45 protein-coding genes and 1 pseudogene (2 of these 46 only partly in view) are annotated in these 57,671 nt (G+C 67.8%); 32 read left to right on the top strand and 14 right to left on the bottom strand.

Going from position 1 to position 57,671, the window contains the following annotated elements:
• From AC5P5R_RS05350 to AC5P5R_RS05330, 5 genes are all read left to right on the top strand, one after another.
• A protein-coding gene (locus AC5P5R_RS05350; protein ID WP_005407993.1) for a hypothetical protein crosses the window boundary here: on the top strand, positions 1-128 show its final stretch. It extends 472 nt beyond the left edge of the window; the window shows 128 of its 600 coding nt (coding positions 473-600); its start codon lies beyond the left edge, outside the window; it ends in the stop codon at positions 126-128.
• 51 nt (positions 129-179) lie between these two features.
• The gene (locus AC5P5R_RS05345; protein ID WP_088430849.1) at positions 180-605 is read left to right on the top strand and encodes a hypothetical protein; all 426 of its coding nucleotides are present in this window, start codon (positions 180-182) and stop codon (positions 603-605) included.
• On the top strand, positions 580-1,785 hold the full coding sequence (locus AC5P5R_RS05340) for a hypothetical protein (protein WP_088430847.1): 1,206 nt from the start codon (positions 580-582) through the stop codon (positions 1,783-1,785). Before AC5P5R_RS05345 ends, AC5P5R_RS05340 begins: the two co-directional genes overlap by 26 nt.
• A gap of 96 nt (positions 1,786-1,881) precedes the next feature.
• Positions 1,882-2,613 (top strand): CoA transferase subunit A, encoded by a 732-nt coding sequence (locus AC5P5R_RS05335; protein WP_005407996.1) that lies wholly within the window; start codon positions 1,882-1,884, stop codon positions 2,611-2,613.
• A 1-nt stretch (position 2,614) separates the two neighbouring features.
• The gene (locus AC5P5R_RS05330; RefSeq protein ID WP_100438857.1) at positions 2,615-3,247 is read left to right on the top strand and encodes a CoA transferase subunit B; all 633 of its coding nucleotides are present in this window, start codon (positions 2,615-2,617) and stop codon (positions 3,245-3,247) included.
• A gap of 22 nt (positions 3,248-3,269) precedes the next feature.
• Here AC5P5R_RS05330 and AC5P5R_RS05325 read toward each other — a convergent pair whose 3' ends face one another.
• Entirely contained in the window at positions 3,270-4,568 is a 1,299-nt protein-coding gene (locus AC5P5R_RS05325; protein ID WP_157803283.1) for a glycosyltransferase, read from the bottom strand.
• Between the two features lie 83 nt (positions 4,569-4,651).
• On the opposite strand from AC5P5R_RS05325, the gene AC5P5R_RS05320 reads away from it, so the two are divergent.
• The gene (locus tag AC5P5R_RS05320) at positions 4,652-5,233 is read left to right on the top strand and encodes an alpha-ketoglutarate-dependent dioxygenase AlkB family protein (protein WP_100438859.1); all 582 of its coding nucleotides are present in this window, start codon (positions 4,652-4,654) and stop codon (positions 5,231-5,233) included.
• A gap of 4 nt (positions 5,234-5,237) precedes the next feature.
• On the opposite strand, the gene AC5P5R_RS05315 is transcribed toward AC5P5R_RS05320, so the two are convergent.
• From AC5P5R_RS05315 to AC5P5R_RS05300, 4 genes are read right to left on the bottom strand one after another with little or no spacing between them, the layout of a single operon-like run.
• The gene (locus tag AC5P5R_RS05315; protein ID WP_100438860.1) at positions 5,238-5,879 is read right to left on the bottom strand and encodes an ABC-type transport auxiliary lipoprotein family protein; all 642 of its coding nucleotides are present in this window, start codon (positions 5,877-5,879) and stop codon (positions 5,238-5,240) included.
• Positions 5,876-6,802: an MlaD family protein gene (locus AC5P5R_RS05310; RefSeq protein WP_005408000.1), complete on the bottom strand. Its 927-nt coding sequence runs from the start codon at positions 6,800-6,802 to the stop codon at positions 5,876-5,878. The genes AC5P5R_RS05315 and AC5P5R_RS05310 overlap by 4 nt, the downstream gene beginning before the upstream one ends.
• A gap of 3 nt (positions 6,803-6,805) precedes the next feature.
• Positions 6,806-7,633: an ABC transporter ATP-binding protein gene (locus AC5P5R_RS05305; RefSeq protein ID WP_100438861.1), complete on the bottom strand. Its 828-nt coding sequence runs from the start codon at positions 7,631-7,633 to the stop codon at positions 6,806-6,808.
• A gap of 1 nt (position 7,634) precedes the next feature.
• Positions 7,635-8,756 carry an ABC transporter permease gene (locus tag AC5P5R_RS05300; RefSeq protein WP_005408002.1) on the bottom strand — a complete coding sequence of 374 codons (1,122 nt, stop codon included), beginning with the start codon at positions 8,754-8,756 and terminating at the stop codon, positions 7,635-7,637.
• Positions 8,757-8,849: 93 nt separating this feature from the next.
• On the opposite strand from AC5P5R_RS05300, the gene AC5P5R_RS05295 reads away from it, so the two are divergent.
• Positions 8,850-10,109: a threonine/serine exporter family protein gene (locus tag AC5P5R_RS05295; RefSeq protein WP_005408003.1), complete on the top strand. Its 1,260-nt coding sequence runs from the start codon at positions 8,850-8,852 to the stop codon at positions 10,107-10,109.
• Between the two features lie 83 nt (positions 10,110-10,192).
• On the opposite strand, the pseudogene AC5P5R_RS05290 reads toward AC5P5R_RS05295, so the two are convergent.
• The 3 genes and pseudogenes from AC5P5R_RS05290 to AC5P5R_RS05280 form a co-directional block, all read right to left on the bottom strand.
• Positions 10,193-10,573 (bottom strand): annotated as a pseudogene (locus tag AC5P5R_RS05290) (H-NS histone family protein); the annotation flags it as partial.
• 224 nt (positions 10,574-10,797) lie between these two features.
• The gene (locus AC5P5R_RS05285) at positions 10,798-12,501 is read right to left on the bottom strand and encodes a proline--tRNA ligase (RefSeq protein WP_099561836.1); all 1,704 of its coding nucleotides are present in this window, start codon (positions 12,499-12,501) and stop codon (positions 10,798-10,800) included.
• Positions 12,502-13,180: 679 nt separating this feature from the next.
• Entirely contained in the window at positions 13,181-13,555 is a 375-nt protein-coding gene (locus AC5P5R_RS05280) for a DUF4124 domain-containing protein (RefSeq protein ID WP_060379973.1), read from the bottom strand.
• An 80-nt stretch (positions 13,556-13,635) separates the two neighbouring features.
• Between AC5P5R_RS05280 and pssA the strand changes: the two genes are divergently transcribed.
• The 3 genes from pssA to rimI are packed head-to-tail and all read left to right on the top strand — an operon-like array spanning position 13,636 to position 15,412.
• A complete protein-coding gene (gene pssA, locus AC5P5R_RS05275) occupies positions 13,636-14,412 on the top strand; it encodes a CDP-diacylglycerol--serine O-phosphatidyltransferase (protein WP_012479098.1) in 777 nt (258 codons plus the stop codon).
• Complete coding sequence (locus AC5P5R_RS05270; protein ID WP_099527094.1) at positions 14,409-14,918, top strand: hypothetical protein; 510 nt, start codon at positions 14,409-14,411, stop codon at positions 14,916-14,918. The genes pssA and AC5P5R_RS05270 overlap by 4 nt, the downstream gene beginning before the upstream one ends.
• Positions 14,915-15,412, top strand: coding sequence for a ribosomal protein S18-alanine N-acetyltransferase (gene rimI, locus AC5P5R_RS05265; RefSeq protein WP_032964690.1), 498 nt, complete (start codon positions 14,915-14,917; stop codon positions 15,410-15,412). The genes AC5P5R_RS05270 and rimI overlap by 4 nt, the downstream gene beginning before the upstream one ends.
• Before the next feature lie 104 nt (positions 15,413-15,516).
• Here rimI and AC5P5R_RS05260 read toward each other — a convergent pair whose 3' ends face one another.
• The 4 genes from AC5P5R_RS05260 to AC5P5R_RS05245 all read right to left on the bottom strand — a co-directional run bounded on the left by AC5P5R_RS05260 (position 15,517) and on the right by AC5P5R_RS05245 (position 21,376).
• Complete coding sequence (locus tag AC5P5R_RS05260; RefSeq protein ID WP_012479101.1) at positions 15,517-16,338, bottom strand: EamA family transporter; 822 nt, start codon at positions 16,336-16,338, stop codon at positions 15,517-15,519.
• Positions 16,339-16,488: 150 nt separating this feature from the next.
• Positions 16,489-19,317, bottom strand: coding sequence for a valine--tRNA ligase (locus tag AC5P5R_RS05255; protein ID WP_100438862.1), 2,829 nt, complete (start codon positions 19,315-19,317; stop codon positions 16,489-16,491).
• Between the two features lie 72 nt (positions 19,318-19,389).
• Positions 19,390-19,815 (bottom strand): DNA polymerase III subunit chi, encoded by a 426-nt coding sequence (locus tag AC5P5R_RS05250; RefSeq protein WP_005408012.1) that lies wholly within the window; start codon positions 19,813-19,815, stop codon positions 19,390-19,392.
• 82 nt (positions 19,816-19,897) lie between these two features.
• Positions 19,898-21,376 carry a leucyl aminopeptidase gene (locus AC5P5R_RS05245; RefSeq protein WP_005412193.1) on the bottom strand — a complete coding sequence of 493 codons (1,479 nt, stop codon included), beginning with the start codon at positions 21,374-21,376 and terminating at the stop codon, positions 19,898-19,900.
• A 104-nt stretch (positions 21,377-21,480) separates the two neighbouring features.
• On the opposite strand from AC5P5R_RS05245, the gene lptF reads away from it, so the two are divergent.
• From lptF to AC5P5R_RS05230, 3 genes are read left to right on the top strand one after another with little or no spacing between them, the layout of a single operon-like run.
• Positions 21,481-22,563, top strand: coding sequence for an LPS export ABC transporter permease LptF (lptF, locus tag AC5P5R_RS05240; RefSeq protein WP_005408014.1), 1,083 nt, complete (start codon positions 21,481-21,483; stop codon positions 22,561-22,563).
• Positions 22,560-23,666, top strand: a complete 1,107-nt coding sequence (gene lptG, locus AC5P5R_RS05235; RefSeq protein WP_005408015.1) for an LPS export ABC transporter permease LptG — start codon at positions 22,560-22,562, stop codon at positions 23,664-23,666. Before lptF ends, lptG begins: the two co-directional genes overlap by 4 nt.
• A 54-nt stretch (positions 23,667-23,720) precedes the next feature.
• A complete protein-coding gene (locus AC5P5R_RS05230; RefSeq protein WP_100438863.1) occupies positions 23,721-24,593 on the top strand; it encodes a hypothetical protein in 873 nt (290 codons plus the stop codon).
• 92 nt (positions 24,594-24,685) lie between these two features.
• Here AC5P5R_RS05230 and AC5P5R_RS05225 read toward each other — a convergent pair whose 3' ends face one another.
• A complete protein-coding gene (locus tag AC5P5R_RS05225; RefSeq protein ID WP_032966420.1) occupies positions 24,686-25,177 on the bottom strand; it encodes an RDD family protein in 492 nt (163 codons plus the stop codon).
• A 56-nt stretch (positions 25,178-25,233) separates the two neighbouring features.
• On the opposite strand from AC5P5R_RS05225, the gene xerD reads away from it, so the two are divergent.
• The gene (gene xerD / locus AC5P5R_RS05220) at positions 25,234-26,211 is read left to right on the top strand and encodes a site-specific tyrosine recombinase XerD (RefSeq protein ID WP_100438864.1); all 978 of its coding nucleotides are present in this window, start codon (positions 25,234-25,236) and stop codon (positions 26,209-26,211) included.
• A 100-nt stretch (positions 26,212-26,311) separates the two neighbouring features.
• Positions 26,312-27,094 carry a DsbC family protein gene (locus tag AC5P5R_RS05215; RefSeq protein WP_024958538.1) on the top strand — a complete coding sequence of 261 codons (783 nt, stop codon included), beginning with the start codon at positions 26,312-26,314 and terminating at the stop codon, positions 27,092-27,094.
• 60 nt (positions 27,095-27,154) lie between these two features.
• On the opposite strand, the gene AC5P5R_RS05210 is transcribed toward AC5P5R_RS05215, so the two are convergent.
• Positions 27,155-29,254 carry a glycosyl hydrolase family 18 protein gene (locus AC5P5R_RS05210; RefSeq protein ID WP_049418527.1) on the bottom strand — a complete coding sequence of 700 codons (2,100 nt, stop codon included), beginning with the start codon at positions 29,252-29,254 and terminating at the stop codon, positions 27,155-27,157.
• Between the two features lie 813 nt (positions 29,255-30,067).
• Here AC5P5R_RS05210 and purL point away from each other — a divergent pair.
• The 17 genes from purL to pncB form a co-directional block, all read left to right on the top strand.
• Positions 30,068-33,952 carry a phosphoribosylformylglycinamidine synthase gene (gene purL / locus AC5P5R_RS05205; protein WP_172476226.1) on the top strand — a complete coding sequence of 1,295 codons (3,885 nt, stop codon included), beginning with the start codon at positions 30,068-30,070 and terminating at the stop codon, positions 33,950-33,952.
• A gap of 439 nt (positions 33,953-34,391) precedes the next feature.
• Entirely contained in the window at positions 34,392-41,573 is a 7,182-nt protein-coding gene (locus AC5P5R_RS05200; protein WP_100438867.1) for an ESPR-type extended signal peptide-containing protein, read from the top strand.
• Between the two features lie 157 nt (positions 41,574-41,730).
• A complete protein-coding gene (locus tag AC5P5R_RS05195) occupies positions 41,731-43,623 on the top strand; it encodes a S8 family serine peptidase (protein ID WP_005408023.1) in 1,893 nt (630 codons plus the stop codon).
• Positions 43,624-43,760: 137 nt separating this feature from the next.
• On the top strand, positions 43,761-45,482 hold the full coding sequence (gene gspE / locus AC5P5R_RS05190) for a type II secretion system ATPase GspE (protein ID WP_005408024.1): 1,722 nt from the start codon (positions 43,761-43,763) through the stop codon (positions 45,480-45,482).
• Positions 45,483-45,506: 24 nt separating this feature from the next.
• Positions 45,507-46,727: a type II secretion system protein XpsF gene (xpsF, locus tag AC5P5R_RS05185; protein ID WP_005408025.1), complete on the top strand. Its 1,221-nt coding sequence runs from the start codon at positions 45,507-45,509 to the stop codon at positions 46,725-46,727.
• Between the two features lie 49 nt (positions 46,728-46,776).
• On the top strand, positions 46,777-47,220 hold the full coding sequence (gene gspG, locus AC5P5R_RS05180; RefSeq protein WP_012479112.1) for a type II secretion system major pseudopilin GspG: 444 nt from the start codon (positions 46,777-46,779) through the stop codon (positions 47,218-47,220).
• A gap of 6 nt (positions 47,221-47,226) precedes the next feature.
• Positions 47,227-47,721, top strand: a complete 495-nt coding sequence (xpsH, locus tag AC5P5R_RS05175; RefSeq protein ID WP_024958716.1) for a type II secretion system protein XpsH — start codon at positions 47,227-47,229, stop codon at positions 47,719-47,721.
• Positions 47,718-48,143 (top strand): type II secretion system protein XpsI, encoded by a 426-nt coding sequence (gene xpsI / locus AC5P5R_RS05170; protein ID WP_005412203.1) that lies wholly within the window; start codon positions 47,718-47,720, stop codon positions 48,141-48,143. Before xpsH ends, xpsI begins: the two co-directional genes overlap by 4 nt.
• Positions 48,140-48,772: a type II secretion system protein J gene (locus AC5P5R_RS05165; RefSeq protein WP_012479114.1), complete on the top strand. Its 633-nt coding sequence runs from the start codon at positions 48,140-48,142 to the stop codon at positions 48,770-48,772. Before xpsI ends, AC5P5R_RS05165 begins: the two co-directional genes overlap by 4 nt.
• Positions 48,769-49,632: a type II secretion system minor pseudopilin gene (locus tag AC5P5R_RS05160; protein ID WP_005408029.1), complete on the top strand. Its 864-nt coding sequence runs from the start codon at positions 48,769-48,771 to the stop codon at positions 49,630-49,632. Before AC5P5R_RS05165 ends, AC5P5R_RS05160 begins: the two co-directional genes overlap by 4 nt.
• The gene (locus AC5P5R_RS05155; protein ID WP_164281576.1) at positions 49,629-50,774 is read left to right on the top strand and encodes a PilN domain-containing protein; all 1,146 of its coding nucleotides are present in this window, start codon (positions 49,629-49,631) and stop codon (positions 50,772-50,774) included. The genes AC5P5R_RS05160 and AC5P5R_RS05155 overlap by 4 nt, the downstream gene beginning before the upstream one ends.
• Positions 50,749-51,462, top strand: a complete 714-nt coding sequence (gene gspM / locus AC5P5R_RS05150; RefSeq protein ID WP_164281577.1) for a type II secretion system protein GspM — start codon at positions 50,749-50,751, stop codon at positions 51,460-51,462. Before AC5P5R_RS05155 ends, gspM begins: the two co-directional genes overlap by 26 nt.
• Positions 51,452-52,246, top strand: a complete 795-nt coding sequence (locus AC5P5R_RS05145; RefSeq protein WP_100438868.1) for a type II secretion system protein, XpsN-like — start codon at positions 51,452-51,454, stop codon at positions 52,244-52,246. Before gspM ends, AC5P5R_RS05145 begins: the two co-directional genes overlap by 11 nt.
• Positions 52,247-52,255: 9 nt before the next feature.
• A complete protein-coding gene (gspD, locus tag AC5P5R_RS05140; protein WP_100438869.1) occupies positions 52,256-54,457 on the top strand; it encodes a type II secretion system secretin GspD in 2,202 nt (733 codons plus the stop codon).
• A gap of 350 nt (positions 54,458-54,807) precedes the next feature.
• On the top strand, positions 54,808-55,659 hold the full coding sequence (locus tag AC5P5R_RS05135; RefSeq protein ID WP_005412209.1) for a glycosyltransferase family 2 protein: 852 nt from the start codon (positions 54,808-54,810) through the stop codon (positions 55,657-55,659).
• A complete protein-coding gene (locus AC5P5R_RS05130) occupies positions 55,656-56,495 on the top strand; it encodes a glycosyltransferase family 2 protein (protein ID WP_100438871.1) in 840 nt (279 codons plus the stop codon). The genes AC5P5R_RS05135 and AC5P5R_RS05130 overlap by 4 nt, the downstream gene beginning before the upstream one ends.
• A gap of 101 nt (positions 56,496-56,596) precedes the next feature.
• Positions 56,597-57,671, top strand: the 5' portion of a protein-coding gene (pncB, locus tag AC5P5R_RS05125; RefSeq protein WP_005412211.1) for a nicotinate phosphoribosyltransferase. The gene runs 104 nt beyond the window's last position; 1,075 of the gene's 1,179 nt are visible here — the first part of the coding sequence; its start codon is at positions 56,597-56,599; its stop codon lies off the right edge, out of view.

Here is a 57,671-nt window from a genome sequence, read left to right as displayed (position 1 = left end):
CATCGTTCGGCCGCTTCTACCGGCAGAACCTGCTGCCGACCCACCGCCTGCTGATGGGGCAGTACACCGATGCGCTCACTGATCCTTTCCGCGACAGCCGGATGCCGTCCGACTACCGTTGCCAATAGCCTGGGTGCTGCTGGCGCATTGGTTTTTCCGTTGGTTCCTTGAAACGTTTCATGGATGACATGACCCCCACCTCTTCCCCCCTGCGCACTACGCGCCGGGATCTGGCGATTGCCGGGATCCTGGTGCTGCTGTTGGGCGCTTCCCTCGTATCGGTCGCCAAGCGATCGGACTATCAGACGTCGCTGCTGCGCCAGGCCTTCGCTGAGGACGCGGGATTCGACGCATCCGTACCACGTGAGGTGGTGGATGCACGTGATCTGGTGCGCGCGCAGCCGATCGCGCCTTCGCTGCTTTCGCTCGGGCAGGGGCTGAAGGACGATCCCTTGATCCAGCAACGCATGTGGGAGGCGCTGTATCCGGTCCGGTTCAGCGATACCGATACCCCACAGCGCCTGCTGAGGGCCGGTGATCCGCTGGTTGACCAGTGCCACGTCCAGGGGAGGAGCGGAGATGTCGTTCTTGCCGACTGCCGCTGAACCAGGGCGCCGTGCGGCGCTGGCCATGCTGGTCTCCATTCTTGTCTGCTATGGCCTGGCCGCCGTAGGCCTGGCGGGCTGGCCGGCGCAGGTGGCATTCGGCACGGTCGTGCTCAGCGCGCTGCTCGCCCTGCCAGCCGTGCGTGACCTGCGTACCGCGCCTCTGGTCCTGGCCGTTCTGGTGCTGGTGTTGATCGCGCTGGGAAGCCCCACCGATGGCTGGGACCCGCGTTCGATCTGGCTCTTCCATGCCAAGCGGATCTACCTGGAGGGCACGTTGTACGCCCAGCTGGATGATTACGCGCCGTGGAGCCACAACGACTATCCCGCACTGGCTCCGTTGTTGATGGCCAGTGCAGCAGGTTTGGCCGGGCACTGGAACGAACTGCTGCCCAAGGCGGTGGCACCGCTGCTGCTGCTGCCGGCACTGCTGCTGATTGCCCCGAGTTTCCGATGGCGCTGGTGCGGGGTGCTGTTCGCAGTGCTGCTGCTGCGCCTGGGGCGTGACATGCTGATCAACGGCTACATGGATCCGCTGGTGGCGGTCTATGCCGTCGCTGCCGTGGCGACAGCGGTGCGTCACCGCATGTCCGGGAAGCATGGTGGTGGTCGAGAGCTGGTCGCATTCACCCTGCTGGTGGCCGTGCTGTCGATGTTGAAGAACGAGGGTGCGGTGCTTGCGGCTCTGTTGACGGCCGTGGTGCTGGGCGAAGGCGTGCTGCGTGAGCGTCGCCTGGGCTGGCGCATCCTCCTGGCCGCGGTTGTGGCCCTGCTGCCACTGCTGGCATGGAAGCTGGCCGTCGGGCAGGCAGGGGTTGCCAATGACCTGGCGGGAAGCGACATGAAGGCGCAGCTGTTGGCGCGGCTTGGCAGCGAGGGCGGTGCCAAGCCGATCGTCGGGCGCCTGCTGCTGGATGTGTGGGTGCTGGTGCCGCTGCTGGTGCTGGCGGTGCTCTGGCGTCCGGTGCTGCGGGTTCCGGCGGCATCGGCCGCCGTGCTGGCGGCGCTGGCGTACGCAGCGGTGCTGTTCCTGGTCTACCTGGGGACGCCGCATGACCTGGACTGGCACCTGCGCACCAGTGTCGACCGTGTCCGCATGCCGGTGACACTGCTGCTGGGGTTTGCGGTGTTGCTGGCGCTGGAACATCGCGCCACCGCGAAGATCCCGGGCACGCGCTGAGGCGCAACGCGCCGTGGCGTCATGCTGCGGCGCATCCCAGCCGTATGCGGTCGTAGCGCTAGAATGCGCTCATTCTTCCCGTGTGGGGCTGTAGAAATGGAACACGTGACTTCCACCGGCAAGCGCAGCAAGCGCTTCGCCAGTGCGGCGGAGGCCCTGCAAGGGGTGGTCGCCGATGGCCAGACGCTGGCCGTGGGCGGCTTCGGCCTGTGTGGCATTCCCGAGGCATTGATCGCCGCGCTGCGCGACAGTGGTGCCAAGGGCCTGACCGTGATCTCCAACAATGCCGGCGTTGATGGTTTCGGCCTCGGCCAACTGCTGGAAACCCGGCAGATCAAGAAGATGATCTCGTCCTACGTGGGTGAGAACAAGGAGTTCGAGCGGCAGTTCCTGGCCGGCGAGCTCGAGCTGGAATTCAACCCGCAAGGCACCCTGGCCGAACGCCTGCGTGCCGGCGGTGCAGGCATCCCGGCGTTCTTCACTGCCACCGGCTACGGCACCGTGGTGGCCGAGGGCAAGGAAACCCGCGAGTTCGACGGCAAGCACTACGTGATGGAAACCGCGCTGCGCGCCGACGTGGCGCTGGTCAAGGCGTGGAAGGCCGACGGGGCCGGCAACCTGGTGTTCCGCAAGACCGCTCGGAATTTCAACCCGGCCTGTGCGATGGCCGGCAAGGTCTGCATCGCCGAGGTCGAGGAGATCGTGCCGGTTGGCGCCATCGATCCGGACCAGGTGCACCTGCCGGGCATCTACGTGCACCGCATCGTGCACAACGCACATCCTGAAAAACGCATCGAACAGCGCACCATCCGCGCGGAGGGCAACTGACATGGCGTGGACCCGTGACGAGATGGCGGCACGCGCCGCCCGCGAACTGACCGATGGAGCGTACGTGAACCTGGGCATCGGCCTGCCGACCCTGGTCGCCAACCACATCCCTGAAGGCGTGGACGTGTGGCTGCAGTCGGAGAACGGCCTGCTCGGTATCGGCCCGTTCCCGACCGAAGCCGAAATCGACGCGGACCTGATCAATGCCGGCAAGCAGACCGTCACCGCGCGTGCCGGTGCCAGCTATTTCGGCAGCCACGACAGCTTCGCGATGATCCGCGGTGGCCACGTCAACCTGGCCATCCTCGGTGCCATGCAGGTCACCGACAAGGGCGACCTGGCCAACTGGATGGTGCCCGGCAAGATGGTCAAGGGCATGGGCGGCGCGATGGACCTGGTGGCCGGGGTGCAGCGCGTGGTGGTGCTGATGGAGCACACCGCCAAGAACGGCGAGCACAAGATCCTGGCCGAATGCACGCTGCCGCTGACCGGCGTCGGCGTGGTCGACCGCATCATCACCGACCTGGCCGTGTTTGACGTCACCGATGCTGGTCTGGTGCTGGTAGAAGCGGCGCCGGGTGTCAGCGATGACGAACTGAAGGAAAAAACCGGCGTGGCGTTCGCCCGAGGTTGAATCGGCGTTCGCGCCGGAGTGATCAGTCGCGCAGGAGTGCTTCCAGACTCCTGCGCGCTGCATCGCTGGAGAAGTGCTCGCGGATGTTGTGGTAGCCCTGTTCGGAGATGTGGGACCACAACGCCTCATTCGAGTACAGGCGCAGGACGGCGTTGCTGAACGCCTCGGTATCTGCCGCGATCAGTGCATTCTGACCGTCGATCAGGAACATGCCTTCGGCAGCAATGGGCGTGGCCACCACCGGAACACCGTGGCTCATGGCCTCATTGACCTTGCCTTTCACGCCTGCACCGGAGAGCAGCGGGGCGAGCGCGATCCTGCAACGCGACAGGAAGGGCTGCAGTGATGCCACGTGGCCGTGGACGATGACGCCGTTGCCGGCGTAGCGCGCCGCCACGTCTTCCGGAATCTCTCCGATCAGGTGCAGGACGATCTCCGGGCGCTGCGCACGGATGCGGGGATGGATCTCGCCGACCAGCCATTCCAGCGCTTCCTGGTTGGGCTGATGGGCATAGCCCCCCACGAAGTACAGGTCAGCGGTGTCCCCGAAACTGCGTTTGCCGCCGTGCACGTCATGGATGTTGGACAGCAGCCGGATGTCGCTGCCGGGCAGTTGCGCCTGCAGCATCTCCAGCTCGGTCTGGCTGACCACCAGCGTCGTGTCGCTGGCGTTGATCAGGGCGAACTCGCTTTGCCGCGTGCGTGCGGCCTGACGCTGCAGGTCCGGGTCTTGGCGCAGGTCCGCAGCACGCTGCTCACGCACATGGTGCAGGTCCACGGTGTCGAAGATCACCTTGCCGACGGCGTAATCGCGGATCAGCCCGATGTGGGCTGCCGCCACATGGTGGCGGCTGAGCAAGGTGGCACGCAGCTGCTGGCCGTGCACACGCAGCCACTGGTCGAGACGGGGGCTGCCTGCGATGCCGATCAGGTCCACGCCCAGTGTGTCGAGGAAAGCGCGACTTTCGGCACTGATGACACCATTGTCCGGCATGAACACCGGTTGCCATCCCAGCTCGCGGATCGACTGGAGGATCTTGCACATCCGGACCGAGCCGGAATCGCGGGTCGGATCGGGCGCGCTGGCATCAAGCACCAGCACGTATCCAGCACGTGCAGGGGCGGTGCTGCGCGCCTCGCCGGAAGAGCGCACTGCTTGATCGGGCACCGATGCTGCGGCCGGTGGATGTGGGCGAAGCACGGCCCTGACCTTGCGCAGCGTGGCGGCCGGGCCAACCTGGCGCAGGTTGTGAATCACCGAGGCCAGCCGGCGGGACGCCTGGCGAAGTCGCCATTTGAGGCTGTACCAGGAGTGCTTCATCGTCATCATCGTCAGGCGGCGCGCAGGAATGCGGTCGACCATCATAGTCGCTGGCCGCGGAGGGGGTGTGCTAGCGTGCTGGTATGCATTTCCCACTGGACGACGCCGACATCCACTGGCATCGGGGCTGGCTGGCCGCGGACCAGGCGGACCTTATGCAGCAGCAACTGGAGCAACGTATCCCCTGGCAGGTGCATCGCATCCGAATGTTCGGCCGTATCGTCGATTCGCCCCGCCTGAGCTGCTGGATGGGGGATGCCGAGGCGCGCTATCGCTATTCGGGTACCGATTTCCTGCCTGAGCCGTGGCAGCCGGCCCTGCTGCCGCTTCGCGAACGGCTGCAGGCATTCTGTGGACATGCCTTCAACAGCGTACTGCTGAACCGCTATCGCGGCGGTGGCGATTACATGGGCTGGCACAGCGACGACGAGCCCGAACTGGGCCCGGCGCCGGTGATCGCCTCGCTGAGCTTGGGCGCGGCACGGCGTTTCCTGCTACGCCGGCGTGATGATCCGGCGCAGAAGACCGAGTACCTGCTCGGCCATGGCGACCTACTGGTAATGGCCGGGCAGACCCAGCGTTATTACCAGCACGCGTTGCCGAAGATGGCGCGCGTGCAGGGCGAGCGGATCAACCTGACGTTCCGCTGGATTGCGCCACGCTGATCGATCAGCGCGTGACGGTCGGCTGGTCGGCCTGCCCGCTCACCAGCGTCCAGCCCACCACATCCTGCGCCAGCTGCTGCAGGCCGCGCTCGAACGCGGCGGTCACCGCCGGCACGTCGGTACTGCCGACCGGCTGTGCCTGGCGGAAGGTACGGTCGGCGACCACGCGCTGGTCGGCGACGTGGATCAGCTTGGCGTTGACCTCGATCACCACGGTCGGCGTGGCCTGGCCCTGGTAGTCCGACTCGAAGCGGCGCACGTCGGTGGACAGCTTGTAGTCGGCGCGGATGCCGGCGGTGCTGCGGGCGACGCCGTGGATGCGTCCGGAATCCTCAAAGCCGCGCAGCAGGGTGTCCTCGATCATGTCGGTGGCCGGCTGGGCCCAGCTGGCGCCCTTGTAGATCTCCAGCTGCGACGGGGTCGGCCGCACATTGATGCGCGGGCTGTCGACCATGCGTGCGGCGCTGGGCTTGGCCAGTACCAGCTGCCAGCTGGCCTGCGGCCACGCCGGATCGGCCTTCACCTGCACGGCGGGCGAGTACAGCGTCACTGCGGTTTTCTCGCTGCTGCCAAGGACGGAGCAGCCGCCCAGCAGGGTGACCAGCGAAGCGGCCAGCAGCAGGCGCGGAAGGGGCATCGGGCTCATTTGGGTTCGAACTCCTTCGGTGCGTCGCGGCCCAGCAGGTAGCGCGCGGGATTGTTCTCGAGGCGGTCGCTGACCCGGCGCAGGTCGCGGATCAGGCCGCGCAGTTCGGTCAGCGTCGGGCCCAGCTGGCCGAGGCCATCATTGGCGAAGCTGTTGATCGCGGCGCGGTTCTCGCCAAGGATCGAATCGGCGTTGCCGGCGGCCGAGTCGAGCTTGGCCAGGGTGCCGTCCAGCTTGTCGATGATGCCCGGCAGCTGCTGCACCAGGTTCCTGTCCAGGCGCTCGATGGTGCCGTTGGTGGTCTTCAGCGTGGTGTCCAGACTGCGGGCGGCATCGCGCGCGCTGAGCAGCAGCGCCTGGGTACCCTGGTCACGGTCGGCCAGGCCGCCGCTGATCGTCTCCAGGTTGGCCAGCGTCGCGTTGATCGAGGCCACGTTGCGGTCGCTGAGGATCTGATCCATGCGCTCGACGATGCGGTTGGCAACGTCGGTGATGTTCTGCAGCGCCGACGGCGTGGTCGGAATGATCGGGGCCGGGTCCTTGTTGACCGTGGTCAGTGCCGGTGACTGCGGCGTGCCGCCGCTGAGCTGGATGATCGACGGGCCGGTCAGGCTGGTGATCGCCAGCTTGGCACGGGTATCGGTCTTGACCGGGGTGGTCGAGTTCAGGCGGATGCGTGCGACCACCTGGCGCGGGTCGTCCGGCACCAGGTTCAGTTCGATGATCGAACCCACCGCGATGCCGTTGTACTGCACCGGGCTGCCCACCGACAGGCCGGTCACCGCCTCGCGGAACACTACGCGGTATTCCTGCCAGGTGCGGTCGGAGGAGTACTTGGCGGCCCACAGGCCGAAGGCCAGCAGGGCCAGGCCGGTGATCAGGGTGAACGCGCCGATCAGCACGTAGTTGGCTTTGGTTTCCATGGCTCAGGCACTCTCGATCTGTTCGCCGCGCGCGGCACGCGCACGCGGTCCGTGGAAGTATTCCTGGATCCACGGATGATCCAGTTTCTCGATGTCCGGCAGTGGCGCGTTGGCCACCACTTTGCGGTCGGCGATCACCGCGACCCGGTCGCAGATGGCGTACAGCGTGTCCAGGTCATGGGTGATCAGGAACACGGTCAACCCCAGTGCTTCCTGCAGGGTCTTGATCAGGCGGTCGAAGGCGGCCGCGCCGATCGGGTCGAGGCCAGCGGTCGGTTCATCCAGGAACAGCAGCGGCGGATCCAGCGCCAGCGCCCGGGCCAGGCCGGCGCGCTTGCGCATGCCGCCGGACAGCTGCGAGGGCAGTTTGTTGATCGCATCGGCGGGCAGGCCGGCCAGCTTCACCTTCAGCAGCGCCAGTTCGTAATGCCAGCGCTCGGGCAGTTCGCGGTGGTGCTCCTTCAGTGGCACCTGAACGTTCTCGCCCACGGTCAGCGAAGAGAACAGGGCGCCGTCCTGGAACAGCACGCCGGTGTTGCGCTCGATGTGCAGGCGGCTCTCGGCATCGTCGGCACGCGCGTCGCGGCCGAGCACTTCGATCTGCCCGGCATCGGGCACGCGCAGGCCGAGGATCGAACGCATCAGCACCGATTTGCCGGTACCCGAGCCACCCACCACGCCCAGGATCTCGCCACGGCGCACCTCCAGGTCCAGGTCTTCATGCACGGTCTGGCTGCCGAAGCGGTTGACCAGCCCGCGCACGCGGATGGCCAGGTCGTGGCCGTCGCCGTCCTGCATGGGTATTTCTTCGGGAGTCGGATGCGTGCTCATGTCACCAGTCCATGTGCATGAACCACAACGCCGCGAAGGCGTCGATGATGATCACCAGCGAGATCGTCTGCACCACGCTGGAGGTGGTGCGTTCACCGACCGACTGCGCCGTGCCTTCCACCTTCAGCCCTTCCAGGCAGCCGATCAGGCCGATCACCAGCGCGAACACCGGCGCCTTCGACAGGCCGACCAGCATGTGCCGCACTTCCATCGTCTCGTGCATGCGCGCGATGTACATCTGCGGCGGGATGTCGAGGTCGAACGCGCCGACAGTGATGCCGCCGGCCAGGCCCGCGATCATCGCGATGAAGGTCAGCAGGGGCAGGGTGACCAGCAGCGCCAGCAGGCGTGGCAGCACCAGCAGGTCGATCGGATCCAGGCCCAGCGTGCGCATCGCGTCGATTTCCTCGCGCGCCTTCATCGCGCCGATCTGCGCGGTGAACGCACTGGCGGTGCGGCCGGCCAGCACGATCGCGGTCAGCAGTACCGCGAACTCGCGCAGGAAGGCGATGTTGACCAGCTCGACCACGTAGATCTCGGCGCCGAAGTCGCGCAGGATGGTCGAGCCGAGGAAGGCGATCACCGCGCCGACCAGGTACGACAGCAGCGCCACCAGCGGTACTGCGTCCAGCCCGACCTGCTCCATCTGGTGGACGGTGGCGGTCAGGCGGAAACGGCGGGGCTCCTTGACCAGGCGTGCTGCCTTGACCAGGTTCTCGCCGAGGAAACTGCACAGCGCCTTGATGTTGTGGCCAGTGGCATGGACGCTGACACCGAGCCGTTCCAGCGCCGCCAGCACGCCGAAATCGCGCTTGGGCCGGGGCCGGTCGTCAGCCACTTCCTCGATGGTGCAGACCAGTGCCTGGTGGTCCGGCCGGAACTGCAACGCGTCCTCGCCAAGGTCGGCGCGATGCGCTACGCGCAGTACCTGCAGCACGCCGGCCGAATCCATCTTCTCGATGCCGGTGGCGTCGATGCCGGTCAGCGTGTCGGGAACGCCGCGCAGGACTTCGGCCGCGGCCAGCGCGGTCTTCAAGGTCCAGGTGCCGGACAGGCGGATCAGGCCCGGGTCATGGGCATCCTGTTCGAGCTGGGGGGCGTGGTTCGGGGTCACTTGGGCCATTCGGGTCGCAGCATAACCGTTCTGTCTGGGGCATCGCGTCGAACCCGGATGAATTTATCCAGTGCGGCCCGGCAGTAGGTAATACTACGGCGCATGTCCGCAGACGCTCACACGATCCCCACGCCCCAGGCCACCTACGCGCAGCGCGTGGCCTTTGTTTCCGAGATCGCCGGACGCCTGCACAGCTACGGCACCACGGCCCAGCGCCTGGAAACGGCAGTGGTGGCACTGGCCCGCCAGCTCGATCTGGATTGTGAACCGTGGTCGAATCCCACCGGTATCATCCTCAGTTTCAGCGACCCGGCACAGGCGATCGGTTCCAGCGACATCACCCGCGTGATCCGCCTGGCACCCGGCGAGAACGACCTGCACAAGCTCAGCGTCGCCGACCATATCGCCGAGGAAGTGGCCAACGGGCGGATGAGCATTGCCCAAGGCCACACCGCACTGCGCCAGTTGGACAAGGATCCGGGCCGGCGCGGCAAGCTGCGCACCATTCTTTCATTCACCCTGGGCGCGGCCGGCGTGGCCGGCATGTGGAAGCTGCCGTGGCTGGACATCGCCACCGCCGGTGTCATCGGGCTGATGATCGGCCTGCTCGGCATGGTCACCGACCGTCGCCCGGCCACCCGTGAAGCGGCCGAGGCGCTGGCGGCGCTGCTGGCCGGCATGGTCGCAACTCTGGTCGCGTCCTTTGTCGGCGCACTCAACCTCAACACGGTGATCATCGCCTCGCTGGTGGTGCTGCTGCCGGGCATGTCGCTGACCAATGCGGTCAATGAACTCGCCAGCCAGCATTGGGTCTCCGGTACCGCGCGCTTCGCCGGCGCGTTGACCACCATCATGAAGCTCAGCGTGGGCGCGATGATCGCGGTGACCCTGGCCGATGTACTCGGCCTGGACCCGGTGATCCGCGCCACGCGGCCGCAGGGGCCGTGGGTGGAGTGGGGTTCGCTGCTGACCGCGGCATTCGCCTTCGCGATGCTGTTCAAGGCCAACCGGCGCGATTACCCGTGGGTGATCGCAGCCTCGGTGGCGGGTTACGCGATCTCCAAGTTCGGCGGGCACGCCTGGGGCGCGCCGGCCGGCATCTTCCTGTCAGCGATGCTGCTGACCGCCGGTGGCAATCTGTTCGGCCGCCTCGTTGGCCGCCCAGGAGCGATCATCCGCCTGCCCGGCATCATCATGATGGTGCCCGGCAGCACCAGCCTGCGCGGCGTGCTGACCCTGGTCCAGCAGCAGGACGTTGGCGCGGGCCAAAGCGTGTTCCTCACCGTGCTCAACGTGGTGATGGCGCTGGTGGCCGGCCTGCTGTTCGGCAACCTGCTGATGCCGGCGCGCAAAACCCTGTAGGTGTGGACCGTTGGCCCGCACACCGAAGAATGAAAAACGCCGGCTTCCGCCGGCGTTTTTCATTGCATCCCGATCCGGCCTCAGACCTTCTTGATCAGGAAATCTTCCGGCTTCTTGTTGCCCTTGGCGGTCAGCTCGGCCATCCAGCGCGGCTGCTTGCCACGACCGGTCCAGGTTTCCTTGGGGTTGGCCGGGTTGCGGTACTTCGGGGCAACCTTGCCCAACTTGCGGCCGGCGGTCTTGGACGGTGCCTTGGCTGCCGGGGCGGCTTTGCGCGCGCGCGGTGCCGGGGCGCCGCCGAACAGTTCTTCAATGGTGTAACCCTCGGTCTTGGCCAGCTTGGTCAGCTGGGCCCGGACCTTGGTGATTGGCCGGCGCTTGGCGACGATGGTCTGCTGCTTCTTGGCGGTACGGATCAGGGCGCCCAGCTCGCGTGCCGACAGGCCGGTCAGGTCAATGCTCATTTACGGTTACTCCGGAAACTAAAATGTGGACGGGACGAGCCAGTCCATGGCGTCGCGGGACAGAATAAAGATGAATTAATCACAGCACAAATGCAGGCGGGTCATGGCCTGGCAGCATCCCGGCTGCATTGCGTCGATTTTGACCGGATTATGTCCGCTGCAATATTGCTCAACTGGGCGACAGGCAAAAAAAAAGACCGAGGCGTGCCCCGGTCTTCTCCTGATCAGCCCTGCAGTCGCTGCAGCAGGGTGGCCTTGTCCAGGCTTTCCGCTTCGCTGGCGCGGCGCGAGCGGTACTCGTAGGTACCGGCGGCCAGGCCGCGCTCGCTCACCACCACGCGGTGCGGGATGCCGATCAGTTCCATGTCGGCGAACATCGCACCCGGGCGCAGGCCACGGTCGTCCAGCGCGGCATCGAGGCCGGCGTCGCGGAGTTCCTGCAGCAGGCTGGCAGCAGCATCGGCCACGGCGGCGTCGCCCCTCGGGTTGATCACGCACACTACCACCTGCCACGGCGCCATCGCGTCCGGCCAGATGATGCCGGCATCGTCATGGTTCTGTTCGATCGCGGCAGCCACCACGCGCGAGATACCGATGCCGTAGCAGCCCATCGCCATCACCGCCGCCTTGCCGTTCTCGTCCAGCACGGTGGCATCCAGCGCTTCGGCATATTTGCGGCCGAGCTGGAACACGTGGCCGACTTCGATGCCACGGGCGATCTTCAGTTCGCCACCGTCCAGCGCGCGGTCACCGGCACGCACGTTGCGGATGTCGGCCACTTCCGGTTCCGGCAGGTCGCGGCCCCAGTTGACCCCGGCCAGGTGGAAACCGGCTTCGTTGGCGCCGACGACGAAGTCGGACATCGCGGCCACTTCGCGGTCGGCGACCACGCGGATGGCCTTGGCCGGGGCGACCGGACCGAGGAAGCCCGGCACGCTGCCCAGGTACTCGGCGATTTCCGCCTCGCTGGCAAAGCGCTGTTCGTCCAGGCCGGCAACCTTGGCCAGCTTGATTTCGTTGACCTCATGGTCGCCGCGCACCAGCACAAGCACGAACTGCTGTGCTTCGCCTTCACCGGCGATCAGCGCCACCGACTTCACCGTGCGCTGCAGCTCGATGCCGAGCAGCGCCGCGACGTCCTCGCAGGTTTTCTGGGTAGGGGTGTCGACCTTGCGCATGGCTTCACTGGCAGCCGCACGCGGTGCCGGGTCGGCGGCGATCGCCGCTTCCATGTTCGCGGCGTAGTCCGAACCGGTGGAGAACACCAGCGCGTCCTCGCCGGAATCGGCGATGACGTGGAATTCCTGCGAGGCATCGCCACCGATCGCACCGGAGTCGGCCTGCACCATGCGGAAGTCCAGGCCGAGGCGGGTGAAGATGCGGCTGTAGGCCGACTTCATGTTCTCGTATTCGCGCACCAGGCACTCATCGTGCAGGTGGAACGAATAGGCGTCCTTCATCAGGAATTCGCGCGAACGCATCACGCCGAAGCGCGGGCGGATCTCGTCGCGGAACTTGGTCTGTACCTGGTAGAAATTCACCGGCAGCTGCTTGTAGCTGGACAGCTCGCTGCGCGCGAAGTCGCAGGCGGCTTCTTCGGCGGTCGGGCTGTAGCAGAACACCTGGTCCTTGCGGTCCTTGATCTTCAGCAGCTGCGGGCCGAACTTCTGCCAGCGGCCGGTCTGCTCCCACAGTTCCTTCGGCTGGATGGTCGGGATCTGGAATTCCACGGCACCGGCGCGGTCCATTTCCTCGCGCACGATGCGTTCAACCTTGCGCAGCACGCGCAGGCCCAGCGGCGACCAGGTGTACAGGCCCGATGCCAGCTTGCGGATCATGCCCGCGCGCAGCATCAGCCGGTGGCTGGTGAGCTCGGCGTCGCTGGGGGTTTCCTTGGTGGTGTGCAGGTGGAACTGGGAGAGGCGCATCGTCGGCTTCGGATAACGGCAGAGACGCCTATTCTGCCAGCCCGGCCGGGGAGAGGGGTATCGGCAGGGCTGCGCCCTGCACCCGCAGTAGTGCCGGCCGCTGGCCGGCAACCTCAGAAGCAACTGCCGAAGCAACAGCGGGCTTCCCGTGGGAGGCGGGGTGGGTCCGGTTGCGGGAGACGCCGTAAACCCATCCCTGGGGGCTTGGCCGCGGCATCCATGCCGCGGACACTCCCGCAACCGGACCCACCCCGCCTTCGACAGTTTCCTGCGAGCTGTCGGAATGGCTCCTGGGGTCAGATCCGTTTTCCGCAGGAAAACGGATCTGACCCCGGATTCAATTCGAGATCTGACAGATTTCATCCACGCATGGCGTGGATCTACCACCGTCACCAGGAACCTGTCGGGGGTGGGGCGGTGTGGGTTGGCAGGACCGTTGGCGCCATGGATGGCGCCATCGAGCCCCCAGGGGTGAGGGCGCTTTGCTTGCGAAGCACTGCTTCGCAAGCGCCCGAACGCACAGCCGCCAGCGGCTGGGCCGGACCCCGGAAGGGGGGGTTACGGCGTGTCCTGCCAGCCCACACCGCTCCGCCAAACCAGTAGAAAACCAGAGCCGCTTTGGCATTTGACGTTGCCGTTGCTTGAAGCAGGTGCAGGGCTGCAAGCCCTGCCGATACCCTCACTCCGCCGGGCAGTACGCCTTGATGGCCGCTTCAGCCAATCCTTTCTGCGCGCTGCGCTGTTCCGCGGTCAACGCGGTATCGGCCTTCCCGTCGCCATTGGTGTCCTGCATCACCTGGCCGGAGCCTTCCAGCAGGGCCAGGTTGGCACGGGCGGTGCTGCACTGCTCCGGCACCGGCGCGGCCGGGGTCTCGGCGCTGGCCGCGGCCTGCGGGGTGCGGGCCTGTTCGCGGGTCTCGAACTTCTTGCCCGCCGGCGGGGTCTCCGAATACTGGGTCACGCCATGGGAGTCCTTCCATTTATAGACCGGGCCGGCCACGGCGTTGGCACTGGCCAACAGCAGCAGGCATCCAAGGCAGGACAGGGCACGCATGGCAAACTCCGCGGAATGGGCGTAGAACGCCGATTGCAGCATTGGCGCCGAGCACTGGCAAGTCGATTAAACTGGATTCCATGGACCCGATCACACCGCCGCCGCGTTCGCGCACGATTTACCTGCTGCCCAACCTGTTCACCACCGCCGGCCTGTTCGCCGGCTTCTACGCGATCATCGCCGCGGCCAACGGGGATTTCGTCAATGCCAGCATCGCCGTGTTCGTGGCGGCGGTGATGGATGGCCTGGACGGGCGCGTGGCGCGCCTGACCGGTACCAGCAGCGAGTTCGGCGTCCAGTACGACTCGCTGGCCGACCTGGTCAGCTTCGGCATGGCCCCGGCGCTGGTGATGTACCACTGGTCGCTGTCGTGGCTGAAGTTCGATGACCCGCTGCTCGGCCGCGTCGGCTGGGCCGTGGCCTTCCTGTATGCCGCCTGCGCGGCGCTGCGCCTGGCCCGCTTCAACACCCAGGTCGCGGTGGTCGACAAGCGCTGGTTCGTCGGCCTGGCCAGCCCGGCCGCGGCCGGGCTGATGATGTCCTTCGTCTGGGCCTTCGCCGATGGCAACCTGGGCTGGGACGGCAACCAGCTGCGCTACGTGGCGCTGGCGGTGACGATCGTCGCGGCGCTGTTGATGGTCAGCCGTATCCGCTTCTGGAGCTTCAAGGGTGGCGGCGCCAAGGGCACCCGTTCCGACCGCGTGCCGTTCCTGGTGCTGGCCCTGGTGCCGGTCGCCATCGCCATCGCGGTCATTGATCTGCCGCGCGTGCTGTTCACGGTCGGCATCCTGTACGCCTTGTCCGGCCCGGTGATGTGGGCCGTGCAGCGCCTGCGCAAGAAGCCCGAGGCCGCGTGAGCCAGGAACTGCCCGTGCTGTGGTCACCGGCCCAGCAGGCCTGGCTGCAGGCCATGGGCTACACCGTCTATCACGACGGCCAGTTGGCTGCGGAGCTGGATGCCGCGCTGCAGTTGAGCGTGGCCGAAGCCGATGCGGCTGCCGCGCCAGCGGTGGAGCAGGTGCGGGCACCAATCGCACCCGCGCGCGAGCCTCCGGTTGAAGCCAAACCGGGTTCCCGCCAGGAACGCCCGGTGCCGCCGCGTCGCGAGACCCCGGTCAGCGCACCGGACACCGCGCCCGCCGCTGCCCGCCCGCTGCCGGGTGGCAGTGCGCGGCAGCCGGTGGTGCGGCTCCCGGATCGCCTGCAGATCGCATTGCTGCGTGCCTCCGGCTGTAATCCCAACGACCCTGCCACGCAGGCGCTGATGGACAGCTGGCCGCTGGACCAGCTGCGTCAGGACCCGGCCGCCAAGCGCGCGTTGTGGCCGCAACTGCGCGCCCTGCGCAAGCGGGGCGCACCATGAGTGCGGTCAGCCAGCCCGGCCCGGTCAGCCTGCGCGCATTGCGCGAGAGCGACCTCAATGCGGTGATGGCGATTGAAGTGCGTGGGTATCCGTTCCCATGGACCCGCGGCATCTTCGTTGATTGCCTGCGTGCCGGTTATCCCGGCCTGGCGATGGAGCGCGATGGCCAGCTGATCGGCTACGGCGTGCTCAGCATTGCCGCCGATGAGGCACATGTATTGAACATCTGCATCGATCCGCTGGCGCAGTCGCGTGGGCTGGGTCGTCAACTGCTGCGCGCACTGGTGCAGCTGGCAGGCAACCGCGGTGCGCAGCGTGTATTCCTGGAAGTGCGTCCGTCCAACACGCCGGCGCTGGCGCTGTACCACAGCGAAGGCTTCAACGAGATCGGCCGTCGTCCGCGCTACTATCCGGCCGCACAGGGCCGCGAAGACGCGGTGGTGATGGCGATCGAACTGGTCGACGGCGACCTGCAGACGATGCCGCCGTTGTAACGGAGAAGGGTTGCCGGCCAGCGGCCGGCACTACCGGTGGATCTCCGCTGTCATCGACACGTCACCTGCCGTGGTAGGTGCCAACCTTGGTTGGCACGCTTTTCTCACGCCAGCCGCAGTGCCAACACACCGCCGACGATCAGCGCCGCCGCCAGCCAGCGCGCGCGCGGAATCCGCTCGCGCAGCAGGAACACCGAGATCAGCAACGCGAACAGGATCGACGATTCGCGCAGCGCCGAGACCATCGCCACCGGCGCCTGGGTCATGGCCCACAATGCCATCGCGTAGGACGCCGTGGTGCCGACGCCACCGGCCAGTCCCAGCGGCCAGTGCTGGCGCGCATAGTCCAGCACTGCGCTGCCGCGGGTGTACAACGCCCACAGCGGTAATGGGATGCCTGACAGCAGGAACAGCCACAGCGTATAGCTGAGCGCACTACCGGACTGGCGCGCGCCCTGCGCATCGACCAGGGTGTAGGTAGCGATCATCGCCGCGGTCAGCAGCGGCAGCCGCAGCTGGCCGCCACGTGCGCCCAGTGCCATGCACAGGATGCCGGTGCTCACCAGCACCACGCCCAGCCACGCCGCCGGGGGCAGTTGCTCGCCCAGCAGGGTGCCGGCCAGCGCAACCAGGATCGGCGCGCTGCCACGCATCAGCGGATAGGCCAGGCTCATGTCGACCTGCTGGTAGCAGCGTGCCACCAGTCCGTAGTAGGTCACCTGCAGCAGCACGGACGCAGCCAGCCAGGGCCAGCTGTGCGCGGCCGGGAACGGCAGGAAGGGCAGGGCGGCCGCCGACAGCAGCGCGGCGCTGCCGGTGACCAGCACGGTGCCGAGGAACTTGTCCGGCCCGCGTTTGACGATCGCATTCCAGCTGGCATGCAGGGCCGCAGCCGCGAGGACCAGCAGGAAGATGGAAAGAGGCATCGGGCGATGATGCCATGCCGGGGAAATGTTCCGGGTTTGGTGGGTGCCAACCTTGGTTGGCACATCGCTCAGTGCGGACCAAGGTCCGCACCCACCAGAGCGGGGCAGGGCAGGTGCCAACCCTGGTTGGCACGCACCAGAGCGCGGCGCTTAGAGCTTCGCGCGCTGCTCGCGCAGGCCGGCCAGCTGGGTGTTCCAGTCGGCCAGTCGCACGCGCTCCTGCTCGACCACGGCCGGCGGCACCTTGTCGGTGAACTTGGCCAGCTTGGTCTCGCTCTTTTCCTTCTCCGCTTCGACGCGGGCGATTTCCTTGTCCAGGCGCACGCGCTCGGCATCGAGATCGACCAGGCCTTCCAGCGGCACCAGCAGCTTCAGCTCGCCCACGATCGCGGCGGCGGCCGGCGGTGCGCTTTCGCCTTCGGCCAGCCACTGGATGCTGTCCAGCTTCAGCAGGAACGACAGCGAGGCGCTGAAGCGTTCGATGCGCACGCGGTCCTGCTCCAGCCCGGCCTGCAGGCGCAGCGGCACCAGCTTGGACGGCGCGACGTTCAGCTCACTGCGCACGCGGCGCACGGCACTGATCACCGCCTTCAGCCATTCCACGTCGGCCTCGGCCTGGGCGAAATCGCCTTCGAACTCGGCGGCGGTCGGGTACGGGCGCAGCGACAGCGTGGTTTCGGCCAGGCCCAGGCGCGGGGCCAGCTGCTGCCACAGCTGTTCGGTGATGAACGGCGTGAGCGGGTGCAGCAGGCGCAGCAGCGCTTCCAGCACATACAGCAGGGTGTGGCGGGTGCTTTCGGCGTCGGCGGCGTCTGCACCGTTCAGTGCCGGCTTGCTCAGTTCCAGGAACCAGTCGCAGAACGCGTTCCAGGCGAACTCGTACAGGCACTGCGCCAGCAGGTCGAAGCGGTAGGCGGCGAAATGGCCCTGCGCTTCGGCGGTGGTGGCGGCCAGGCGCGCGAGGATCCAGCGCTCGGCATCGGTACGCGGCCTGGGAACGCCGGTGAACGCCGCGCCCTCGGTGTTCATCAGCGCGAAGCGGCTGGCATTCCACAGCTTGTTGCAGAAGTTCTTGTAGCCCTCGGCGCGGTTCATGTCGAACTTGATGTCGCGGCCGTGGGTGGCCAGCGCGGCGATGGTGAAGCGCAGCGCATCGGCACCGTGGGCGGCGATGCCGTCGGGGAATTCCTTGCGGGTGGCCTTCTCGATCTTCTCCACCATCTTCGGCTGCATCAGGCCGCCGGTGCGCTTGGCGACCAGGTCGTCGATGCTGATGCCGTCGATGATGTCCAGCGGGTCGAGCACGTTGCCCTTGCTCTTGGACATCTTCTGGCCCTGGCCGTCGCGGATCAGGCCGGTGAAGTAGACGTCCTTGAACGGGATCTTCCCGACCAGGTTGTCGGTGGCCATGATCATGCGCGCCACCCAGAAGAAGATGATGTCGAAGCCGGTGATCAGCACCGACGACGGCAGGTAGCGGTCGAAGCCACGCTCGGCCATGGCCTGCTCGTTGGGCCAGCCCAGGGTGGAGAACGGCCACAGCTGCGAGGAGAACCAGGTCTCCAGCACGTCGCTTTCCTGGTTCAGCACCACGTCGCTGCCCAGGTTGTGCTTCGCCCGCACTTCCTCTTCGCTGCGACCGACGTAGCAGCTGCCGGTGGCTTCGTCGAACCACGCCGGAATGCGGTGGCCCCACCACAGCTGGCGGCTGATGCACCAGTCCTGGATGTTGTTCATCCAGTGGCGGTAGGTGTTGATCCAGTTCGGCGGCACGAAGGAAATGCTTCCGTCCTCGACCAGTTCCAGGCCGCGCTTGGCCAGGTCGTCCATCTTCACGAACCACTGGTCGGTCAGGTACGGCTCGATCACCTGGCCGGTGCGGTCACCGCGCGGCACCTGCAGCTTGTGCGCCTTGGTCTCGACCAGGATGCCCAGGTCTTCCAGTTCGGCCAGCACGGCCTTGCGCGCGGCGTAGCGGTCCAGACCCTGGAAACGCTCCGGCGCGTTTTCGTTCAGCGCTGCCACCGGGGTGAACAGGTTGATCATCGGCAGGCTGTGGCGCACGCCCACTTCGTAGTCGTTGAAATCATGCGCTGGGGTGACCTTGACCACGCCGGTGCCGAACGCGCGGTCCACGTAGTCGTCGGCGATCACCGGCACGCGGCGGCCGGTCAGCGGCAGCACCACGCTCTTGCCGATCAGGTGCGCGTAGCGCTCGTCTTCCGGGTGCACCATCACCGCGGTATCGCCCAGCAGGGTTTCCGGGCGGGTGGTGGCGACCACCAGGTAGTCGCGGGTTTCGCGCAGGGTTTCCACGCCGTCGGCATCGCGCTCGACGTGCTCGTAGCTCAGGCCCTCATCCAGCGTGTAGGCGATCGACCACAGGAAGCCGTCTTCCTCGGCGCTCTCCACTTCCAGGTCGGAAATGGCGGTCTTCAGCACCGGGTCCCAGTTGACCAGGCGCTGGCCGCGGTAGATCAGGCCCTGCTCGTACCAGCGCACGAAGGCTTCGTTGACCGCCGCCGACGGCTGCGGGTCCATGGTGAAGGTGCTGCGCGACCAGTCGGCGGAGGTGCCGAGGCGGCGCATCTGGCGCTCGATGGTATCGCCGGACTGCTGCTTCCACTCCCAGACCTTGCCGATGAAGCCTTCGCGGCCCAGCGAATCACGGGTCTCGCCCTTGCCTTCCAGCGCCAGGTTGCGGCTGACCACCATTTCGGTGGCGATGCCGGCGTGGTCGGTACCGACCTGCCACAGCGTGTCGTAGCCGCGCATGCGGTGGTAGCGCACCAGCGCGTCCATCAGGGTCTGCTGGAACGCATGGCCCATGTGCAGCGTGCCGGTCACGTTCGGCGGCGGCAGCAGGATGGTGTACGGCTCGCCCTTGCCGGACGGCTTGAAGTGGCCGGCCTTCTCCCAGGCCTCGTAGAGGTCGGTCTCGAAGGACTTCGGGTCGTAGCTGGAGGCGAGTTGGGTCATGCGGGGGAACCAGGAGGTAATCGTTGAAGGATCAGGGCGCGGCGGCGGCCCATCAAGGGGGCCGGGGCGCGCTTACATGTCGTGCTTGTTCAGCTCGTAACCGGCGGCCTTGTACTGGCGCCAGCGTTCGCGCAGCGGTTCGCGCGCTTCCGGATCGGCCGGGACCACTTCCAGCACGCGTTCGCACTGGCCCAGCCAGGGTTCATCGCGCAGGTTGATCACCAGCGGGCGTGCCGGCGCGTCGGTGCCGGGTACGGCGATCAGCACCAGGGCCTCTTCCTCGTCCATGTCTTCGCCGGCGATCTGGTGCGGGATGTAGGCATCGTTGTCGAACGCCCACAGCAGCTCGTCCAGCTCCTCGGCCTGGGCCTGGTCGCGGGCCAGCACCAGGGTGAACAACCCGGCGTCGTTGGCCTTGCGCGCCAGTTCGCAGACCAGGCGCAGCGGCTCGGTCAGGAAGCGGGGCTTGGCGATCAGGTAGAAGTCGGCGCGGGGCATGGCAGGATCCGGGTCAGGCAGGGGCCCGGCGGTGCCGGGCGAGGCCCTGGCCAGCGGGGGCCGGCCAGGGTCGGGTACGGCATCAGGCGCGTGCGGCCTGGTCCAGCAGCCACTGGCTCAGCAGGCCGACCGGGCGGCCGGTGGCCATGCCACGCTTGCCTTCATCGCTGGCCACGCCGGCGATGTCCAGATGGGCCCAGCGCTGGCCTTCGGTGAAGCGCGACAGGAAGCAGCCCGCGGTGATCGCGCCGGCCCAGCGGCCGCCGATGTTGTAGACGTCGGCGAAGGTCGAATCCAGCATCGGCTGGTACTCGTCCCACAACGGCAGGCGCCAGGCGCGGTCGAACACATGCTCGCCGGCGGCCAGCAGTTCATTGGCCAGGTCGTCGTGCTTGCTCATCAGGCCGGCGGTCTGGTGGCCCAGGGCGACCATGCAGGCACCGGTCAGGGTGGCGACGTCGACCAGCGCGGCCGGTTCGAAGCGCTGCGCATAGGTCAGCGCATCGCACAGGATCAGGCGGCCTTCGGCGTCGGTGTTGCCCACTTCGATGGTCTTGCCCGACATCGAGGTGATCACGTCGGACGGGCGGTAGGCGTTGCCGTCGATGGCGTTTTCCACCGCCGGCACCACCACCACCAGGTTCAGCGGCAGCTTGGCCTTGACCGCGGCGACGAAGGTGCCGATGACGTTGGCGCCACCGCACATGTCGTACTTCATCTCTTCGATGCCGCCCTGGGTCTTCAGGTTGACGCCACCGGTATCGAAGGTGATGCCCTTGCCGACCAGCACGTACGGCTTGGCGTCGCCGCCGCCGGTCCACTTCAGCACCACCAGGCGCGGGCGGTTGGCCGAACCACGGGCCACGGCCAGCAGCGAGCCCATGCCCAGCGCTTCCATCTGGTGCTCATCGAGAATCTCGGCCTCGGCACCGTCATGCTCACCGGCGAACTTCACGCCCACCTCGGCCAGGTAGGCCGGGGTGCAGTAGTTCGGCGGCAGGTTGCCCAGCTCGCGGGCGAACTCGACACCGGCGGCGATGGCCTGGCCCTGGGCCAGGGCCTGGGCGTCGTCACCGGCGATGGCCAGCTGGGCCAGGCCGGCGTCGTCGGCCTTCTTCTTGCCCAGAGTGGCGGTGTAGCGGTAGGCAGCGTGATCGGCGGCGATCACCGCCTGGCGGATCGCCCAGGCCGCGTCGCGGTCCTTGATGGCCACTTCGGACAGGGTGAACAGTGCGCTGCGGGTAGCGCCCGCTTTCAGCGCGCGCACGGCGTCGCCAACGGCCTTCAGGTACTGCGGCACACCGAAGCGGGCGGCGTCACCGAGGCCGACCACCAGCACGCGCGGGGCGGACACGCCCGGCAGGTCGTGCAGCAGGGTGGTGGCGCCGGTCTTGCCGGACAGGTCGCCGCGCTGGGCCAGCGAGGCCAGGCGGCCGCCGCTGGCGGCGTCCAGGGCCTGTGCGGCGGGGGTCAGGGTATGGTCGGCATACGCGCCGACCACCAGGCAATCAACGGCGGCGGCGGCCGGAGCAACGTGGTTCAGGGTGAATTCGAGGGCCATTGAGCAGATTCCATTGGCGAGTCCGTACAATCGCAGGCCGTTTACGCCCAGACAGTAGACTGGGCGGCACCGCGAACGAACCCCAGAGTTTAAACCACCGCCCCATGCTGAAGCTCGACCGATACCTGCTGGGCGATTTCGTCCAGAGTTTCCTGGCTACCCTGATCGTCCTGCTGGTGGTCAGCGTGGGCGGCGTGCTGGTGGACATCCTCGGCAACATCGCCGACGGGCGCCTGCCGGCCAAGCTGCTGTTCTCCCAGCTGGGCCTGCAGTTCATCGCCTACCTGCCACTGATCCTGCCGCTGGCGTTGATGCTGGGCCTGCTGCTGGCGGTGGCCCGTCTCTACCGCGACTCGGAAATGGCCGTCATCACTGCCATTGGCGTGGGCCCCAAACGCCTGCTGCGGCCGCTGCTGATGCTGGTGGTGCCGGTGGTGGCGCTGGTCGGCGCCTGCTCCTTGTGGCTGGGCCCGTGGGCCGGCCGGGTGGCCGAGCAGATGATCATCGAGGCCAATCGAAGCGTGCTGATGGCGGGCCTGGAGCCGGGCCGCTTCACCCAGCTGCCCAATGGTGGCGTGGTCTACCTGTCCTCGATCTCGCCCGATGGTACCCAGCTGGGCCGGGTCTTCCTGCAGCGGCAGAAGGACGATCGTCTGGAAGTGGTGTCCGCCGCAGGGGGGCGCATGTTCTTCGAAGGCGCCCGCCAGCGCTTCCTGGAGCTGGATGATGGCCACCAGGTGGAAGGACCGGTGGCCGGGGGGCTGGATTACCGTCTGGCCACCTTCGCCCGCAACGATGTGGCCCTGCCCGACGGTGCGCAGACCCGTACCGGCGATGATCCGGAACTGATGCCGACCACGCAGCTGTTCGGCGATGACCGGCCCGAGGCGCAGGCACAGCTGCATCGCCGCCTTGCCCCGCCGTTGATCGCGCTGGCGTTTGCGCTGCTGACCGTGCCGCTGGGCCGCAGCTCGCCGCGCCAGCAGCGCTACGGGCGGATGATGCTGGCGCTGATGGCCTACATGGTGGGCACCAACCTGATGTTCATCGGCAGTGGCTGGATCGCCAACGGCAAGATTCCGCCTGCGCTTGGCCTGTGGTGGCTGACCCTGCCGCTGCTGGCGCTGGCGATCTGGATGTATGCACGTGATGGCCGCCTGGGCCGCCCGAAGGGAGCCCGCGCATGAGACTGCGCCCGATGCGTTTCGACCTGTATCTCGGCCAGTCGGTGTTCACCACGGTGCTGCTGACCTGGGCCGTGCTGGTGGGCCTGGACGTGGTGATGGCGTTTTCCGGCGAGTTCAAGGACATCGGCAAGAACGGCTACACCCTGGGGCATGCGGCCGCCTGGGTGCTGTATACGGTGCCACGCCGTGCCTACACCATGTTCCCCACGGCTGCGGTGATCGGTGCACTGATGGGCCTGGGCCAGCTGGCCGCGACCTCCGAGCTGACCGCGCTGCGTGCGCTGGGCCTGTCGCGCAAGCGCCTGAGCGTATCGGTGGCCATCGCCCTGTCGTTGCTTACCGCAGTGATGGTGCTCAGCGCCGAGACGCTGGGCCCCTGGGGCCAGGACCGTGCCGATGCGCTGAAGTCCAGTGCCAAATGGGGGCGGGACATCTCCACCACCCGCTATTCCGGTTTGTGGGCGCGCGAGGGCGATACCTTCCTCAGCGCCGCCGGTGGCGAAGAGCAGCTGGTGGGCGACAAGGGCACGCGGCTGATCCTGCGTGACGTGCGCCTGTATCGCATTGCCGAGGATGGTCGGATCGCCTCGCTGACCCATGCGGACACGGCCGAGCATGACCGTGACGGCTGGGTGCTGACCGGCGTGCGCCGCGATACCTTCGGTGAACGTTCGGCCACGCGCGAGGAAGTGGCGCGCGAGCCGTGGAACTCCAAGCTGGACGCCGGCGCGCTGGCCACCGGCATCGCCAAGCCGCGCAACCTCAGTGTGGCCGAGCTGCGTACCAGCATCGAATACCGCGAGCGCAACGGTCTGGACGCGCGCGACTACGAGGATGTGTACTGGAGCCGCTGGTTCTACCCGGTGAACGTGCTGGCGCTGTGCCTGGCGGCGGTGCCGTTCGCGTTCGGCTCGCTGCGCAGTGGTGGCATGGGCAAGCGCCTGTTCCTCGGCATCCTGTTCGCGCTGGGCTTCTGGCTGCTGCAGCTGTTCTTCGGCCGCATGGCCGGCGCGTTGAAGTTCGATTACCGCATTGCCTATGCGTTGCCGCCGATCGTGATGCTGGCGATATCGGGATTGCTGTTCCGACGCAAGTCGGGTTGATTCCCAGGGAGCCGGGCAAGGCCCGGCTGTTTCCGTTTCACTTCAAGGACGAACATGAGCTTCCAACGCTTTCTGCCGTACATCGCGGCCGTGCTGCTTTCTGCCGGCTGCAGCCGGTCCACCGTCGACTTCGAGATCGACAACCCGACGGATGCACCGCTGACCTTGTCGGTCGACCAGCAGGTGCATACCCTGCCGCCGCACACCTCCATGCCCCTGGTCCTGGAGCCGGGCCAGTACCGGCTGCAGAGCGAGAAGATCGGCAGCGTACGCATGGTTGTCTACGCCGATGGGATCGGTGGGTTGATCAACCCGGCCATGGCCGAGTACGTGATCGTCACCGAGCAGTACGTCACCAGCAAGACCAACTCCGGTGGCCTGGCGTCGAAGATCGAACTGAACGACGTGGAGATCGAGGGCCCCTACGTGAAGGCGACCGGTATGTTCATTCCGCGTCGTTGGGACGTTGGGCTGATGGGGGAGCTGCCCGATACGGTGGTGTCCAACAGCCCGGATACCTCGTCCGACTACCGGACCAAGCTCTACAACGTGCCCGGCTTCTTCAAGTACCTGGACGCCGGGGAAGACCTGAAGGCGGCCTTCGGGCCGGGCGGCTACCAGGTGCCGGCGGCATCGGTGGCATTCACCCCGGCCCAACTGCCGGCGCTCCCGGTGGCCTATGAGGCTCAGGGCAAACCGATGCGCGACCTCTATGCGCGCTATCTGGCGGCCACCGACGCGGGGGAGCAGAGGCGCCTGAAGAAGGCCAGCCTGAAGCTGTGGCAGGACTTCGTAAAGACCCGTGCGCAGTTGAGCGGACAGTCGCCGGTGGCCGATGATGTGCAGGCCAATGCGTTTGCGTCCGCCTTCTTCGACCTCTGGACGCAGCCGGCGGTGATCCTGCCGGACCCGGCGCCAGCCGGCTGATCGCTGCGTTGATCGTGTAGAGCCGAGCCCATGCTCGGCTATCGAGTGCATCGCGAAACTGCCGAGGATGGCTCGACGCTACTGGATGCGCATCAGCGCTTGGGCATGCGCACCACGCGGGTGCCGCTGGCGCGGTCGTGCCAGGTCAGCCGCTGGCGGTCAGCCCATGCCCACCAGAATCCCAGGCCGCCCAGCAGCAGCGACAGCGTGCCCACCACGAAGCGCAGCCAAAGCTGCGTGCGTCGCAGGGGCGCGCCATCACTCGATTCCAGCTTCAAGCGCCACGGTCGCATGCCCAGCGTCTGCCCACCACGGCGCCAGCTGGCCGTGGCATACCACCCCGTGACCAGCCAGCACACCGCCCACAGCAGCCACTGCCAGGCGCTGAACGGTGCGATGTTCTCGCGCTGGGCGTGGCCGCTGAAGGTGTAGGCAAGGGTGAACAGGGTGCCGGCCAACATCCACAGCGCCAGCACCGGCAGCGCGTCGTAGACCATCGCCAGCACGCGCCACAGCAGCAATGCACGCGGGCGGGGCAGCTCGGTAGTGGCCGCAGGGGCCGTATCAATGGCGGGGCGGGACATGCGCCGAGCATACGCAATGCTGGCCGCATCCGCAGTGGCCCTCGTATCCTGCACGCATGGCCCTTGTTTCCACCCCCGCCGAACGCCGCCAGCTGGTCCAGCAACTGCCCGAACTGCGCGCCGACGACAGTATGCGCATCCAGCGCTTCCTCGATGCGATCTGGGCCGAGAACGGTCTGGCCCGCGCCACCCTCGACAGCTACCGGCGCGACCTGGAAGGGCTGGCGCGCTGGATGGATGGGCGCGATGGTGGCCTGGCCGGCATCGAGCGCCCGGGGTTGTTCGACTACCTGGCCTGGCGCACCCGTCATGGCTGGTCGCCGCGCAGCAATGCGCGGTTGCTGTCGGCGCTGCGGGCGTTCTTCGCCGATGGCGTGCGCCGTGGCGAACGCGGCGAGGACCCCAGCGCGCTGCTGGATCCGCCCAAGCTGCCACGATTGCTGCCCAGGGCGCTGGCCGAAAGCCAGATCGACGCGCTGTTGGCAGCGCCGGATATCGACAGCCCGCTGGGCCTGCGCGACCGCGCCATGCTGGAGTTGATGTACGCCGCCGGCCTGCGCGTGAGCGAGCTGGTGCTGCTGCCGGCCACCGCGGTCAACCTGCGCCAGGGCGTGCTGCGGGTCACCGGCAAGGGCAGCAAGGAACGGCTGGTGCCGCTGGGTGAGGAATCGCAGCACTGGCTGGAGCGCTATCTACAGGCATCGCGCCCGCTGCTGGTCGGCAAGGGCAAGGTGCAGGCGCTGGCCGATGGGCAGACCCCATTGTTTGTCGAGCCGACGCTGCATGCGCTGACCCGGCAGGCGTTCTGGCACCTGGTCAAGCGCCACGCGCAGGTGGCCGGCATCGACCCGGCGCGGATCAGCCCGCACGGCCTGCGCCACAGCTTCGCCACCCATCTGCTCAACCGCGGTGCCGACCTGCGCGCGCTGCAGATGCTGCTTGGCCACAGCTCGTTGTCGACCACCCAGATCTACACCCTGGTGGCGCGCGAGCACCTGCAGAAACTGCACGCCCGGCATCATCCGCGCGGCTGAGCCGTGTCCTGAACCCCGGCCCCGGGCGGTGCGCGGCGTCGCGGCCCGGTGCCGGTGGCTGTGTCAGAATCCGGGGTCTTCTTCTGTCGCGGACTGCTCCATGCTCCGATTTGCCATCGCCGCCGTGTTCGGTGCGCTCAGCCTGACTGCCTGCGCCCAGCCGGCCCCGCCAGCCGCCAAGGCGCCTGCCGCTGCTGCCAAGCCCGGCCCGGCCGCCAACGCGCCTGCCGACCAGGCCGTGCGCGCCGCGTTGACTGCCCTGAACCCCGGTTTCAAGGTGGACTACATCGGTGCCGCGCCGTTCCCCGGCTTCCGCGAGGTGGTCGTTTCCGGCCAGCTGCTGTACGTGTCCGACGACGGTCGCTACCTGTTCCAGTCGCAGCCTTACGACACCCGTGCCAAGGGCCCGGCCAACAGCGAAGGCCTGCTCGGCTACCGTCGCGATCTGCTGGCCAAGGCCAACCATGGCGACCGCATCGTGTTCGCCGCGCCGAATGCCAAGTACACCATCAGCGTGTTCACCGACATCGAGTGCGGCTACTGCCGCAAGCTGCACCAGGACATCGCCGAGCTCAACCGCAACGGTATCTCGGTGGAGTATCTGGCATTCCCGCGCATGGGCCTCGGCAGCAAGGACTACACCGACATGATCTCGGTCTGGTGTGCGGCCGATCGCCGCCAGGCACTGACCAACGCCAAGCGCGGTGGCAGCGTGCCGGCAAAGAACTGCACGAACCCGGTGGCGATGCAGTACGCACTGGGCCAGCAGCTGGGCGTGAACGGCACGCCGGCGATCTTCGCGCCGGACGGCACCCAGCTGGGGGGCTACCTGCCGCCGGCGCAGCTGCGCGCGGCGCTGGAAAAGCTGTCGGCCAAGCGCTGATCGCCGCCGACCTCTACAGGTGGGAGGCCGGGGATGCGTGCCGCATCCCCGGCTTTTTTCTTACTTCAGGCCATCACTGACCGCCTTGGTCAGCGTGCCCTGTGCATCGTCACCACTGAACTCCCAGACGAACGCGCCGCCCAGGCCCTGGGTCTTCACGTAACCCATCTTGCGGGTGATGTTGGCCGGGGTGTCGAAGCTCCACAGCGTGCTGCCGTTGTAGATCCAGGTGGCACCGGCGGTGTTGTCGGTGTAGCCCGGCCACGCCAGGTTCTTCAGCACCTTCCAGTCCTCGATGCCGGCTTCATACGTGCCCGGGGCAGCGCCGGTCGCGGTCTGGTACAGGCCGTTGTTGGCGTTGGCCACACCGGTCCAGCCACGCCCGTAGTAGCCGATGCCCAGGTTGAGCTTGGCGGCAGGCACGCCACGGCTGATGAAGGCCTCGATGGCGTCGTTGCTGTTGTACAGCTTCTGGTCGCCGGTGGACGGATCATTCGGCGAATCAAACAGCGCCGACTGGTGATTGGTCTTCGCATCCCACGCGCCGTGGAAGTCGTAGGTCATCACGTTGATGTAGTCCAGGTACGGGTGGTACGCGGCCGGGTCGGTGACGCGGATCTTGTCGATGCCGGCACCCACCGCCACCGTCAGCAGCAGGCCCGGACGCACTGCATCGAGCTGGCGGCGGAACTCGGCCATCAGCGCGGTGAAGTTGGCGTTGTCTTCCGGCTTGCCGCATTCGATGCCGCACGCAACCGGGTATTCCCAGTCGATGTCGATGCCGTCGAACACGCCCAGCGCGGCACCGGCACCACCGGCACCGTCGGTTACCGGCAGGTTGCCCTTGATGTAGGCATCGATGCACGAGGCGACGAAGGCCTGGCGGTTTTCCGGGCGCGCCGCGCTGGAGAAGCCACGCGACCAGGTCCAGCCACCCAGCGAGATCAGCACCTTCATGCCGGGGTACTTGGCCTTGAGCTGCTTGAGCTGGTTCCAGTTGCCGCGCAGCGGCTGGTCCCAGGTATCGGCGCTGCCGCTGACACTCTCGGCGGCACTGAAGGCCTTGGTGTAGTCGGCGAAGGCATCACCACCGGCACCGCTGTTCGGATCCGACGGCTGGGTGACGCCCACTTCGCAGCGGTTGTTGCGCACGTTGCCGAAGGCGTAGTTGATGTGGGTCAGGCGCGCGGCCGAACCGCTGCTGTCGATGTTCTTGACCCGGTAGTTGCGGCCGTAGATGCCCCACTGGGTGAAGTAGCCGATGACCCGCTTGCCGGTGGTGCCGCCGTCACCGGCCAGCGTGGTGGCGCTGATCTCGGTGCCCTGCGCGGACGCGTTGCCGGCGTTGTCGCGGGCACGCACACGGTAGCGGTAGGTGGTCGATGCAGTCAGGCCGCCATCGACGTAGCTGGCACTGGATGGTGAACCGACCAGGCTGCCGTTGCGGTACACGTCATAGCCGGCCACGCCGCTGCCACCGGTGTTGTCGGTGGACGGGCTCCAGCTGAGCGCGATGCTGTTGGCGGTACGCGTGCCGACCGCCAGTCCGCCCGGCACGCTCGGTGCGGTGGTATCGCCACCGGCGGCGTTGACGGTGATGGTGATGGTCGCGGTGCTGCTGGTGGCGTTGTTGTTGTCGGTGGCTACCGCGCGCAGGGTGTGGCTGCCGGCGCTGGCATTGGTCCAGCTGGCCGCATACGGCGCACTGGTGGCCACGCCCAGCGTGCTGCCATCGCGGAAGAACTCGACCTTGGCGACGCTGCCGTCCGGATCACTGGCGGTGGCGGTCACGTTGACCGTGCTGCCGGCGCTGAAGGTAGCGCCGTTGGCCGGCGAGGTCAGGCTGACCACCGGCGGCTGGTTGGCGCCGCTGCCATCACAGGCGCCGAGGTTGGTGTAGTAGGGCGCACCGGCCGGATGGTCCGGCGGTGCGTTCCAGATGTCCTGGTTCGCCCGATAGAGGACGCCTCCTTTCTGCAGGGTATCGCCGGCCCGGTAGATCTTGGCCTGGTCCCACTGGGCCACGCCGGCACAGCTGGCAGCCTGCGCCAGGCCGGGCAGGGCAGCGGCACCGGCGGCCACGGCGAGCAGCCAGGCCAGGCGGCGGGGACGACAGCTTCGGGTCGCACGTTCGGCACTGCGCACAATCGGGTCGTACATGGGTAAGTCTCCGATCAAAGGGCGCGCGGGCCCCGATGGCGCCGCGCGTGACGCAGGTCCGGGCGTCGCCCGGGAAGGCGACGGGTGGGGCCGGACGGAGGTACCTGGGAGGCCGGGGAGAGAGTCCGGCGCCAGGTGGGGACAACGTTGTCATCAATCGCGTGGTCAATCCGTGAGCAAGCGCATGGTTCCGGGATTCGGATGGAGAGCGGCGCTGGGCGCGGTCGGCGGCCATCGGCGGAGCCCCTCGTGGCTGGGGTGGGTCGCTGACAGCGGATTTCTGGGGGTTGGCCGGGCGGGTGGGCTGCGCAGGGGACGCTGCAAGTACGTCCATGTAGCTCGGTCGCCGCATCCATGCGGCTCACGCCCCTGCGCAGCCCACCCGCCCGGCCACGGACAGGTTCCTGCGCAGCCAGCCACGAAAGGCAGAACAAAAAATCAAAAGCAGAAGCCGGTCGCTGCGCTCTCCAATGCCTGATTTCTGATGTTCCCTTGTTGCCGGCCAGCGGCCGGCACTACCGGGGAGCATCCACGCATGGCGTGGATCTACCGCAGATCGCGGAAATCTGTCGGAGGCGGGGTGGGTCCGGTGACGGGGGTGTCCGCGGCATGGATGCCGCGGCCAAGCCCCCAAGGACGGGTTTACGGCGTCCCCCGCCACCGGACCCACCCCGCCACCCCACAGGAAGCCAGCTCTTGCTCTTGCTTGGGCCGTTGCCTGGTTTCGGCGGGTGCCGGGCGCCGCCCGGCCAAAGCCCTTCCCCCGCTTCCGGTACAATGTCGGGCCCGTTTCCCAACTACGGTTCCCCGGACATGATGGTCCTCGAGGGCGCGCCCGCCCTGTCGCCGTTCCGCCGCGAACGTCTTGAATCCCGCCTGCAGTCCATCGCTCCCTCCCTGCGCATCAGCGGTGCCTGGCACGTCTACTTCGTGCAGCCCGAAGGCAGCGTCGCTCCCGACCTCGCCACCCTGTGCCGCATCCTCGAAGCGGCGCCACAGGCCGAGGCCGTGGCCGACGGCGCGGTCAGCCGCATCGTGGTGCCGCGCCTGGGTACGCTGTCGCCGTGGTCGAGCAAGGCCACCGAACTGGTGCGCGGTGCCGGCCAGCCGGTAAGCCGGGTCGAGCGGGGCCTGCGTATCGACGTGCAGGGCTGGCCGGCCGATGCCGACGTGCAGCAGGCGCTGGTCAAGGCGCTGCACGACCCGATGACGCAGTCAGTGCTGGAGACCGTGCAGCAGGGCCAGGCGCTGTTCTCGGCACCCGCCCGTGGCGAACTGGAACGCGTGCCGGTGGACCAGCTGGAGGCCGCCAACGAGCGCCTCGGCCTGGCCATGGCCCAGGACGAGATCGATTACCTGCGCGAACGCTTCACCGCGCTGGGCCGCTCGCCGTCGGACGTCGAACTGATGATGTTCGCGCAGGCCAATTCCGAGCACTGCCGCCACAAGATCTTCAACGCCAGCTGGACCATCGACGGCCAGGAGCAGGACCGCTCGCTGTTCCGGATGATCAAGAACACCCACCAGCAGACCCCGCAGCACACGCTCAGCGCGTACAGCGACAACGCCGCGGTGATCGAAGGCCATCCGGCGTCGCGCTACCGCCCGGATCCGGCCAGCGGCGAGTACCGTCGTGAACCACAGGTGCCCAGCGCGTTCCAGATCAAGGTGGAGACCCACAACCATCCGACCGCCATCGCACCGTTCCCGGGCGCCTCGACCGGCGCCGGTGGTGAAATCCGCGACGAAGGCGCGACCGGCCGCGGCGGCAAGCCGAAGGCTGGCCTGACCGGTTTCTCGGTCTCGCACCTGCGCATTCCCGAGCTGCCGCAGCCGTGGGAAGCGCCGCGTGCGCTGAACCCGCGCATGGCGCCCGCGCTGGAAATCATGACCGATGGTCCGCTCGGCGGCGCCGCGTTCAACAACGAGTTCGGCCGCCCGAACCTGCTTGGCTACTTCCGCAGCTTCGAGCTGCCTGAAGGTGCCGACCTGGTGCGTGCCTACGACAAGCCGATCATGCTGGCCGGCGGCCTCGGCGCCATCGACCGTACCCAGGTCGACAAGATCCAGCTGCAGCCCGGTGATGCGGTCATCGTGCTCGGTGGCCCGGCGATGCTGATCGGCCTGGGTGGCGGTGCCGCCAGTTCGGTGGCCTCCGGCGAAAGCGCCGAGGACCTGGATTTCGCCAGCGTGCAGCGCGACAACCCGGAAATGGAACGCCGCTGCCAGGAGGTCATCGACCGCTGCGTGGCGATGGGCAGCAACAACCCGATCAAGTTCTTCCACGACGTCGGTGCCGGTGGCCTGTCCAATGCCATCCCCGAGCTGCTGCACGACTCCAAGGTCGGTGGCGTGATCGATCTGGGCAAGGTGCCCACCGATGATCCGTCGCTGTCGCCGATGCAGCTGTGGTGCAACGAATCGCAGGAACGCTACGTGCTCGGCGTCGCCCAGGAGCGCCTGGCCGAGTTCGCCGCGCTGTGCGCCCGCGAGCGCTGCCCGTTCGCTGCGGTCGGCGTGGCCACCGCCGAGGAACACCTGGTGGTGGCCTATGGCGCCGTGCCGGGCCACACCCCGGCCGATGCGCCGATCGACCTGCCGATGGACGTGCTGTTCGGCAAGCCGCCGAAGATGCACCGCGATACCGCACACCCGCCGGCACCGCGCTGGCCGGCGCTGAAGACCGCGGGCCTGGACCTGCAGGAAGCGGGCCTGCGCGTGCTTGCGCACCCGACGGTGGCCTCGAAGAACTTCCTGGTCACCATCGGTGACCGCAGCGTCGGTGGTCTGACCGCACGCGAACAGATGGTTGGCCCGTGGCAGCTGCCGGTGGCCGATGTGGCCATCACCGTGGCCGACTTCGACGGCGTGGCCGGCGAGGCGATGTCGATCGGCGAGCGCACCCCGCTGGCCCTGCTCGATGCGGCGGCTTCGGCACGCATGGCCGTGGGCGAAGCGTTGACCAACCTGTGCGCGGCCCCGGTCGATGCGCTGGATGAGATCAAACTGTCGGCGAACTGGATGGCCGCGGCCGGCCACCCGGGCGAAGACGCGCTGCTGTACGACGCGGTGAAGGCCGTGGGCATGGAACTGTGCCCGCAGCTGGACATCAGCATTCCGGTGGGCAAGGACTCGCTGTCGATGCAGGCGCAGTGGCACGACCAGGGCCAAGCGCACAAGAGCGTGTCGCCGGTGTCGCTGGTGATCTCTGCGTTCGCACCGGTCGCCGATGTGCGCCAGCAGCTGACCCCGCTGCTCGACCGCGACGTGGAAAGCGAGCTGTGGCTGATCGGCCTTGGCGCCGGCAAGCAGCGCCTGGGCGGTTCCATCCTGGCCCAGGTGCATGCCGACCACGGTGACCTGCCGGCGTTCGCCGGCGCTGCCCCGGATCTGGACGACCCGCAGCGCCTGCGTGGCTTCTTCGAGCTGATCCGCGATGCGCGCCAGGCCGGCCTGCTGCTGGCCTACCACGACCGCAGCGATGGCGGTGCCTTCGCCGCGCTGTGCGAAATGGCCTTCACGTCGCGCCTGGGGCTGGACATCACCCTCGATGCCTGGGGCGACGATCCATTCCGCAGCCTGTTCAACGAAGAGCTGGGCGCGGTGGTGCAGATCGCACGCGAAGACCGCGCAGCGTTCGCCGACCTGGTCGAGCGCCATGCACTGACCGAGTGCGCGCAGCGCATCGCCAAGCCGACCACCGCACCGGTGGTGCGCGTGTCGCTGGCTGGCGAGAACCTGGCTGAATGGCGCTGGGAGTCGCTGTTCGACGCATGGTGGTCGGTCACCCACGCGATGCAGAAGCGCCGCGACAACCCGGCCAACGCCGACGCCGAGCGTGAGATCGCCCGTGCCTTCAACGCACCGGGCCTGAAGCCCAAGCTCAGCTTCGACATCAATGAAGACGTGGCCGCCCCGTTCATCAGCACCGGTGCGCGTCCGCGCGTGGCCGTGCTGCGCGAGCAGGGCGTCAACGGCCAGATCGAAATGGCGAACATCTTCGAACGTGCCGGCTTCCGGCCCTTCGATGTGCACATGAGCGACCTGATCGAAGGCCGCGTCGCCCTGCAGGACTTCACCGGCCTGGTCGCCTGCGGCGGCTTCAGTTACGGCGACGTGCTTGGCGCTGGCCGTGGCTGGGCCACCTCGATCCTGGAGCGCAGCGCGCTGCGTGATGCCTTCGCCGCGTTCTTCGCGCGCGAGGACAGCTTCGCCCTGGGCGTGTGCAACGGCTGCCAGATGATGAGCCAGCTGAAGGACATCATTCCCGGTGCCGAACACTGGCCGCAGTTCCGCCGCAATGCCAGCGAGCAGTTCGAAGCCCGTACCGCGCTGCTGGAAGTGGTGGAATCTCCGTCGATCCTGCTGCGTGGCATGGCCGGTTCGCGCCTGCAGGTAGCAGTGGCGCATGGCGAAGGCCAGGCGGTGTTCGACAACGCGGTCGACCAGGCCGCGGCCCGTGTTTCGCTGCGCTATATCGATGGCCACGGCAACGTGGCCAGCCAGTACCCGCTGAATCCGAACGGTTCGCCGGACGGCATCACCGGCCTGACCAGCAGCGACGGCCGCGTGACCATCATGATGCCGCACCCGGAACGCACCCCGCGCGCGCTCAACATGAGCTGGGCCCCGGCCGAGTGGCAGGGTGATTCGCCGTGGATGCGCATGTTCCGCAACGCGCGGGTGTGGTGCGGCTGATCGCACCACACCGCGCAGGCTTCAATGCCGTTGCGTATGGAAAAACCCGCCGTTGATCGGCGGGTTTTTTCTTTGCGCGTGTGAAAATCCTGATGCACCCGCGAGTTACATGGATTTTCAGGCGACAGGGTTGCGTCACGCGCCGCTAACAAAATCCTTTCATAAACAGGGAAAAGAGTGAACTGCTTCACGGCAATAGGATTTGTCGTGTCAAAGTCTTGACGATCTGCAAAGTTGCCGTTAACACTTGAACCCCGTTTCAGAATCATTCATTTCGCAGTAACCGGTTGGCGCACGCGCTCGGTTTTCTGTCGCTGCGCGCCGTTCGGCAATACCCCGCAGTAAATCACGCGAATAAACGCCCCCAGGGGACGTTGGGCCGGAAAGCCCAGCGGTGGCGTTGCTTTGCCCAAAACCAGTCCAATCAGGAGCCGTACCGATGAATCGGATTTATCGCAAGGTCTGGAACAAAGCATTGGGTCAGTTGGTGGTGGCCTCGGAACTGGCTTCCTCCGACAGCAGCAGCGGTGGGGTCGTCGACCAGCGCCGCGATGCGACACAGGCCACGCCCGCACTGCTGGCGGTGGCACTGGGCCTGGTATTGGGATTGGGCATGAGTGGCTCTGCCACCGCACAGTCGGTGCAGATCGGCGGTAGCGCCACCTGCGTGGCATTCAGCGGCAAGCTGCTCGAAAAGTGCCTGATCGAAGGCTCGGCCACGGCCAAGGGCAGCAATGCGGTGGCGATCGGCAGCAACAGCAGTGCCAGTGCGGCCAACAGCGTGGCGCTGGGCGCCGGCTCCAAAGCCACGCGTGCCAACACCGTCTCCGTCGGCGATGCCGGCAAGGAACGGCAGGTCACCAATGTCGCCGCAGGCACGCAGGCGACCGACGCAGTGAACAAGGCGCAGCTGGACGCGCAGGCGCGCGCCACGCAGGCCGCGCTGGCCGACGTAGCCGCCGACGGCAACCGGTACTTCAAGGCCGACGGCGCAGGCGATGACAGCGACGCGGCGAAGATCGAGGGTGAAGGCGCACTGTCCGCCGGTGCCGGTGCGCAGTCGCTGGCCAACGCCACCACTGCCATCGGTACCCAGGCCATTGCCGCAGGCATCGGCGCCAGCGCATTCGGCCAGGGCGCGCTGGCGATCGGCGATGCCAGCGTGGTGGTCGGGCAAAGCGCAGCAGCCTTCGGCCTTGGCGATACCGCCGTCGGTGCCAGCGCGTACGCCGCCAGCGAAAACGGTGCAGCAACGGCACTGGGTGCACTGTCCGAAGCCACCGCCGATGGCGCGACCGCCGTCGGTGGCGGTGCCGTAGCGATGGGCCCCGGCAGTACCGCATTGGGCCGCGGCGCCACGGCTGCCAACGAAGCCTCGATTGCAGTAGGTGCGTTCAGCACGGCCGTCGGTGAATACAGCACCGCGCTGGGCTCCAATTCGGCCGCGGTCGCTACCGGCAGCGTGGCGTTGGGCGCCGGTTCGCTGGCTGACCGTGTCGATACCGTGTCCGTCGGTGCCGCCGGATATGGCCTGACCCGCCAGATCACCAGCGTTGCCGCCGGCACCGAAGATACCGATGCGGTCAACGTTGGCCAGTTGAAGGATGTTGCCGCAGTGGCCGATGCCACCGCCAAGCGCTTCCAGGCCACCGGCAGCAGCAACAGCGATGCCGGTGCGCTGGCTGAAGGTGACGACGCGCTGGCCGCAGGCGAGGCCGCCAATGCCATCGGCACTGGCACCACGGCGGTCGGTGCCGGTGCCACTGCCGTTGCGCAGAACGCGACTGCGGTGGGCAACAACGCGCTGGCCTCGGGCCAGAACAGCGCGGCATTCGGCAACAACGCGCAGGCCAACGGACCGGGCAGCGTGGCCGTCGGTGGCGCTGCGGTGGATGCCAACGGCAACCCGCTGATCACCAGTGGTGGCGTGCCGGTGGTCACCGGCGCCACCAGTGCCGGCGTGGGTGGCACGGCCGTCGGCGCCAGCGCCGATGCCAGCGGTTTTGCCGCGTCGTCCTATGGCGTGGGGGCCTATGCGTCCGGCGCGCAGGCGTCGGCGTTCGGTGCGGTCTCCAATGCCATCGGTGATTACTCCACGGCATTGGGTACGCAGAGCAATGCCACGGGCACCAGCAGCGTCGCCATTGGTGGCCCGGCCGACCTGATTCCCGGCCTGGGCTTCTTCGTACAGACACAGGCCAGTGGTGAAGCCGCGACCGCGGTGGGTGCCGGCGCCATCGCCAGCGGCGACCGTGCCGTGGCCAACGGCAGCCTCAGCGAAGCCTCCGGCGCCGAAGCCACCGCGGTGGGCTACTTCGCCTATGCGCCGGGCGAGAACGCCAGCGCGCTTGGCGCGCAGACCTGGGCCAGTGGTGCGCAGAGCACCGCAGTGGGCTATTACGCTACGGCACGCGGCGCCAACAGCGTCGCGCTGGGCGCGAACTCCGAAGCGGTGCGTGCCAACAGCGTGGCCGTCGGCAGTGCCGGCAACGAGCGGCAGATCACCAGCGTTGCAGCCGGCAGTGAAGCCACTGATGCGGTGAACAAGGCGCAGCTGGATGCGGTGGCCAGCACCGCCGACAGCACCGCGCGCTTCTTCCAGGCCCAGCCTGAAGCTGGCAGTGATGCCGGTGCGCTGGCGGAAGGCGAGGGTGCCATCGCGGCCGGTTCGTCGAGCAATGCGATCGGTACCGGCGCGGTTGCACATGGCGCGGCCGCGTCGGCCATCGGCGATGACAGCGTGGCGGTGGGCCGCAACAGCACGGCCACCGGCAATGGCGGTGTCGCCATCGGTGGCCTGGGCCAGGCCTACGACGAGTTCAACCAACCCATCATCGGTGCAGATGGCAAGGCGCAGCAGGTGGGTACCACGGCCGTGGCCGATGCCACGGCGGTCGGCAGCGCTGCGCAGGCCAGCGGTGCAGCCAGCAGCGCCTTCGGCAATGCGGCCAAGGCCAGTGGTGACAACAGCTTCGCCGCCGGCGGCAAGTCGCGCGCCACCGGCGCGTATGCGGTGGCGGTGGGTGACAGTGCGTTTGCCAGCAGCGATGACAGTACCGCGGTGGGCGGCTACAGCTGGGCCACCGCCAGCGGCGCCAGCGCCTTTGGTTCCGGTGCGTGGGCGACCGCCACCAATGCCTCGGCGTTCGGCAACGCGGCGTGGGCCAGCGGCGCTGGCGCCACGTCGATCGGTTACAACAGTTGGGCCAACGGAACCAGCGCCACCGCAGTCGGCCGTGGTGCCTTCGGCTATGGCGACAACAGCGTGGCGCTGGGCTTCCAGGCGCTGGGCAACAGCGTCAACAGCATCGCCATCGGCACCAACACGGTGGCCGGCGGCGAAAGTGCGATCGCGCTGGGTGCGGGCAGCAATGCCAGTGCCAGCAACGCCGTCGCACTCGGCGCGGGCTCGGTCGCCAACCGCGCACGCACGGTGTCGGTGGGCAGCAGCGGCAACGAGCGCCAGGTCACCAACGTCGCCGCCGGTACCCAGGCCACCGATGCGGTGAACAAGGCACAGCTGGATGCGGTGGCAAGTACCGCAGCAACCACCAGCCGCTTCTTCCAGGCCAGCGGCAACGGCGACGATGTGGCGGGTGCGCTGGTGGAGGGCGACAACGCACTGGCCGCAGGTGATGCAGCCAACGCCATCGGCAATGGTGCCACCGCGCTTGGCAGCGGTGCCAATGCGCTGGCCGGCAACGCGCAGGCGATCGGCTTCAACGCGCTGGCGACCGCCGCCAATGCCAGTGCCGTAGGCGCCAATGCACAGGCCACCGGCGAATACGCCACCGCGCAGGGTGCGGAAAGCGAAGCCAGCGGTGAGCAGAGTGCAGCGTTCGGCGCGGCCAGCATCGCCAGCGGCGCGGGCAGCACCGCCAGCGGTGCCTTGTCCGAAGCCTCCGGCGAAGAAGCCGTAGCCGTGGGCTACTTCAGCAACGCCAGTGGCAGTGGTGCCACCGCGGTCGGCAGCGAGAGCGTGGCCAGCGGCACGGCTGCGGCAGCGTTCGGTATCGGTGCCGAAGCCACCGGTGGTTACAGCACCGCCATCGGCGGCTACGCACAGGCCTCGGCCTTCAATGCCACCGCCTTCGGCAACTTCGCCAACGCCTCGGGTTCCAACAGCGTGGCCCTGGGCGGTGATTCGCAAGCGTCCGGCGCCTACAGCACCGCCACCGGCCAGGGCAGCCTGGCCACCGGCACCAACAGCGTCGCCGTCGGCGGCTCGCTGTTCGGCGTGCTGGCGACCGAAGCCTCGGGCAACTACTCCACGGCGGTGGGCGGTGGCGCCTGGTCGGGGGGCATCAACAGCACCGCGCTGGGCAATGCGGCGGAATCGCGCGCGGCCAACAGCGTGGCGCTCGGTGCGGATTCGATTGCGGACCGCGACAACACCGTATCGGTGGGCGGCGGCGGCAACACCCGCCAGATCACCAACGTGGCCGATGGCACGCAGGGCAACGATGCGGTCAACAAGAACCAGCTCGATGCCGTAGCCGCCGCTGCGGAGAAGACCAGCAGGCAGTTCCAGGCCAGTGGCAATGCCGATGGTGAAACCGGCGCGCTGGTGGAGGGTGACAATGCGCTGGCAGCAGGTGATGCGGCCAACGCGATCGGCAACGGTGCCACTGCGCTTGGCAGTGGTGCCAATGCGCTGGCGGCCAACGCCACCGCCGTCGGCATCGATGCGCTGGCGACCGGCACCAACGCGGCGGCACTGGGCAACACCGCACAGGCCACCGGCGAGGACAGCCTGGCCCTGGGCAGCGGTGCCAGCGCCAGCGAAGTGGGGACAAGCGCGGCGGGCGCGCGTGCACAGGCAAGCGGTGTCTACAGCACCGCCAACGGTACCGAATCCAACGCCAGTGGCGCACAGTCCCTTGCCAGCGGCTTCCGCAGCGCGGCCTCCGCCGATGGCACCACAGCGGTGGGTGGCTATGCCGAAGCAACCGGTCGCCTTGGCACCGCACTCGGCTACGGCTCGGCTGCCAGCGGTGCCAACACCACGGCGGTGGGCTTCGGGGCCGCGGCGGCGGGCACCGGCGCGGTTGCGGTGGGTCAGTCGAGTGAAGCCAGCGGTGCGGAAAGCGTGGCGATCGGCGGCAGCACCTTCTTCGGCCTGATTCCGTCGCGCGCCAGTGGCACCGGTGCGGCAGCATTCGGTGCCGGTGCATGGGCCACCGAGGATTACGCTACCGCCATCGGCTGGAATGCCTGGTCGGCAGGCAGCAACGCCACGGCGCTCGGTGCCAATGCCACCGCCAATGGCAGCAACAGCGTTGCGCTCGGTGCCGGTTCCAAGGCTGACCGCGACAACACGGTGGCCGTTGGCAAGGCCGGCAGCGAACGCCAGGTCACCCACGTTGCAGCCGGTACCGAAGCCACCGATGCGGTGAACAAGGGCCAGCTCGACGCCGTTGCCAGTGTCGCCGACAAGACCAGCCGGCAGTTCCAGGCCAGCGGCAATGCCGATGGCGAGGCCGGTGCACTGGTCGATGGCGAAAATGCGCTGGCGGCCGGCAATGCGGCCAATGCGATCGGCAACGGTGCGACCGCGCTGGGCAGCGGCGCCAACGCCATGGCCACCAACGCCACGGCGGTTGGCTTCGATGCACTGGCCACCGGCAACAACGCTGCCGCACTGGGCAATGCTGCGCAGGCCAGTGGTGTCGACAGCGTTGCGCTGGGCAGCGGCGCCAGCGCCAGTGAAACCGGCGCCAGCGCCACTGGCGCCGGGGCCCAGGCCAAGGGCCCCTACAGCACGGCCAACGGTGCGCAGGCCACGGCTACCGGCACGCAGTCGCAGGCCAGTGGTTTCCGCGCCAGTGCCTCGGCCGATGGCGCTTCGGCGCTGGGCAGCTATGCCGAAGCCAGCGGCCGCCTGGGTACCGCGGTCGGTTACGGCAGCAAGGCCACCGGTTTGAATGCCACGGCGGTGGGTGTCAGTGCCAACGCTTCGGCTGCCGGCAGTGTCGCACTGGGTGGAGGCTCGGTGGCCGATCGTGCCAATACCGTGTCCGTCGGCAGTGCCGTCAACAACCGGCAGGTCACCAATGTCGCCAACGGTACCGAAATCAATGACGCAGTGAATCGCGGGCAGCTGGACGCCGTTGCGTTCACCGCCAACACCACCAACCGATATTTCCGCGCCAATGGCACGGGAACCGCGAACGCCATCGGTACCGATTCGGTAGCGATGGGCTCGGTGGCCAATGCGGCGGGCGCACGCAGCATCGCGCTGGGTGCCAATGCCACGGTGTCTGCCTCCGGCGCACTGGCCGTTGGCGCCGGTGCGGGTGCGGTCGGCGTCAACTCGGTTGCAATCGGTGCTGGAGCGCGTGCGCTGGATGCCAATGTTGTGTCGGTGGGCAGTGGCAACCCCACCGATGGCCCGGCCACCCGCCGCATCGTCAACGTGGCTGATGGCCGCATCGCTGCCGGCAGCAGTGACGCGGTGACCGGTTCCCAGCTCAATGTCACCAATCAGCGCGTGGGCGCAGTGGAAACCCGCGTCGGCGATTTCGATTCACGCATCGCCACGGTGGAGACCACGGCGGCCAGTGCGGTCGGCTACGACGACGCCAGTCGTGACCGCCTGACCCTGTCCGGCTTCCAGGGCACCACCATCGACAATGTCGGTGCCGGCAGCATCGCCGCCGGCAGCCGCCAGGCGATCAATGGCGGCCAGCTGTTCCAATCGCTCAGCGATGCCGCCAGCTTCCTCGGCGGCGGTGCCAGCGTCGGCATGCAGGGCGTATTCGTGGCACCGAACTATGTGATCCAGGGCGCCACCTACAGCAACGTCGGCGATGCATTGGGTGCGCTGGACCGCAAGGTCAGTGAGATTGACCGCCGTACTGCAGGTGGCACGCGTGCAGGTGCTGCCAGCCTGCGCGCAATGAGTGCCTCCTTGGATGAAAGCGCACTGGCCAGCGTTGCCGAAGCACCGGCGGCGGCCGATGCAGCACCGGCCAGCAGCGCACGCGTGCAGGGCACGCCGACCGCTGCGGCGGCGGGCGCGGGCATCCCGGTGGGCACCCCGGCATCGGGCCTCAACGCGGTCGCCATGGGCGACGGCGCAGTGGCCAGCGGCGCCTCGTCCACCGCAATCGGCCAAGGTGCCAATGCCACCGCTGCGAACGCGGTGGCGCTGGGCCAGGGCTCGGTTGCTGATCGTGCCAACACGGTGTCGGTGGGCAGCGAAGGCAACGAACGCCAAGTCACCAACGTGGCGGCCGGTACCGCCGCCACCGATGCGGTCAACAAGGGCCAGCTCGATCGTGGCATGGCTACCGCCAACAGCTATACCGACAGCCGCGTCCAGGCCGTCGCCGACAGCTTCGATGTGTTCAAGGGCGAGATCGACGGACGCCTGCGCCACATGGATCGCCGCATCGACCGCCAGGGCGCGATGAGCGCGGCGATGCTCAACATGGCCACCAGTGCTGCCGGCATCCGTACCCAGAACCGGGTCGGCGTCGGCATCGGCTTCCAGGGCGGTGAATCGGCACTGTCGCTGGGTTACCAGCGTGCGATCAGCGATCGCGCCACGGTGACGTTCGGCGGCGCCTTCAGCAGCGACGACAGCTCGGTCGGCGTCGGTGCCGGCTTCGGCTGGTAAGCCACTCCATCGCGCCGGCGGCCACCCACGCCGGCGCAGCACCTGCAACGAGGGCCTGGGGGGAGGTCACGGCAATCCCGGCTGGGCCGGCCGGGAGTCGTCAAGGAATGATGGCCGCAGTGTTGGTTCGATCCATGACCCAGAAGAGGAATTCGACGTGATCAAGAAGCAGAACCTTCGCATCAATGTGTTGGCAGCCGCCGTGCTGTCGCTGACCGGTGTTGGCCTGGCACAGGCCGCCGACCTGAAAGCAAATGCGCCGTTGTCCGGCCCGAAGACGCAGCAGGTGGATGGCATCATCGTGAAGTACCGCGCTGGCAGCGCCGCAGCTGCCGATGCGAACGCCAAGCTGGCCGTGGTCAACTCGGCCATCGCCCGCGCCGTGCCGGCAGGTACCAACGCGGCTGCGCGCAGTGCCGCGCTGCGCCCGCAGGTGGCCCGCAAGCTGGGCATCGGTGCCGATCTGATCCGCCTGCAGGGAGGGATCGCGCGCGCCGAACTGGACAAGGTGCTGGGCGAACTGAAGGCTGACCCGACCGTCGAATATGCGGTGGCCGACGCCATCATGTATCCGATCGATGCCGCGTCGTCGCCGCGTGCGGACGCCGTCGCGAAGTCCGATGCGTCGCCCAGCTTCGTGCCCAACGATCCGTACTACCAGAGCCACAACTGGCACTTCCACAACCCGGTCGGTGGCGTGAACGCACCGGCCGCATGGGACGTCTCGCAGGGCGAGGGCATCGTGGTGGCCGTGCTCGATACCGGCATCCTGCCCGAGCACCCGGATTTCGCCGCCGGCACCCTGCTGGAGGGCTACGACTTCATCAGCCAGGCCAGCCGCTCGCGTCGTGCCGCCGATGGCCGCGTGCCGGGTGCACTCGACTACGGTGACTGGATGCCCACCGCCAATGCCTGCTACGACGGTTCGCCGGTACGCGACAGCAGCTGGCACGGTACCCATGTGACCGGCACCATCGCCGAGGCCACCAACAACGGCCTGCATACCGCCGGCCTGGCCTACAAGGCCAAGGTGTTGCCGGTGCGCGTGCTCGGCTACTGCGGTGGCACCCTGTCGGACATCACCGACGCCATCACCTGGGCCTCGGGCGGTACCGTGGCCGGCATCCCTGCCAACCAGAATCCGGCCGAGATCATCAACATGAGCCTGGGCGGCTCCGGCAGCTGCGATCCGGCCTACCAGGCGGCCATCACCGGTGCCACCAACCGCGGTACCCTGGTGGTGGTGGCAGCCGGCAACGACTCGATGAATGTCGCCAACGCCCGCCCGGCCAACTGCGATGGCGTGGTCTCGGTCGGCGCTACCGGCATCACAGGCGCCATGGCCTACTACTCCAACTTCGGTACCCGCATCGATCTGTCCGGCCCGGGCGGTGGCGTCACCGACGGCAATCCGAACGGCTATGTCTGGCAGGCGGTGTCCAGCAGCAAGACGTCGCCGCCGGCAGCCGGTTCCACCGAGGGTTACACCCTTGGCGGCAAGGCCGGCACGTCGATGGCGGCGCCACATGTGGCTGCCGTCGCCGCGCTGGTGCAGAGCGCGCTGATCGCCGCCAACCGCGACCCGCTCGCGCCGGCGGGCATGCGTACCCTGCTGAAGGAAACGGCACGTCCGTTCCCGGTCAGCATTCCGTCCGCCACCCCGATCGGTACCGGCATCGTCGATGCCAAGGCCGCGCTGGACAAGGCCCTGGAAGAGCCGTGCACCGAGAACTGCGGGCCGGTGGCGAAGCCGCTGACCAACAAGGTGGCCATCGGCGGGTTGAGTGGTGCCGCCGGCAGCAGCGTGCTTTACAGCTTCGAAGCCGCGGCAGGCAAGCAGCTCAGCGTCATCACCTATGGTGGCACCGGCAACGTGTCGGTCTACCTGGCCAAGGGCCGCGAGCCGAGTGCCACCGACAACGATGCGCGCTCGACCCGCCCGGGCACCTCGGAAACGGTGCGGGTGACGGCACCGACTGCCGGCACCTACTACATCAAGGTGGTGGGCGAGGCGGCTTACAGCGGTGTGAGCATTCTCGCCACGCAGTAAGCGCGCAGTGCGGTAGTTGAATGGCCGAAGCCCGTCACCCGCATGTGACGGGCTTCGTCTTTTTACGAAAGCGGGCGGCGGGGCGACGGAAATCACGACGTAACTGCTAAAGTCGAGCCGATTGACAGGAGAGTCACGTGAACGCCCTTGCTGCAACCGCTGCCGACGACGCCGAAGGCCGCATCCTGGATGCGTTGTTGGCGCGTGGCCGCCTCAAGGAGAGCGATCTTGCACGGGCACGGCCGCTGCACGCGGAGGCCGGCGGCAGCCTGCTTGGCCTGCTGGTGCGGCTGGGGCTGGTGTCCGAACGTGACCAGGCGCAGGCCAGCGCCGAGGTGCTGGGCCTGCCGCTGCTGGATGGCAAGCAGCTGCCGGATTCACCGCCCCAGGGTCTGGCCGAGGGCCTGCCGCTGTCCCTGCGTTTCCTCAAACAGTTCCATGTATGCCCGCTGGCGCTGGATGAACAGGGTGTACGGCTGTGGCTGGCCGATGCCCACGATCCCTATCCGCAGCAGGCTGTGCAGCTGGCACTTGGCGTACCGGTGACTCCGGTGCTGGGCATGCGTGCGGAGATCGATGATCTGGTCGAGCGCTGGTTCGGCCAGGGCCGCAGCGCGATGGGCGCGATTGTCGAAACCGCAGACGGCGAGGGCGGCGCGGTCGACGATATCGAGCACCTGCGCGACCTGGCCTCGGAAGCGCCGGTGATCCGCCTGGTCAACCTGGTGATCCAGCGTGCGGTGGAACTGCGCGCTTCGGATATCCATGTCGAGCCGTTCGAGAGCCGGTTGAAGGTGCGTTACCGTGTCGATGGCGTACTGGTGGAGGGCGAAAGCCCGCCGGCCAACCTCACCGCAGCGGTGATCAGCCGCATCAAGATCATGGCCCGCCTCAACATCGCCGAGCGCCGCCTGCCGCAGGATGGCCGCATCATGCTGCGCGTGCAGGGCAAGGAGCTGGACCTGCGCGTGAGCACGGTGCCGACCGCGCACGGCGAGAGCGTGGTGATGCGCCTGCTCGACCGCGAAACGGTGGTGTTCGATTTCCATCGTCTCGGCTTTACCGATGCGTTCCTGCCGCAGTTCCGCAAAGTGCTGGAACAACCGCACGGCATCCTGCTGGTCACAGGCCCGACCGGTTCGGGCAAGACCACCACGCTGTACACCGCGCTGAGCCAGCTCAACACCGCCGACGTCAAGATCATCACGGTGGAAGATCCGGTCGAGTACCAGATCGAGGGCATCAACCAGATCCAGGCCAAGCCGCAGATCGGCCTGGACTTCGCCAACGCACTGCGCAGCATCGTGCGCCAGGACCCGGACATCATCATGATCGGCGAAATGCGCGACCTGGAAACCGCGCGCATCGCGATCCAGTCGGCGCTGACCGGCCACCTGGTGCTGTCCACCCTGCACACCAACAATGCGGCCGGCGGCATCACCCGCCTGCTCGACATGGGCGTGGAGGACTATCTCCTCACGTCCACCATCAACGGCATCCTGGCCCAGCGCCTGGTGCGTCGGCTGGAGCCGACCCACGCCGAGCGCTATGAAGCCTCGCCGGAGGAGATCGAGCGTTTCGAGCTGCGCCGCCTGCAGCCGGAAGGGCCGATCCATCTATACCGCCCGAAGCCTTCGGCACTGGCGCCGACTGGTTACCTGGGCCGCACCACCATCATGGAATTCCTGGTGATGAACGACGCGCTGCGGCGTGCGGTGATGCGCCGCGATGGCATGGGCGAGATCGAACGCATCGCCCGTGAAGCCGGCATGCGCACCATGTACGAGGATGGCCTGGCCAAAGCACTCAGCGGCCAGACCACCATCGAGGAAGTGCTGCGCGTGACCGAGGAAAGCTGATGCGCGCAGGACGCCGGGGCTGACATGCCGAACTACCGCTACAAAGCGCTCAATTCGCACGGCGAGATATTCGACGGGCAGATGGAAGCCGCCAGCGAGGCCGAACTGGTCGCGCGCCTGCAGGATCAGGGCCATCTGCCGATGGAGACCCAGCTGGCCGATGGCGGCGTGGTCGGCGGCAGCAGCTGGCGCACGCTGCTGCGCCAGCGCCCGTTGCAGGGCGCGGCGCTGCTGCAGTTCACCCAGCAGCTGGCGACCCTGCTTGGTGCCGGCCAGCCGCTGGACCGTGCACTGTCGATCCTGCTCGGGCTTCCGGAAGACGAACGCTCGCGGCGTGCGATCACCGACATCCGCGACGTGGTGCGCGGCGGTGCGCCGCTGTCGACCGCGCTGGAGCGCCAGCACGGCCTGTTCTCGCGCCTGTACGTGAACATGGTGCGTGCCGGCGAGGCGGGTGGCAGCCTGCACGAGACCCTGCAGCGGCTGGCCGACTACCTCGAACGCAGCCGCGCGCTGCAGGGCAAGGTGATCAACGCACTGGTCTATCCGGCCATCCTGCTGGTGGTGGTGGGCGGTGCGCTGCTGTTCCTGCTCGGTTACGTGGTGCCACAGTTCGCGCAGATGTACGAAAGCCTGGACGTGGCGCTGCCGTGGTTCACCAATGCGGTGCTGCAGCTGGGCCTGTTCGTGCGCGACTGGTGGGTGCTGCTGCTGGTAGTGCCCGCACTGCTGGCATTGTTCTTCGAACGCAAGGTACGGCAACCGGCGTTCCGGCTGGCGCTGGATGGATGGCTGCTGCAGCGTCGCGGCATCGGCCGCCTGCTGGGCGAACTGGAAACCGCGCGGCTGGCGCGCACGCTGGGCACCCTGCTGCGCAATGGCGTGCCGCTGCTCGGGGCGCTGGGCATCGCACGCAACGTGCTGGGCAACCGCGCGCTGGCCGCTGATGTGGAAGCGGCCGCCGACGAAGTGAAGAACGGTGCCGGCCTGTCGCTGGCACTGTCACGCGGCAAGCGTTTCCCACGCCTGGCCCTGCAGATGATCCAGGTCGGCGAGGAATCCGGTGCCCTCGATACCATGCTGCTGAAAGCTGCCGACACGTTTGAACAGGACAGCGCCCGTCGCATCGACCGCCTGTTGGCCGCGATGGTGCCGGCGATCACCCTGGTGCTGGCCTCGGTGGTCGGTGCGGTGATCGTCGCCGTGCTGGTGCCGTTGTACGACCTGACCAATGCCATCGGCTGATGATGGCTCCCTACGCAACCCCGACACTCCGCAACTGAAAGGACCGACCATGATTGCTTCCCGTCGACCGATCCGCCTTTCCTTCACTGCCGCGCGCAACCAGTCGGGCATGAGCCTGCTGGAGATCATCATCGTCATCGTGCTGATCGGCGCGGTGCTGACCCTGGTCGCCAGCCGCGTGCTGGGCGGTGCCGATCGTGGCAAGGCGAACATCGCCAAGGCCCAGGTGCAGACCGTTGCCTCCAAGGTCGACAACTACCAGATCGATACCGGCAAGCTGCCTGGCTCGCTCAACGATCTGGTGACCGCACCAGCAGGTGTCGGTGGCTGGCTGGGCCCGTACGCCAAGCCGGCCGACCTGAATGACCCGTGGGGCCACGCGTTGGAGTACCGCGCGCCGGGCGAAGGCCAGCCGTATGAACTGATCAGCCTGGGCAAGGACGGCAAGTCCGGCGGCAGCAGCGTCGACGCTGACATCCGCTACCAGCCGTAACCAGGCATGATGCATTTCCTGCCGCGCCGGCTGCCTCGCCCGCGCCTGCACGGCAGGCGCGCAGCGGGCCTGTCGCTGCTGGAAATGCTGCTGGTGATCGCGCTGATCGCCGCGATCGGCCTGATCACCGCCGCGGGTCTGTCGCGCGGCTTTGCAGGCATGCAGCTGCGCAGCGCCGGCAAGGACATCGCCAATCAGCTGCGCATGGTGCGCGCCCAGGCCATCGCGCGCGGTGAGCCGCAGCGCTTCGTGATCGAGCCGGCGCGTCGCCGTTGGCAGGGGGCCAACCAGCGGCAGGGCGATGTGCCGACGCAGCTGCAGGTGCAGTTCGAAGGCGCCGCGCAGCTGGCCACCGCGCCGGGGCAGGGCGTGATCGAGTTCCATCCCGACGGTGGTTCCAGTGGTGGCCGCATCCGCCTGCAACGTGAGGGCGCCGAATGGCGCATCGATGTCGGCTGGCTGACCGGCGAGGTCCGCTCCGGCCCGTGGCAGGCGCCATGAAACGGCAGGCGCGTGGTTTTACGTTGCTGGAAGTGATCATCGCCTTCGCCTTGCTGGGCCTGGCGCTGACGCTGCTTCTGGGCAGCCTGTCAGGTGGCGCGAAACAGGTCCGAGAGGCCGAGCTGCGCACGCGTGCGGTGCTGCATGCGCAATCGCTGCTGGCCGAAGCCGGTGTCGCCGCGCCATTGCAGGTGGGCAGCCAGCAGGGCGACTGGGAACAGGGCCGATACCATTGGGAGCTGCAGGTACAGCCATGGGTCGAGCCGCGTGCCGCCAGCGCGGTACAGGCACAGGCGCAATCGCCGGGGGCTCCCTGGCTGGCCGAGCTGCAGCTTCAGGTGCGCTGGGGCGAAGGCGAACGCGAACAACTGCGCTGGCGCAGCCTGCGCCTGCTGCCGCCGGACCTGGAGAGCGCGCGATGAAGCGACGCGCCGCAGGCTTTACCTTGGTGGAAGTGATGTTGGCCACGGTGCTGTTGGCCGGTGGCCTGGCGTTGGCCTTTGCCAGCGTGCGCTCGGCGATGGCGGTGAGCCAGCGTGGCGAGCAGATTGCCGCCGAGAGCGAACGCATGCGTGCGGTCGAGGCTCTGCTGCGGCGGCAGCTGGCCGGTGCGCTGCGCACGCCGCTGGAAGTGCCCGATCCCACCCGCGAACCGATCTTCTTCCAGGGCGAAGAGCAACGCATGCTGTTCGCGGCCGATCTACCGGGCTATCTGGGCCGTGGCGGTGCCTACCTGCACGCACTGCAGGTGGATGGCCGCAGCGGCCAGCAACGCCTCCTGCTCGACTTGGTGCTGCTGCAGGAGGGCGAGCGCATCGCCGAAACTCCGCCGCGCCCACCGGAGGTGCTGGTGGAGAACCTCAAGTCGGTGCAACTGCGCTATCGCGGCATCGATGCCAGCACCGGGCAGGTGACTGATTGGATGCCGCGCTGGGATGATACCCGGCGCCTGCCGATGCTGGTGGAGATCCAGATCGTGCCCGCCAAGGGCGCTCCCTGGCCTGCACTGGTGGTCGCTCCGCGCGCGGGCGGCAGTGGAGGAGCGCGATGAGCCGGGCGCACGGCGCGGCGCTGGTACTGGTCCTGTGGCTGATCGCCCTGATGACGGCGCTGGTGGGCGCGTTCGCGTTGAGCGCGCGGGTCGAGCATCTGCAGCAGCGGGTGCTGGATGATGATGCGCGTGGCCAGGAGCGTGCACGGGCGGGACTTGAGTACGCGCTGACGCGCCTGTCCGCCGATCCGCAGCGGGCGCCCTGGCGCGCCGATGGCCGTGTCTATCGTTGGCAGTTCGATGACGCCAGCATCGAGATCAAGGTGCTGGACGAGAACGGCAAGATCAACCTGAACCTGGCCGACGTGGCTCTGCTGAGCGCCTTCCTCAAGGCGCTGGGTGAAGACGAAGCGCAGGCCCGCCAGCTGGCCGGCGCGATCGTCGACTGGCGCGACGAAGACAGCCTGCTGCAGCCCGGCGGCGGTGCCGAAGCGCCCGACTATGCCGCAGCAGGCCTGCCCTATGGCCCCCGCAACAAGCGTTTCGAGACGCTGGGCGAGCTGCAGCGGGTACTCGGCATGCGCGGCCCGCTGTACCAGGCCATGCTGCCGCACCTGACCCTGTACAGCCGCCAGGCGCGCCCGGATCCCCAGTTTGCCAGCGCGCCGGTGCTGACCGCACTGGGCCTGGATGCGGATACCGTGCTGGCGCAGCGCGCACAGCAGGAGCGTGACGCAGATACCGCTGGCGGTGCGACAACGCTTGCCAGCAGCAGCGGCACCTATAGTATCGAGTCTCGTGCAACCGACGGCAGTGGACGCCGGTCGGTGTTGCAGGCAGTGGTACGCAATGGCTCGGGCGGGGTTCCCGGGCGGTCCTACACAGTGCTTCGCTGGGAGCAGGGAATGACAGCAAGATGACGGCATGGCAGGACAGTGTGCGGCAGGTACAGGGCCGGATCGGCCCTGGCGCCGGCCGTTTCCTGCGCTGGTGGCGGCAATCGCTGCTGGCCTGGGTGCCGGCACGTTGGCAGTGGGCACTGGGCTGGGCACAGGCGCGCCTGCTGCTGCAGCGCGAAGGCGACCACCTTCAGGTCTGGCGTGAGGCGGGGGAGCGCCGCGAACCGGTCGTACGGCTGCCGTGGCCGCTGTCCCCGGCCGAACTGGATCGCGTGCTGGAAGCCCGCCTGCGCAGCTTGCCGCGGGTGTGGCTGCTGCCGGCAAGCGATGTGCTGCGCCGGCAGCTGCGCCTGCCGGCGGCGGCGGCTGACCGCCTGCGTGCGGTGGTCGGTTTCGAGATCGACCGGCAGACGCCTTTTGAATCCAGCCAGGTCAGCTATGACGTGCGTGAACGTGGCGCGGCGGGCGAGGGCCAGCTGCAGGTCGAACTGGTGGCCTGGCCGTTGCGGCAGCTCGAGGCCTGGCGCAGCAACGTGGGCCAATGGGCCGATGCACTGTCCGGTGTCGATGCCATTGATGCGCAGGGCAACATCCTGCAGGTGAACCTGCTGCCGCCCGCGCAGCGTCAGCTGCAGGCCGACCCGATGCGGCGCTGGAACCTTCTGCTGGCCGTGGCCGCGGTGGTGATGCTGGTGCTGTCTGGCCTGCAGGTGCTGGACAATCGCCGCGCGGCGGCCGACGAACTGCGTGCCCAGGTGGAGCGCAGCGCGCGCAGTGCGCGTGGCGTAGCCAGCGAACGTGCCCAGCTGCAGGCGCTGATCGACGGTGCCGCGTTCCTTGAAAAGCAGCGCGGCCAGCGCGCGGGTACGGTGGAGATCTGGAACGAACTGACCCGGCGCCTGCCGGAGGGAACGTACCTGGAAAAACTGGCCATCGAGAACAACAACCTGCAGCTGATCGGCCTGAGCCGCGAGGCCTCGCAGCTGGTGCAGCTGCTGCAGGATGCGCCGCAGTGGCGCAAGGTCAACTTGACCGGCGTACTGCAGGCCGATGGCGCCGCCAGTGGCCGCGACCGCTTCACCATGACCGCTGAACTGCAGCCGTTGCCGGCGGCAGCCCCGAACCGGGAGGCGGCCGATGCCGATGCCAAGCACACGCCGTGACCGCTGGCTGGCACTGGCACTGTTGCTGGCAGTGCTGGGCCTGGCCTACCTGCTGCTGGTGCACCCCTGGTTCACCCAGCCGCTGCGCGAAATCGATGCTGATGTCGCCGCCCTGCGCGAGCGCGAGCAGCGCGTGCAGGCGCAGCTGCAGCAGCAGCCGCAGATCGAACAGCGCCTGCGTGCCACCCGCGAGGCACTGCAGCAGCGGCCGGGCTTCCTGCGCGAGGCCACCGCCGAGGCTGCAGCCGCTGCGCTCGGCGCGAAGCTGCAGGATGCGGTGGCGATGGCCAGCCCGGGCAACCGCAGCTGCACCATCAGCAACCGCACGCCGCTCACCGACAACCGCCGCGACGCCGAGTTCGTGCGCGTCGCCATGCAGGTGCGCCTGCGCTGTGGCGTGGCCGAACTGGCCACGGTGCTGCACAGCCTGGAGACCGGCAGCCCGCGCCTGTTCGTCGACAACCTCAACCTGATCGCGCAGCGCTTCCAGCAGTCGCCGAATGAATCCGGGCTCGGCCTGGATGTGTCATTCGAACTGGCTGGTTACCTGCTGCCGGGGGCTGCTGCCGATGGCAGTGCGCCGACGCCTGCCGCCGAACCGGTGTCCGCGCCGCAGCCGCCTTCAGCGCCACCCGCCCCCGCACCGGCGGCGCCGGTCGAGGGACAGGAGGTCGCTGATGAAACTTGAGCAGATCAGCCTGCGCACCGGTTTCCTGCTGGCCCTGGCCGGTTGGGCTGCGGCGGTCTGGCTGGCCACTGGCTTCGGTCTGGGCAGCCAGCTGCCAGGTGCGGATGGCGATGCCGATGCGGTGCCTTCGCTGCCGGTGCTGCCGCCGTTGGCCGCAGAACGCATGCCCAGCGCCGACAGCTACAGCGCGATCGGTGAGCGACCGCTGTTCGCCGAGGACCGCAGGCCGAAGCCCTACCTGCTCGGTGGCAGCGAGCCGGCCGCCAGCGCCGCGCTGCGCCTGACCGGCGTGCTGCTGACCGGCGACTTCGGCATGGCCACCTTCACCACCGAACAGAACCGTTCGCTGCGGCTGCGCCTCAACGGCGAAGCGGTGGACGGCTGGCAACTTGTGGGGCTTGCGCCGCGCCAGGCCACGGTGATCGGCCCAAGTGGCAGCCAGGTGCTGAAACTGGCCGTGTTCAATGGCCAGGGCGGCGAGCCGCCCACCGTACTGCGGGGTGCCAATGGCGCGCCGCCGGCGGGTGCGGTCGTTGTGCCACCGCCGGCGGGCGCTCCGCCGATGCCATCCCCACCTCCGGCTGCTGCAACCGCAACCGCGCAGCCGCAGCCCGCCAGCAGCGTGCCATCAGCCGCCGCCGCGGCACCTCCTGCCAACACCAATGGCCCCAGCGAAGCGCAGATGCAGGCCATCCGCGAACGCATCCAGGCCCGTCGCCGCCAGCTGCAGCAACAACAGCAGCAACAACCGTCGCCGCCCCCGGGCGATGGCACCAACCGATAGAGTGAATGCATGAGCCTGCGTTTTCTTCCCTGGTCCTTTGCCCTCGCGCTGCTGGTCGGCTGCAGCACCGTGTCCGCGCCGCATGTGCAGCGCAAGGGCAATCTGTCGCCGACTGCCGAGGCCGGCCAGGCAGCTGATGTCGCAGCAGATGCTGCCCGTGACGCCCAGGGCGCTCCGCAGGCGGTGATCCGCCGTGGCACCGGCACCATGATCAACCGCGAAGCAGCACGTGCACCGGCACCGGCGCTGCATGGCGCCAGCACCGGTGAAGCAACCTTCAATTTCGAAGGCGAGTCGGTGCACGCGGTGGTCAAGGCCATCCTCGGTGACATGCTGGGCCAGAACTACGTGATCGCACCGGGCGTGCAGGGCACGGTCACCCTGGCCACGCCCAAGCCGGTGTCGCCGGCGCAGGCGTTGAACCTGCTGGAGATGGTGCTGGGCTGGAACAACGCCCGCATGGTCTACAGCGGTGGCCGCTACAACATCGTCGCTGCCGACCAGGCGCTGGCCGGTACGGTTGCGCCGAGCACGGCGCCTGCAGCCAGTGCGCGTGGCTTCGAGGTACGGATAATCCCGCTGCAGTTCATCTCCGCCACCGAGATGAAGAAGGTGCTGGAGCCCTATGCGCGGCCCAATGCGATCGTCAACGTCGACAGCGGCCGCAACGTGATCACTCTGGGCGGTACCCGCGCCGAGCTGGAAAACTACATGCGCACCGTCGAGATCTTCGACGTCGACTGGCTGTCGGGCATGTCGGTGGGCGTGTTCCCGATCCAGTCGGGCAAGGCCGAGCAGGTCGCTGCCGACCTGGAGAAGGTGTTCGGCGAGGAGAGCAAGACCCCCAGCGCCGGCATGTTCCGTTTCCTGCCGCTGGAAAACGCCAACGCCGTGCTGGTGATCACCCCGCAGGTGCGTTACCTGGACCAGATCCAGCAGTGGCTGGACCGTATCGATACCGCCGGTGGCAGTGCGCGCCTGTTCTCCTATGAGCTGCGCTACATCAAGGCGCGCGACCTGGCCGAACGCCTCAGTGAAGCCTTCGCCAGCAGCGGCAACCGCGGCGGCTCCAGCCCGGCATCGCTGGCACCCGGCGCGATTCCATCGCAGCTGGGCAGCGACGGCGAGCGCGGCATGGACAGCAACAACAGCAGCAGTTTCGGTTCGACCCCGGGCAGTGGTTCCAGCGGTGCCGGCAACGGCAGCATGAACCTGCCGCAGCGCCAGTCCGGCAACGTCAGCGTCAGCCTGGAAGTGGAAGGCGATCGCGTGGGCGTCTCGGCGGTGGAGGAGACCAATACCCTGCTGGTGCGTTCGACCCCGCAGGCCTGGCGCTCGATCCGCGAGGTGATCGAGAAGCTGGACGTGATGCCGCTGCAGGTGCACATCGAAGCCCAGGTGGCCGAGGTGTCGCTGGATGGTGACCTGAAGTACGGCGTGAACTGGTTCTTCGACAATGCCGTGGCCGGGCGTGCACTGACGGGAGCATTGGGCGGCGTGACCCTGCCGGCAGCAGCGGGTGGCTCCTGGAGCAGCTTCGCCGGTGCCGCGACCGGTGGCGAAGGCCTGGGCTGGGCATTCACCGGCCACAATGGTGCGGCGGTGGTGAGCGCGCTGGACAAGGTCACCGATGTACGCCTGCTGCAGACCCCCTCGGTGTTCGTGCGCAACAACGCCGAGGCCACGCTCAACGTGGGCGACAAGGTGCCGATCAACACCACCACGGTCAACACCGGTATCGGCACCGGCACCTACAGTTCGGTGCAGTACATCGACACCGGCGTGATCCTGAAGGTGCGCCCGCGCGTAACCCGCGATGGCACGGTGTTCCTCGATATCGTGCAGGAAGTGAGCAGCGCCTCGAACGTGCCCGACAACTGCAATCCGACCGAGCGCAACTGCAACCCGCGGATTTCCACCAAGAAGCTGTCGACCGAAGCGGCGGTGCAGAGCGGCGACACCATCATGCTGGCCGGCCTGATCACCGATTCGGCCACCGATGGCAGCAGCGGCATTCCCGGCCTGAGCCGGATTCCGGTGGTCGGCGCGCTGTTCGGGCAGAAGAGCCGTACCAGCCGCCGTTCGGAGGTGATCGTGCTGCTGACCCCGAGCATCGTGCGCAACGGGCAGGAAGCGCGGAATCTGACCGACGAGTACAGCCAGCGCTTCCGCGCGATGGAGCCGCTGAACCAGCCGCGCGCAAAGAAGTAAGGGGTTTGCGGCCGGGCTGCGCCCGGCACCCGCAGAGGCCGGAGCTGGAGCAACAGCAACAGCAACAGCAACAGCAACGGCAACAGCGGGTTTACTGAGGGGTGGCGGGGCGGTGTGGGTTGGCAGGACACGCCGTAAACCCACAGGCCGGCCCAGCCGCCAGCGGCTGGGCCGGGCCCCGGAAGGGGGACTTGCAGCGTCCCCCGCAACCGGACCCACCCCGCCAACCCCAGGAACCCAGCTCTTGCTTCGGCTGTTGCTGTTGCCCTGGCCTGAAGCGGGTGCCGGGTGCAACCCGGCCGATACCCTCCCGGTGCTAGGCTGTGGCTAACGACAACCACGGAGGCGGGATGGGGGCGATCGTGTTGTTGCCGCTGTGCGTGGACGATGCCGCGCTCGACCGCTGCCTGGCCGCACTGGATGCCGGCACCGCGCCGGGCACCGCGGTCTGGTTGGCCGACGATGCGCAGACCGGGCCGCGCGCGCAGGCGGTGGTGGAACATTGGTTGGCGCATACGCCACTGCAGGCCGAGTACACCCGCCGCGCGCGGCCGCTGGGCGAGGTGGCCCACCTGGACGAGATGTTGCGCGCCTGCGATGGCATGGACGTGGCGGTGCTGGCACCGGACAGCGTGCCCGCGCCGGGCTGGCTGCAGCAGCTGCAGGACACCTTCGCCCGCGATGCCGCCATCGCCACCGCAACCCCGTGGTGCAATGCCGGCGAAACCGCTGCGTGGCCCAGGCTGGGCGAGATCAATCCCGAACCCCATGATCCGGCCCTGCTGGCGCATACCTGTGCCACATTGCCAACCCTGCACCCCGAGCTGCCGTCCGCAGTCACCCATGCGGTGCTGGTGCGGGGCAACGCGCGTCGACGTGCCGGGGGCCTGGACGTGGACAGCTACGCCGGCTGGAACGCGGCGCTGGTGGACCTGAGCCTGCGCATGGCCGGCCTGGGATGGCGCAACGTGCTGTGCGAGACCGCCTTCGTCAGCCGGGCGGGGGAGGCGGTCAGCCGTGACGGCGATCTTGAAGCGCTGGCTGCGCGCTGGCCGGGCTGGGTGCCTCGGTTGGCGGACTTCCTGATGCACGACCCGCTGCACGGGCTGCGTGCCGACCTGCAGCAGCGCATGCGGCAGGCGATAATGCCGAAGGAACAGGGCGACCTGTTCGTTCCTTCCGCGCCGGAGCCACCCGTTTGAATGTTGCCATCGCCGCCATCGTCGTCACCTACCAGAGCGGCAGCACCATCGATGCCTGTCTCTCCCGTCTGCGCCAGGCGCGGGACGTGGCCGAAATCCGGGTGATTGACAACGGCTCGATGGATGGCACGCTGGATATCGTGCAGCGCCATGCCAGCCACGACCCGCGCGTGCGTTTTGTCGGCAATCCGGACAATCCCGGCTTTGCCGCCGCAAACAACCAGGGGGTGGCCGATTCGCACAGCCCGTGGCTGGCCTTCATCAACCCGGACCTGATGGTTGAGCCCGATACTCTGGCCGAGCTGCGCAGTCGTGCCGAACGGTTGGGGGATTGCCTGCTGGGTGTCGAACAGCTGGACGAGCATGGCCATGCCGACGAGGCCGTGCGCCGTCGTGATCCGGATTTCCTGTTGATGCTGCGTTCGCCCGGCAAAGGCTCGAAGCTGTCGGTCCCGCGCGATCCGCAGCAGGCGCTGCAGCGGGTGCCGGCGTTGTCTGGCGCGCTGCTGCTGATGCCGCGTGCGCTGTTCGACCGCATCGGTGGCTGGGATGCCGGCTATCGCCTGCATGCCGAAGACCTGGACTTGTGCCGGCGCGCGCGCGAAGCGGGGGCGGTGGTGGCCATCGCCAATGACCTGCAGGTCGTCCACGTTCGTGGCGTCTCCAGCCGTTCGCGGCCGTTCTTCGTGGAATGGCACAAGCACCGGGGCCTGTGGCGCTATTTCCAGAAGTTCGAAGCGAAGCAGCGTTCGCTGCCGGTGCGTGTTGCGGTATGGGGCGCGATCTGGGCCCACGCCCTGATGCTGGTGCCGCGCCTGGTGCGCAAGTCGTTGTAGAGCCGAGCCCACGCTCGGCTGCATGGATAGGGTCATCCACGCGTGGTGTGGATCCACTGGCCGCGCCCCCGGTTCACCCTGCTGGGCGCATAATCCGCCCCATGCCTATCATCCAGTCCCTGCTCGACACCGACCTGTACAAGTTCACCATGATGCAGGCGGTGCTCCACCAGCACCCCGGTGCCCAGGTGCAGTACCGGTTCAAGTGCCGCACGCCCGGCATCGACCTGGCCCATTACATCGACCAGATCGACGAAGAGATCGACCACCTGTGCAGCCTGCGTTTCAGCGACGCGGAGCTGGATTACATGCGTGGCCTGCGCTTCGTGAAGCCCGACTTCGCCGATTTCCTCGGCCTGTTCCACCTCGACCGCAAGTACATCCAGCTGCGCGCGTCGAAGACCGTGCCCGGCGAGATCGAACTGGACATCACCGGCCCGTGGCTGCACACCATCCTGTTCGAAGTGCCGCTGCTGGCGATCATCAACGAAGTCTGGTTCCGCAACACCACCACGCCTGACTTCGCCGAAGGCGAGCGCCGCCTGCAGGCCAAGGCCGCGCTGTTGCGCGATACCCCCGGTTTCGAACAGTGCCGCATCGCCGACTACGGCAGCCGCCGCCGCTACTCGCGCGACTGGCACGCGCGCCTGCTGCCGCTGCTGCGCGATGCACTGGGCCCGCAGCTGGTCGGCACCAGCAACGTGCACTTCGCCCGCCTGTATGGCATGACCCCGCACGGCACCATGGCCCATGAGTATCTGCAGGCCTTCCAGGCGCTGGGCCCACGCCTGCGTGACTCGCAGGTGGCGGCGCTGGAATCGTGGGCACGCGAGTATCGCGGCGACCTCGGCATCGCGCTGTCCGACGTGGTCGGCCTGGATGCGTTCCTGCGCGACTTCGATATGTACTTCTGCAAGCTGTTCGACGGTGTCCGCCACGATTCGGGCGATCCGTTCGACTGGGGCGACCGCATGCTGGCGCACTTCCAGCAGCGCCGCGTCGATCCGCGCAGCAAGGTGCTGGTGTTCAGCGATGGGCTCGACATCGCCAAGGTCATGCGCCTGTACGACTACTTCCGTGGTCGCTGCCAGGTCGCGTTCGGCGTCGGCACCCACCTGACCAATGATCTGGGTCCGACGCCGCTGAACATCGTGATCAAGATGGTCCGCTGCAACG

The sequence above is a fragment of the Stenotrophomonas sp. YJH_SMC_19 genome (genome assembly GCF_059367915.1).
This window is presented reverse-complemented; position numbering and strand designations above follow the sequence as displayed.

Excerpts from the sequence above, each read along its gene's own strand:
- purL (WP_172476226.1), top strand. The coding sequence starts at position 30,068 with ATGATGGTCCTCGAGGGCGCGCCCGCCCTGTCGCCGTTCCGCCGCGAA.
- AC5P5R_RS05155 (WP_164281576.1), top strand. The coding sequence starts at position 49,629 with ATGACGGCATGGCAGGACAGTGTGCGGCAGGTACAGGGCCGGATCGGC.
- AC5P5R_RS05315 (WP_100438860.1), bottom strand. The coding sequence starts at position 5,879 with ATGAGCCCGATGCCCCTTCCGCGCCTGCTGCTGGCCGCTTCGCTGGTC.
- AC5P5R_RS05280 (WP_060379973.1), bottom strand. The coding sequence starts at position 13,555 with ATGCGTGCCCTGTCCTGCCTTGGATGCCTGCTGCTGTTGGCCAGTGCC.
- AC5P5R_RS05230 (WP_100438863.1), top strand. The coding sequence starts at position 23,721 with ATGAGCTTCCAACGCTTTCTGCCGTACATCGCGGCCGTGCTGCTTTCT.
- AC5P5R_RS05285 (WP_099561836.1), bottom strand. The coding sequence starts at position 12,501 with ATGCGCCTCTCCCAGTTCCACCTGCACACCACCAAGGAAACCCCCAGC.
- gspD (WP_100438869.1), top strand. The coding sequence starts at position 52,256 with ATGAGCCTGCGTTTTCTTCCCTGGTCCTTTGCCCTCGCGCTGCTGGTC.
- AC5P5R_RS05215 (WP_024958538.1), top strand. The coding sequence starts at position 26,312 with ATGCTCCGATTTGCCATCGCCGCCGTGTTCGGTGCGCTCAGCCTGACT.
- AC5P5R_RS05340 (WP_088430847.1), top strand. The coding sequence starts at position 580 with ATGTCGTTCTTGCCGACTGCCGCTGAACCAGGGCGCCGTGCGGCGCTG.
- AC5P5R_RS05160 (WP_005408029.1), top strand. The coding sequence starts at position 48,769 with ATGAGCCGGGCGCACGGCGCGGCGCTGGTACTGGTCCTGTGGCTGATC.
- AC5P5R_RS05250 (WP_005408012.1), bottom strand. The coding sequence starts at position 19,815 with ATGCCCCGCGCCGACTTCTACCTGATCGCCAAGCCCCGCTTCCTGACC.
- AC5P5R_RS05255 (WP_100438862.1), bottom strand. The coding sequence starts at position 19,317 with ATGACCCAACTCGCCTCCAGCTACGACCCGAAGTCCTTCGAGACCGAC.
- AC5P5R_RS05330 (WP_100438857.1), top strand. The coding sequence starts at position 2,615 with ATGGCGTGGACCCGTGACGAGATGGCGGCACGCGCCGCCCGCGAACTG.
- AC5P5R_RS05300 (WP_005408002.1), bottom strand. The coding sequence starts at position 8,756 with ATGGCCCAAGTGACCCCGAACCACGCCCCCCAGCTCGAACAGGATGCC.
- AC5P5R_RS05295 (WP_005408003.1), top strand. The coding sequence starts at position 8,850 with ATGTCCGCAGACGCTCACACGATCCCCACGCCCCAGGCCACCTACGCG.
- AC5P5R_RS05325 (WP_157803283.1), bottom strand. The coding sequence starts at position 4,568 with ATGAAGCACTCCTGGTACAGCCTCAAATGGCGACTTCGCCAGGCGTCC.
- AC5P5R_RS05135 (WP_005412209.1), top strand. The coding sequence starts at position 54,808 with ATGGGGGCGATCGTGTTGTTGCCGCTGTGCGTGGACGATGCCGCGCTC.
- AC5P5R_RS05310 (WP_005408000.1), bottom strand. The coding sequence starts at position 6,802 with ATGGAAACCAAAGCCAACTACGTGCTGATCGGCGCGTTCACCCTGATC.
- AC5P5R_RS05320 (WP_100438859.1), top strand. The coding sequence starts at position 4,652 with ATGCATTTCCCACTGGACGACGCCGACATCCACTGGCATCGGGGCTGG.
- AC5P5R_RS05225 (WP_032966420.1), bottom strand. The coding sequence starts at position 25,177 with ATGTCCCGCCCCGCCATTGATACGGCCCCTGCGGCCACTACCGAGCTG.
- AC5P5R_RS05345 (WP_088430849.1), top strand. The coding sequence starts at position 180 with ATGGATGACATGACCCCCACCTCTTCCCCCCTGCGCACTACGCGCCGG.
- xpsH (WP_024958716.1), top strand. The coding sequence starts at position 47,227 with ATGATGCATTTCCTGCCGCGCCGGCTGCCTCGCCCGCGCCTGCACGGC.
- xpsF (WP_005408025.1), top strand. The coding sequence starts at position 45,507 with ATGCCGAACTACCGCTACAAAGCGCTCAATTCGCACGGCGAGATATTC.
- AC5P5R_RS05335 (WP_005407996.1), top strand. The coding sequence starts at position 1,882 with ATGGAACACGTGACTTCCACCGGCAAGCGCAGCAAGCGCTTCGCCAGT.
- gspM (WP_164281577.1), top strand. The coding sequence starts at position 50,749 with ATGCCGATGCCAAGCACACGCCGTGACCGCTGGCTGGCACTGGCACTG.
- lptG (WP_005408015.1), top strand. The coding sequence starts at position 22,560 with ATGAGACTGCGCCCGATGCGTTTCGACCTGTATCTCGGCCAGTCGGTG.
- xerD (WP_100438864.1), top strand. The coding sequence starts at position 25,234 with ATGGCCCTTGTTTCCACCCCCGCCGAACGCCGCCAGCTGGTCCAGCAA.
- AC5P5R_RS05245 (WP_005412193.1), bottom strand. The coding sequence starts at position 21,376 with ATGGCCCTCGAATTCACCCTGAACCACGTTGCTCCGGCCGCCGCCGCC.
- AC5P5R_RS05145 (WP_100438868.1), top strand. The coding sequence starts at position 51,452 with ATGAAACTTGAGCAGATCAGCCTGCGCACCGGTTTCCTGCTGGCCCTG.
- xpsI (WP_005412203.1), top strand. The coding sequence starts at position 47,718 with ATGAAACGGCAGGCGCGTGGTTTTACGTTGCTGGAAGTGATCATCGCC.
- AC5P5R_RS05165 (WP_012479114.1), top strand. The coding sequence starts at position 48,140 with ATGAAGCGACGCGCCGCAGGCTTTACCTTGGTGGAAGTGATGTTGGCC.
- AC5P5R_RS05260 (WP_012479101.1), bottom strand. The coding sequence starts at position 16,338 with ATGCCTCTTTCCATCTTCCTGCTGGTCCTCGCGGCTGCGGCCCTGCAT.
- pssA (WP_012479098.1), top strand. The coding sequence starts at position 13,636 with ATGGACCCGATCACACCGCCGCCGCGTTCGCGCACGATTTACCTGCTG.
- AC5P5R_RS05210 (WP_049418527.1), bottom strand. The coding sequence starts at position 29,254 with ATGTACGACCCGATTGTGCGCAGTGCCGAACGTGCGACCCGAAGCTGT.
- gspG (WP_012479112.1), top strand. The coding sequence starts at position 46,777 with ATGATTGCTTCCCGTCGACCGATCCGCCTTTCCTTCACTGCCGCGCGC.
- rimI (WP_032964690.1), top strand. The coding sequence starts at position 14,915 with ATGAGTGCGGTCAGCCAGCCCGGCCCGGTCAGCCTGCGCGCATTGCGC.
- AC5P5R_RS05305 (WP_100438861.1), bottom strand. The coding sequence starts at position 7,633 with ATGAGCACGCATCCGACTCCCGAAGAAATACCCATGCAGGACGGCGAC.
- lptF (WP_005408014.1), top strand. The coding sequence starts at position 21,481 with ATGCTGAAGCTCGACCGATACCTGCTGGGCGATTTCGTCCAGAGTTTC.
- AC5P5R_RS05200 (WP_100438867.1), top strand. The coding sequence starts at position 34,392 with ATGAATCGGATTTATCGCAAGGTCTGGAACAAAGCATTGGGTCAGTTG.